General features: G+C 47.5%; 44 protein-coding genes, 2 riboswitches and 1 other annotated feature (1 of these 47 running past the window's edge). Of the genes, 34 read left to right on the top strand and 10 right to left on the bottom strand.

Annotation, left to right across the window (positions count from 1 at the left end; all coding sequences use genetic code 11):
* A protein-coding gene (locus FGQ85_RS10425) for a phosphoribosylaminoimidazolesuccinocarboxamide synthase (RefSeq protein ID WP_118636174.1) crosses the window boundary here: on the bottom strand, positions 1-356 show its beginning. Its footprint begins 550 nt before the window's first position; 356 of the gene's 906 nt are visible here — the first part of the coding sequence; it begins with the start codon at positions 354-356; its stop codon lies off the left edge, out of view.
* Between the two features lie 231 nt (positions 357-587).
* Between FGQ85_RS10425 and FGQ85_RS10420 the strand changes: the two genes are divergently transcribed.
* Complete coding sequence (locus FGQ85_RS10420) at positions 588-962, top strand: HIRAN domain-containing protein (RefSeq protein ID WP_087167012.1); 375 nt, start codon at positions 588-590, stop codon at positions 960-962.
* A 29-nt stretch (positions 963-991) separates the two neighbouring features.
* Positions 992-1,972: a WYL domain-containing protein gene (locus FGQ85_RS10415; protein ID WP_347563087.1), complete on the top strand. Its 981-nt coding sequence runs from the start codon at positions 992-994 to the stop codon at positions 1,970-1,972.
* A gap of 66 nt (positions 1,973-2,038) precedes the next feature.
* On the opposite strand, the gene FGQ85_RS10410 is transcribed toward FGQ85_RS10415, so the two are convergent.
* The 5 genes from FGQ85_RS10410 to FGQ85_RS10390 form a co-directional block, all read right to left on the bottom strand.
* Entirely contained in the window at positions 2,039-2,728 is a 690-nt protein-coding gene (locus FGQ85_RS10410; RefSeq protein WP_087167014.1) for a radical SAM protein, read from the bottom strand.
* Positions 2,715-3,308: an ECF transporter S component gene (locus FGQ85_RS10405; RefSeq protein WP_087167015.1), complete on the bottom strand. Its 594-nt coding sequence runs from the start codon at positions 3,306-3,308 to the stop codon at positions 2,715-2,717. Before FGQ85_RS10405 ends, FGQ85_RS10410 begins: the two co-directional genes overlap by 14 nt.
* Positions 3,305-4,315 carry a nucleoside hydrolase gene (locus tag FGQ85_RS10400; protein ID WP_138373410.1) on the bottom strand — a complete coding sequence of 337 codons (1,011 nt, stop codon included), beginning with the start codon at positions 4,313-4,315 and terminating at the stop codon, positions 3,305-3,307. Before FGQ85_RS10400 ends, FGQ85_RS10405 begins: the two co-directional genes overlap by 4 nt.
* 32 nt (positions 4,316-4,347) lie before the next feature.
* A riboswitch (PreQ1 riboswitch) is annotated at positions 4,348-4,392 on the bottom strand.
* A 139-nt stretch (positions 4,393-4,531) separates the two neighbouring features.
* Positions 4,532-5,794 (bottom strand): Glu/Leu/Phe/Val dehydrogenase, encoded by a 1,263-nt coding sequence (locus FGQ85_RS10395; RefSeq protein WP_138373409.1) that lies wholly within the window; start codon positions 5,792-5,794, stop codon positions 4,532-4,534.
* Positions 5,795-5,823: 29 nt separating this feature from the next.
* Positions 5,824-7,116 (bottom strand): aminotransferase class I/II-fold pyridoxal phosphate-dependent enzyme, encoded by a 1,293-nt coding sequence (locus FGQ85_RS10390; RefSeq protein WP_138373408.1) that lies wholly within the window; start codon positions 7,114-7,116, stop codon positions 5,824-5,826.
* Positions 7,117-7,388: 272 nt separating this feature from the next.
* On the opposite strand from FGQ85_RS10390, the gene FGQ85_RS10385 reads away from it, so the two are divergent.
* From FGQ85_RS10385 to FGQ85_RS10370, 4 genes are all read left to right on the top strand, one after another.
* Complete coding sequence (locus tag FGQ85_RS10385; protein WP_138373407.1) at positions 7,389-9,149, top strand: PEP/pyruvate-binding domain-containing protein; 1,761 nt, start codon at positions 7,389-7,391, stop codon at positions 9,147-9,149.
* On the top strand, positions 9,146-10,105 hold the full coding sequence (locus FGQ85_RS10380) for a LysR family transcriptional regulator (protein WP_138373406.1): 960 nt from the start codon (positions 9,146-9,148) through the stop codon (positions 10,103-10,105). The genes FGQ85_RS10385 and FGQ85_RS10380 overlap by 4 nt, the downstream gene beginning before the upstream one ends.
* Before the next feature lie 434 nt (positions 10,106-10,539).
* A complete protein-coding gene (locus FGQ85_RS10375; protein ID WP_138373405.1) occupies positions 10,540-11,985 on the top strand; it encodes an amino acid permease in 1,446 nt (481 codons plus the stop codon).
* A gap of 4 nt (positions 11,986-11,989) precedes the next feature.
* Positions 11,990-13,330, top strand: coding sequence for a M18 family aminopeptidase (locus tag FGQ85_RS10370; RefSeq protein WP_330616911.1), 1,341 nt, complete (start codon positions 11,990-11,992; stop codon positions 13,328-13,330).
* Between the two features lie 102 nt (positions 13,331-13,432).
* Here FGQ85_RS10370 and iadA read toward each other — a convergent pair whose 3' ends face one another.
* Entirely contained in the window at positions 13,433-14,578 is a 1,146-nt protein-coding gene (gene iadA, locus FGQ85_RS10365; protein WP_138373404.1) for a beta-aspartyl-peptidase, read from the bottom strand.
* 269 nt (positions 14,579-14,847) lie between these two features.
* Between iadA and FGQ85_RS10360 the strand changes: the two genes are divergently transcribed.
* The 4 genes from FGQ85_RS10360 (at position 14,848) to FGQ85_RS10345 (ending at position 18,015) form a co-directional block, all read left to right on the top strand.
* Positions 14,848-15,348 carry a hypothetical protein gene (locus FGQ85_RS10360; RefSeq protein WP_138373403.1) on the top strand — a complete coding sequence of 167 codons (501 nt, stop codon included), beginning with the start codon at positions 14,848-14,850 and terminating at the stop codon, positions 15,346-15,348.
* 40 nt (positions 15,349-15,388) lie between these two features.
* Positions 15,389-15,523 (top strand) — a sequence feature (ribosomal protein L10 leader region).
* Between the two features lie 30 nt (positions 15,524-15,553).
* Positions 15,554-16,105 carry a 50S ribosomal protein L10 gene (rplJ, locus tag FGQ85_RS10355; protein ID WP_087167024.1) on the top strand — a complete coding sequence of 184 codons (552 nt, stop codon included), beginning with the start codon at positions 15,554-15,556 and terminating at the stop codon, positions 16,103-16,105.
* 60 nt (positions 16,106-16,165) lie between these two features.
* Entirely contained in the window at positions 16,166-16,540 is a 375-nt protein-coding gene (gene rplL, locus FGQ85_RS10350; RefSeq protein WP_087167025.1) for a 50S ribosomal protein L7/L12, read from the top strand.
* A gap of 257 nt (positions 16,541-16,797) precedes the next feature.
* Entirely contained in the window at positions 16,798-18,015 is a 1,218-nt protein-coding gene (locus FGQ85_RS10345) for an amidohydrolase family protein (protein WP_138373402.1), read from the top strand.
* A 145-nt stretch (positions 18,016-18,160) separates the two neighbouring features.
* Here the strand turns inward: FGQ85_RS10345 and FGQ85_RS10340 are convergent, their stop codons facing one another.
* Both FGQ85_RS10340 and FGQ85_RS10335 read right to left on the bottom strand, forming a co-directional pair.
* Complete coding sequence (locus tag FGQ85_RS10340; RefSeq protein WP_087167027.1) at positions 18,161-18,895, bottom strand: DUF6198 family protein; 735 nt, start codon at positions 18,893-18,895, stop codon at positions 18,161-18,163.
* A gap of 52 nt (positions 18,896-18,947) precedes the next feature.
* Positions 18,948-19,904, bottom strand: a complete 957-nt coding sequence (locus FGQ85_RS10335) for an L-lactate dehydrogenase (RefSeq protein WP_138373401.1) — start codon at positions 19,902-19,904, stop codon at positions 18,948-18,950.
* A 260-nt stretch (positions 19,905-20,164) separates the two neighbouring features.
* Here FGQ85_RS10335 and FGQ85_RS10330 point away from each other — a divergent pair, with 260 nt between their 5' ends.
* The 17 genes from FGQ85_RS10330 (at position 20,165) to tuf (ending at position 44,565) form a co-directional block, all read left to right on the top strand.
* Positions 20,165-24,034 (top strand): DNA-directed RNA polymerase subunit beta, encoded by a 3,870-nt coding sequence (locus tag FGQ85_RS10330; protein ID WP_138373400.1) that lies wholly within the window; start codon positions 20,165-20,167, stop codon positions 24,032-24,034.
* Between the two features lie 14 nt (positions 24,035-24,048).
* Positions 24,049-27,837: a DNA-directed RNA polymerase subunit beta' gene (gene rpoC, locus FGQ85_RS10325; protein WP_138373399.1), complete on the top strand. Its 3,789-nt coding sequence runs from the start codon at positions 24,049-24,051 to the stop codon at positions 27,835-27,837.
* A gap of 170 nt (positions 27,838-28,007) precedes the next feature.
* Positions 28,008-29,345, top strand: a complete 1,338-nt coding sequence (locus tag FGQ85_RS10320) for a C1 family peptidase (RefSeq protein ID WP_138373398.1) — start codon at positions 28,008-28,010, stop codon at positions 29,343-29,345.
* A gap of 35 nt (positions 29,346-29,380) precedes the next feature.
* On the top strand, positions 29,381-29,950 hold the full coding sequence (locus tag FGQ85_RS10315; RefSeq protein ID WP_138373397.1) for an HD domain-containing protein: 570 nt from the start codon (positions 29,381-29,383) through the stop codon (positions 29,948-29,950).
* Positions 29,951-29,960: 10 nt separating this feature from the next.
* Positions 29,961-30,869 carry an AEC family transporter gene (locus FGQ85_RS10310; RefSeq protein WP_138373396.1) on the top strand — a complete coding sequence of 303 codons (909 nt, stop codon included), beginning with the start codon at positions 29,961-29,963 and terminating at the stop codon, positions 30,867-30,869.
* Positions 30,870-31,109: 240 nt separating this feature from the next.
* Positions 31,110-31,212: riboswitch (glycine riboswitch) on the top strand.
* Positions 31,213-31,334: 122 nt separating this feature from the next.
* Positions 31,335-32,576, top strand: a complete 1,242-nt coding sequence (gene glyA, locus FGQ85_RS10305) for a serine hydroxymethyltransferase (RefSeq protein ID WP_138373416.1) — start codon at positions 31,335-31,337, stop codon at positions 32,574-32,576.
* Positions 32,577-32,589: 13 nt separating this feature from the next.
* Positions 32,590-33,678, top strand: a complete 1,089-nt coding sequence (gene gcvT, locus FGQ85_RS10300; RefSeq protein ID WP_138373395.1) for a glycine cleavage system aminomethyltransferase GcvT — start codon at positions 32,590-32,592, stop codon at positions 33,676-33,678.
* Between the two features lie 23 nt (positions 33,679-33,701).
* Positions 33,702-34,082 carry a glycine cleavage system protein GcvH gene (gene gcvH / locus FGQ85_RS10295; RefSeq protein WP_087167035.1) on the top strand — a complete coding sequence of 127 codons (381 nt, stop codon included), beginning with the start codon at positions 33,702-33,704 and terminating at the stop codon, positions 34,080-34,082.
* Positions 34,083-34,102: 20 nt separating this feature from the next.
* Complete coding sequence (gene gcvPA, locus FGQ85_RS10290) at positions 34,103-35,422, top strand: aminomethyl-transferring glycine dehydrogenase subunit GcvPA (protein ID WP_138373394.1); 1,320 nt, start codon at positions 34,103-34,105, stop codon at positions 35,420-35,422.
* On the top strand, positions 35,416-36,846 hold the full coding sequence (gcvPB, locus tag FGQ85_RS10285) for an aminomethyl-transferring glycine dehydrogenase subunit GcvPB (protein WP_138373393.1): 1,431 nt from the start codon (positions 35,416-35,418) through the stop codon (positions 36,844-36,846). Before gcvPA ends, gcvPB begins: the two co-directional genes overlap by 7 nt.
* A gap of 11 nt (positions 36,847-36,857) precedes the next feature.
* Positions 36,858-37,856 carry a lipoate--protein ligase gene (locus FGQ85_RS10280; RefSeq protein ID WP_138373392.1) on the top strand — a complete coding sequence of 333 codons (999 nt, stop codon included), beginning with the start codon at positions 36,858-36,860 and terminating at the stop codon, positions 37,854-37,856.
* Positions 37,857-39,278, top strand: coding sequence for a dihydrolipoyl dehydrogenase (gene lpdA / locus FGQ85_RS10275; protein WP_138373391.1), 1,422 nt, complete (start codon positions 37,857-37,859; stop codon positions 39,276-39,278).
* Between the two features lie 97 nt (positions 39,279-39,375).
* Positions 39,376-39,888 carry a GNAT family N-acetyltransferase gene (locus FGQ85_RS10270; RefSeq protein WP_087167040.1) on the top strand — a complete coding sequence of 171 codons (513 nt, stop codon included), beginning with the start codon at positions 39,376-39,378 and terminating at the stop codon, positions 39,886-39,888.
* 131 nt (positions 39,889-40,019) lie between these two features.
* Entirely contained in the window at positions 40,020-40,442 is a 423-nt protein-coding gene (rpsL, locus tag FGQ85_RS10265) for a 30S ribosomal protein S12 (protein WP_087167041.1), read from the top strand.
* A 157-nt stretch (positions 40,443-40,599) separates the two neighbouring features.
* Entirely contained in the window at positions 40,600-41,070 is a 471-nt protein-coding gene (gene rpsG / locus FGQ85_RS10260) for a 30S ribosomal protein S7 (RefSeq protein ID WP_207651994.1), read from the top strand.
* A 74-nt stretch (positions 41,071-41,144) separates the two neighbouring features.
* The gene (gene fusA / locus FGQ85_RS10255) at positions 41,145-43,262 is read left to right on the top strand and encodes an elongation factor G (protein ID WP_087167043.1); all 2,118 of its coding nucleotides are present in this window, start codon (positions 41,145-41,147) and stop codon (positions 43,260-43,262) included.
* Positions 43,263-43,371: 109 nt separating this feature from the next.
* On the top strand, positions 43,372-44,565 hold the full coding sequence (tuf, locus tag FGQ85_RS10250; protein WP_087167044.1) for an elongation factor Tu: 1,194 nt from the start codon (positions 43,372-43,374) through the stop codon (positions 44,563-44,565).
* Between the two features lie 70 nt (positions 44,566-44,635).
* Here the strand turns inward: tuf and FGQ85_RS10245 are convergent, their stop codons facing one another.
* A complete protein-coding gene (locus FGQ85_RS10245; protein ID WP_138373390.1) occupies positions 44,636-45,229 on the bottom strand; it encodes a TetR/AcrR family transcriptional regulator C-terminal domain-containing protein in 594 nt (197 codons plus the stop codon).
* 181 nt (positions 45,230-45,410) lie between these two features.
* Here FGQ85_RS10245 and FGQ85_RS10240 point away from each other — a divergent pair, with 181 nt between their 5' ends.
* The 7 genes from FGQ85_RS10240 to FGQ85_RS10210 all read left to right on the top strand — a co-directional run bounded on the left by FGQ85_RS10240 (position 45,411) and on the right by FGQ85_RS10210 (position 57,524).
* Entirely contained in the window at positions 45,411-47,807 is a 2,397-nt protein-coding gene (locus FGQ85_RS10240) for a YhgE/Pip domain-containing protein (RefSeq protein WP_171027937.1), read from the top strand.
* Between the two features lie 370 nt (positions 47,808-48,177).
* Entirely contained in the window at positions 48,178-48,729 is a 552-nt protein-coding gene (locus FGQ85_RS10235) for an MFS transporter (RefSeq protein ID WP_138373388.1), read from the top strand.
* Positions 48,730-48,775: 46 nt separating this feature from the next.
* On the top strand, positions 48,776-49,186 hold the full coding sequence (locus tag FGQ85_RS10230; protein WP_171027936.1) for a hypothetical protein: 411 nt from the start codon (positions 48,776-48,778) through the stop codon (positions 49,184-49,186).
* A 219-nt stretch (positions 49,187-49,405) separates the two neighbouring features.
* The gene (locus tag FGQ85_RS10225) at positions 49,406-50,893 is read left to right on the top strand and encodes a TIGR02677 family protein (RefSeq protein ID WP_138373386.1); all 1,488 of its coding nucleotides are present in this window, start codon (positions 49,406-49,408) and stop codon (positions 50,891-50,893) included.
* Complete coding sequence (locus FGQ85_RS10220; protein WP_138373385.1) at positions 50,890-52,038, top strand: TIGR02678 family protein; 1,149 nt, start codon at positions 50,890-50,892, stop codon at positions 52,036-52,038. The genes FGQ85_RS10225 and FGQ85_RS10220 overlap by 4 nt, the downstream gene beginning before the upstream one ends.
* Entirely contained in the window at positions 52,028-56,119 is a 4,092-nt protein-coding gene (locus FGQ85_RS10215) for a TIGR02680 family protein (RefSeq protein WP_207738724.1), read from the top strand. The genes FGQ85_RS10220 and FGQ85_RS10215 overlap by 11 nt, the downstream gene beginning before the upstream one ends.
* Complete coding sequence (locus FGQ85_RS10210; protein ID WP_138373384.1) at positions 56,082-57,524, top strand: TIGR02679 domain-containing protein; 1,443 nt, start codon at positions 56,082-56,084, stop codon at positions 57,522-57,524. Before FGQ85_RS10215 ends, FGQ85_RS10210 begins: the two co-directional genes overlap by 38 nt.
* The last annotated feature ends 147 nt before the right edge of the window (positions 57,525-57,671 follow it).

Genomic DNA, 57,671 nt, shown 5'->3' with positions numbered 1-57,671 from the left:
ATATAGCCACGGACGATACACTCGATCGGGAGCATGTTCAGTTTCTTGCACATCATGCTGTTGCCGTCAAACTGCGGCTGCTGGAAAAATTCCGGCATATCTTTTACATCTGTGGAAATCATGTGGTTTGGAAGGATATCTTTTGTCATATCAAACCAGAATTTGGACATCTGAGTCAGTACAGTGCCCTTCTTTGTGATCGTATTATTCAGGATCACATCAAAGCAGCTGATACGGTCAGTAGCGACCATGATCAGGCTGTCACCGTTATCATAGATTTCACGTACTTTTCCTTCTTTAATCGGTTTCATTTTACATACCTCGCTTCTTAAGATCTCATTATGTTTTACTTCCATATAATAGGATAAGCAGAAATGCGGCAAATTGCAATCTTTTTCTGTTCTTTTTATACAGTCGTTTTTATTGGACACCATGAGGGCTAAGATAAAATCAGAAAAAGAAAAGGCGAAGGGAGTGAAACATATGAAAGGATATGTTACGGACAAAGGGTATATGGGACTGGTCGAAGGGCGCTACATTCTCTTCGCCAGCGAAAGAGAGTACTACGATTATATGGAGGACTAAAGATGGGAAAAGTCTATATTACAATTACGGGGATGAAGCACTATTTTGGACAGGATTTCCTGAAACCGGGAATGAAAATCGAACTTATCAAAGAACCGGACAATGAATTTGATAAAGAAGCAATCCGGGCAGAGATTAAGGGGATTGGCAAGATCGGTTATGTGGCGAACAGCCCGTACACGGTTTTTGGAGAAAGTATGAGTGCGGGAAGAATTTATGACAAGATCGGAGAAACGGCATCTGCCAAGGTGGTATACGTGCTCCATAACGGAGTCATCTGCAAAATCCGAAAAAAGGATCTGAATGACGGAAAGAAAAAGAAAGAAGAACCGGGCGGAGCAGAGGACGGTTGTGATATACTGGTACATATACCATAGGCCGGAGGAAAATGAGGATGCCAAGAGGAATGAACCAGAAGTTTAAGTTATATTATCTCGCGAAAATCATGCTGGAAAAAACCGATGAAGAACATTATATTACAATGCCGGAGATCCTGCGGGAGCTGGAACGGTATGAAGTGACGGCGGAACGGAAGAGTATCTATACAGATCTGAAAGATCTGGAGAAGCTTGGGATCGAAGTGGAAGGGGAACAGGTCGGCAAGTCCTACCACTATCACGTGGTGGACCGGCAGTTTGAACTTCCGGAGATGAAACTTCTCGTAGACGCAATTCAGTCCTCGAAATTTATTACAGCACGGAAATCACGGGAACTGATCAAAAAGCTGGAAAGTTTTGTGAGCGAATATGACGCGCGAAAGCTTCAGCGTCAGGTCCACGTATCCGGGCGGATCAAGACGATGAATGAAAGTATCTATTATAATGTGGATGAGATTCATCATGCGATTGCTGAGAACCGGAAGATCCGTTTTCACTATTACCAATGGAATACAAAAAAGGAAATGGAGCTGCGCCGGGGCGGAGAATACTATTGTGTCAGTCCGTGGGGGCTCTCCTGGGACGCGGAGAACTATTACCTGATTGCCTATGATTCGGGAGCGGGAAAGATTAAACACTACCGTGTGGATAAGATGCTCCATATTCAGATGACAGAGGAGCAAAGAGAGGGAGGGGAGATCTACCAGAAGCTGGATCTGGCATCCTATTCAAGGAAAAGTTTTGGAATGTTTGGGGGGAAAGAGGAGAAAGTAAGACTTCGGGTCAGAAATGATCTTGCGGGAGTCATTATTGACCGGTTTGGAAAAGAGGTCATGATGGTACCGGGACAGGAAGGATACTTTACGGTTTCCGTAGATGTCAATGTCAGCAGCCAGTTTTTCGGATGGATTTTTGCACTCGGCGAGGGGGTGGAAATTCTGGGGCCGGAGTGGGTCAAAGAAGAGATGAAGCGGGAGATCGGGAAAGTGATGGAAATGTATGCAAAGTAGATCGGGAAAATGCTATCCGTACCATTCAGCCATAAAAGAAGGCTGCGCACGCCGCGCAGCCTTTTATCAGTCTCCGACACCGAAGTCGGTATTTTCATACAGCACTTCCACGGAAGGATCTTCTTCCAGATACCGGAATTCTTCCAGAAACCATTTAACCAGGTCCTCATCCCGTTTGACATCCGTCGTATTGTTGGTGAAGACGTTGATGGTACCGAGTTTGAAGTAACGCTTTAAAAGCGCAATATCGTTTCGGATCATCTCTTTTGTCTGGCCTTTGATTCCTACCATCAGGCACGGGGAGTCAAAGTAGCGGCTCAGCTCTTCGGCATCCTGAAAGTCCGCATGTTTATTCAGGTAATGTTCTCTGAAGTCGTAATCAAAGGTTTCGGCACCGGTTTTGTAGACGATCTGGATTCCAAAGAATTCCCGCATTTCATCCAGACGCTTCCGGTAGATCCAGTGGGCCTCAAAAAAGAGCTTTCGGATGTTCTTTTCCCGGACGATGTTTCGGATATCCTCCAGCGTCTCTTTTGGAAGTTCAAAGCAGCTTCCGGAATTGATGACTTCCAGAACACCGAATTCTCCGGTGACGTGGGAGAGCACTTCACGGTTCAATGCGAGCATGCCTTCTTTGTCTCTGGAATTGTCATCGATGTAATCGCAGAACCGGCATTTGCCCCAGACGCATGGATAGGCTTTCAGCAGGACGATTTCTCGCTGGTTTTTATTGGTAATTTTACTATAACGATCCATAATTTCTTTGTCCTTTCTTTAGTACTGCCAGCATGGAAGCGGGCAGTACTCCAAGTACCAGTACAGACAGACACAACATGACAGCCCGGTCCAGATAATCCGTCAGAAGCTGCACACAGAACACGCTTGCCGTCAGATTCAGCCCTGTATGGTGCAAAAGCTGTACGAGGATAGAAGAACCGGAGGACGTAATTCCGCCGAACAGAAATGCGGTGATGGAAGCGGAAACAATCGTTCCAGGGACCGTTACTGCCGCAGCGAACAGTAGAATCCGGTATTTTCCCGTTTTGAAAGATTTCTCGTAAAAGAGAAATCCGGCCGCAAGAGCGGTGACCAGCTGAACCGGGAGATAAAACAGGGAATAGATATCTGTGGTGAATCCGGTCAGAAGCCCGCTTAACAGTCCCGGGATCATTCCGTAAAACGGGCCGAACAACATAGCCGACAAAAAGGTACCAAGGGTATCCAGGTACAGAGGGATTCTAAGCAGAAGCGCGATATTTGCCCCGGCAATGTTTAATACGGCAGCCAGAGCAAGGAAGCACATCTGCAGTACAGTCAGTTTTTTTGGTAAATTCATGCCGTCACCTCCTCTGTCAGAATACGGGAAAGAATATGCCGGGCCGCCGTTTCGTCTGCACCAAGTACCTGACAGCAGAACAAAAGCCAGAAACGGTACGGATTCGTCTCGGTTAAAATGTGGCTGTTGTGCGGCTTCTTCCAGAATTCATAGGCATCCACCAGAGTCTGTCCGTAGCTGATTCCTCCGGTTTCCACTGCTGTATAGGCGTCAAAGCCGCTGCAGATGGAATGATCGGCAAAATAGGCAACAGCAAGCGGGTCGTTGATGACGCATCCGATGATGCCTTCCTGCTCCCAGTGGAAGTCCAGATAAAACCGGGTGATCGCTTCGATTTTTCCGCCAAGGAACGGATGAAGCCGTTTCATGTACTCGATCAGGTTTGGAGTCAGGACGATCTTCCGGGTGACGTCGAGTCCGATCATATGAATGTTCTTCCCGGACAGTTCCGGCAAGGAAGCATATGCTTCAAAGACCTTTGCGGCGGCATCCGGATCACACCAGTAGTTGTACTCCGCCACAGGAGAACAGTTCCCGTGTGATTTGTAAGTGCCTCCCATGGAGACAAGCTCCTGTATCCGGGCAAATGCTTCCGGAGACCGTTCCAGAAGCCGGGCCAGATTTGTCAGCGGGCCAAGCGCAATGACAGAAACCTGTTCCTCTGATAAAAGCACATCAGAAAGATAAGAAACTGCGTCGGCTTCGGCCGGGGAACCTGCCGGATCCGGAAAAGCGGATTCTCCGAGACCGTCCCCGCCGTGGGTATCCATCGCGTCTACGTATGGCCTTACAAGAGGCTTTGCCTCACCTGCATAGACAGGGATCTCTGTTCTGTTCATCAGTTCAAGGATTTTCAGTGCGTTTTTCACGCCTTTTTCGACGGGAACATTCCCGCAGACAACTGTGATCCCGATGACGTCAAGTCCCGGAAGGGAAAGAGCCAGCATGAGCGCCAGTGCGTCATCGATTCCCGGATCGCAGTCCAGAATTACTTTTCTTGCATTCATTCTCCAATCTCCTTTGTTTTTTTTGAATTTTGAGATACTTGGTTTTTTATACTGGGAAGTTCACGAACCAGTCCGGGCAAATAGCCCGATTGTATAAATGCAGAATAAGTATAGCAGAAGAAAGCGGGAAATGGAAGAAAAAACAGGCGCAGTTATATATGCGCCTGTTTATGTAAAAAGTTATATGTTCAACTTTTCTGGAGGATTTTGCTTTTTTTACGGCCAGATTGCTCTTGCGGATTTCGCATCCACAACACGTTTCAATGCGATCAGATAAGCGCCCATACGGAGTGTGGTATGCTTTTCCTGTGTCAGATCCCATACGGATTCAAAGGCCGCGTCCATGATATCTTTGAGTTTCTTGTTGACTTCGTCCTCGGTCCAGCTGACGGACTGAATGTTCTGCACCCACTCGAAGTAGGAGACAACAACACCGCCTGCGTTGGCAAGGATGTCCGGAACCACTTCAATTCCCCGTTTTGCAAGGATTTCATCCGCCTCAGAGGTGGTTGGCCCGTTGGCAGCCTCCACAATAAGCTTTGCCTGTATTTTTCCGGCGTTTCCTGCATTGATCTGGTTTTCCAGAGCGGCCGGTACCAGGACGGTGACCGGGAGCTCCAGAAGCTCCTCGTTGGAGATGTGGGTGGTACCATCCTCATTGAAATCTTTTAAGAGATTTCTGCGGTCTGCGGCCAGGTAGGATAAAATGGTCGGAATGTCCAGACCGTCCGGATTGTAGATGCCGCCGGAAACGTCGCTGATGGCTACGACCTTTAATCCTGCTTCATGAAGCAGTTTGGCAGAAACACTTCCCACATTTCCGGCACCCTGTACAGCAACCGTTGTACCTTCAGAAGGGATGCCAAGTTTTTTCAGGATATTTAAGGTTGTAAACATAACGCCGCGTCCGGTAGCTTCGTTTCGTCCAAGAGCTCCGCCCAGTTCCAGCGGTTTTCCGGTGACAACACCATGAATACAGTGGCCTTTGAGCATGCTGTAAGTATCCATGATCCATCCCATGACAGCGGCATTTGTTCCTACATCCGGTGCCGGAATATCCTGTTCCGGTCCGATCAGCGGAGCGATTGCTGCGGTATAACGTCTTGTGATAGCCCGGATTTCGTTTTCGGAAAGTTTGGATGGATCACAGACAACGCCGCCTTTGCCGCCGCCGTACGGGATGTTGACAACAGCGCATTTAAAAGTCATCCATGCAGCGAGCGCGCGTACTTCGTCTGCATTGACGTCCGGATGGAAACGAATGCCTCCTTTTGCAGGACCTCTGGAAGTGGAGTGTTGGATCCTGTACCCCTGGAATACATGTGTCGTCCCGTCATCCATCCGGACCGGAATGGAAACCTTCAGTTCCCGCTCCGGATACTTGATTGCTTCAATGTCGCTGTCACTGTATCCAAGAATGGCAGCTGCGTCCTGCACTACCTTCAGTACATTGTCATACGGATTATAGCTCTGTTTCATGATTACATTTCTCCTTTTTGATGACCTTTCTATTTTGGCTGGTTCCCCAGCAGTTTTTCAAGATATGCGATTTTTATACATAGAATCAAGATGTCCATGGCCTGTGCCAGTTCTTCTTCGGAAGGGTAAGACGGGGCAATACGGATATTGCTGTCATCAGGGTCCTTTCCGTATGGATAAGAGGCGCCGGCTGCTGTCAACGTGACTCCGGCCTGCCCGGCAAGCTCGACCGTCCGTTTTGCGCATCCGTCGGAGACATTCAGGGAGATGAAGTAGCCTCCTTTCGGATGGCTCCAGAATGCAATGGAAGAATCCTGACCGATACCTTCCTCCAGTTTCTGAAGGACGATATCAAATTTGGGGCGCAGAAGATCAGCAAGTTTCTGCATATGAATCAGAATCTTTTCCGGCGTACCGAAAAACTGAACATGCCGGAGCTGATTCAGCTTGTCATGGCTGATCGTCTGGGCGGACATATGGCCCAGAAGCTCTTTTATATTGTCCGGACTTGCGGCGATCAGAGAAACACCGGCTCCCGGAAAGGTAATTTTTGAGGTAGAGAAAAAATAGTAGCACCGGTTTGGATGGCCGGCCTTTTCACAGGCTGTAAGGATATCTTTCAGCGGTACCTCTTCGTATATATGGTGGATTCCGTACGCGTTGTCCCAGAAAATCCGGAAATCATCCGCGGCTGTTTCCATGGAAGCAAGTTCCTCTACCACAGCATCGCTGTAGCAGACACCCTGCGGGTTGGAGTGCAGCGGGACACACCAGATGCCCTTGATCTGCTCGTCGTTTTTGACCAGTTCTTTCACCTGGTTCATATCCGGGCCGTCTTCCAGAAGACGGACAGGGATCATTTCGATGCCGAGTTCTTCGCAGATCCGGAAGTGGCGGTCGTAGCCTGGAACCGGGCATAAAAATCTGACGGTACGTCCCACGGTCCGATAATCGGCCCACGGCCTGTTTCCGCCTGTGCCGAACAAAAACAGGAAAGCCATTGTATCAAACATGAGATTTAAGCTGGCATTTCCTCCCATAATAATCTGATCTGCCGGTATACCGAGCAGATTCCCGAACAGCTTCCGGCATTCGGGGATACCCTGTAGGATCCCATAGTTTCTGGCATCGGTGCCGTCTTCCAATATACAGGAATCAGGGAGACGGAGAAGATCCATGGAAAGATCCAGCTGATCCGGGGCCGGCTTTCCGCGGGACATATTTAAATGAAGTCCCTTCGCCTGTTCCTGTCTGTATTCATTCCAAAGTGCAGACTGAAGATCTGTCAGTTTTTCTTTGGAGAGTGCTCTGAGAGATGTCATGATCGTTTTCCTCCTTGCTCTGCCCTCATTATAGAAACGGCCGGGAGAAAAAACAAATATTTATATTTGTATAAATTTTATAAAAGAAAATCTATAGCAGCCCATAGAATAATCGAAAAAATAGACAAAAAAATCAAAAATATTTTGAAATAATTAGACAAAACAGCTATGATATAAATAAACAGTTATAGAGACTATAGACGAGCTGTATTTGAAATCGGAGATGTCAGGGGATAAACTTTTAAGTAGAAGAGCAGAGAGGATGAGGAATTATGGAAGAGGAAAAAAAGAGGGAGCTTTGCCGCGAAATGATGACGCAGGATCCGAGACTTGCGAGAACAATCCTCACATATTTTGAAGAGGAAGATTTTCAGAGGATTTCTGATCATAAGACAGGAGGCGGAGTGATCGGCGGGAAGGCATGCGGATTTGTCCTGGTGGAGAAGATGATGGAGACACTTCTTGGCGAGTATGCAGACCGGTGGGAGCGCTGTCCCTCCTGGTTTGTGGGAACGGAGATTTTCTGCCAGGTACGGGACGGAAAAACGATCGAAACGTTCCGGGGAGAGTTTGAGAGGATCCTGAATTATTTTAACGGAGCACCGTATATCGTCCGTTCCAGCAGCCTGATGGAAGACGGGTATGACAATGCTTTTTTTGGAAAGTATGAGTCCGTTTTCTGCTCGAATCAGGGGACAGAAGAAGAGCGGATCCGGGAAATGCTGAACGCGGTTTCAAGAGTCTACGACAGTGTGAAGAATCAGGAAGCGGTGGAATACCGGAAGAAATGGCATCGGAAAGATCAGGAAGAGCAGATGGGGCTTCTGATTCAAAAGGCAGCGGGGACACAGATCGGAAGTCTGTATTTTCCGGCTGCTGCGGGGATGGGATGCTCCTACAATCCATACAAATGGATGGAACACATCAATCCGGAAGCAGGGATGCTCCGGCTGGTGGCAGGGCTTGGAACGAGAGCCGTAACCCGGACACCGGGGGATTATCCACGGCTGGTAGGCCTGGACTGCGCGCAGGGGAATCTCTGGGGAACGACAGGGGAAAAACACAAGTACTCTCAGCGTCAGGTGGATGTGATCGATCTGGATGCCCGTAAGATCTGTACGAAAAATCTGTCGGAGCTTCTGGATATCTTCCCGAAATCTTATCGTCGACTGCTTCTGGACCGGGATACGGATGCGGAAGAACTGCTTGCAAGACGGGGAGACTACCGGAAGATCTATTTTGCGGACTGTCAGGGACTGGTGGAAGACCGTACGTTTATCCGGATGATGAAAACGCTTCTGAAAAAACTGGAGGAGAATTACCGGCAGCCGGTGGATATCGAGTTTGCCGTGAATGCATCGGAAGATGGATGGAAAGTAACCCTTGTACAGTGCAGGCCGCTGCGTTCGGGAATTTCGGATCAGGTCAAGATCCCGAAAGATAAAGATGGAGAATTCCTGTTTGATGTGCGGCGGACTTCCATGCGGCGTTCCAAAGAGCAGAAGCTTGATTATATTGTCTGGGTGGATCCGCAGGCGTACTATGACTATCCATATAAGAAGAAACCGGATGTTGGGCATGTGATCGGAAAGATCAATCATTATCTGGAGGAGACGGAGGAGAAAGCACTCCTTCTGGCTCCCGGCAGAATCGGGACTTCGTCACCGGAACTTGGTGTTCCGGTTTCCTATGCGGATATCAGCAGTTTCGGAGCTATCTGTGAAGTGGCGTACGGGAAGGCAGGGTACCGGCCGGAACTTTCCTATGGAAGCCACATGTTCCAGAATCTGGTTGAGGCTGACGTTTACTACGGAGCGATCAACGAGAACAGCAAGACAAGAATCTACCGCCCGGAGATGCTTTCGGCCTGCCCGGAAGTGACAGAGAGATTAGCCGGAGAAACCGCGGCGGAACTGCTGCGGATAGTAAAAGTGTATGATGTGCGGGGACATGCGGTATTGTATCTGGATGCGGCGGATGGCAGAGCGGTGTGCCGGCTGGCGGAAAGCAAAAAAGAGAAGGAAGAATCATGAAGGAAAATACATTTGCAAACATGGAATATGTCTATGAAGTTTATAAAGAAGGAAGCTTTTCCAGGGCGGCGGCCAATCTTTACATTTCGCAGCCTGCTCTTAGTGCAACGGTAAAGAAGATTGAAAAGAAGATCGGAATGCCGCTGTTCGACAGAAGCACGGTGCCGATCCAACTGACGGAATGCGGGAAAAAATATATCAAGACGGCAGAAAAGATCATGGATCTGGAGGAGGAGTTTGAGTGTTATGTCGGGAATCTGAACGACATGCTCACAGGGCGCCTGAGTATCGGCGGGACCTATCTGTTTATCTCGTTTGTACTGCCGGGGATTATCAAGAAATTCCGTGAGAAATTTCCGCAGATCAAACTGAACCTTGTGGAAGCGCACACTTCCCAGATCGAGAAGAAGCTCTTTTCAGGGGAAGTGGATCTGATGCTGGATAACTATCCGATGGATGAGGAGATCTATGACAAGCGGTTTTTTATGAAAGAGAATCTGCTGCTTGCCGTGCCTGCTTCGTTTGAAAGCAACAAAGCGGCTCAGGCATGGGGTATGACATCGGATGATATCAAGCAGAATGTCCATATGCGTCCGGAAGTCTACGGTGTGGCGCTGAAACTGTTTGAGCAGGATCCGTTCCTCATGCTGCGGGCCCACAATGATACAAGAGAACGGGTGGAGGCAATCTGCAAACGGGCCGGATTTGTGCCGCGTGTGGCGTTTAAGATGGATCAGATTCTGTCTATCCTGGCATATACAGAACGGGAGATGGGGATCGCGATTGTAAGTGACACGGTAGTAAAAAGCCTTCCGTACAACCGGAATATTATATACTATAAAATTGATGATCCGGCAGCGCAGCGTAATGTATATTTTTATTACCGCAAAAATAAATATTTCACAAAGTGTATGGCAGAATTTATGAAAATTGCGGTGGAAGAAAAAGAATTATAAACATTCTGTTATGAAACATATAAAAGAAACAAATAATAAGAAGAAAAACAGTACCCGGAAAAAAGGAAAGTTTTCGGGCGCTGTTTTTTTGTGTGGGAAAGATATACAATTTATGGATACAAAGAGAAAATTATCAGTCAAAATAAAAGGGATTATAAGGGAATAGTTATATAAGTCATTCTGATTAGTTATTTGAAACTGATATTTATAAAAATTATAATGGAATCATGTGAAAAGCGCTTGAACGAAAAGGCAGGGAACTGCCGGAAAATCTAAAAGGAAGAGAGGATGAACCTCCGGTCTGTGGGAGAACGGGCGGACATGCGTACCACGGGCCGTATGAACATGATACAGCGGAAGGAATGTATCTTGCCGTGAGAGTGATCAAAGAAATTCTTTCCCTGTACGTAAAACAGTAGAAAGGTAGAAGAAATATGAAAACACAAGATAAGAAAATACAATGGTATGTCCTTGCATTTATGTCATTCTCTACCGTGTGGGGATTTGGAAATGTATTAAACGGATTTATCTATTTTAACGGAACGCAGGTAATGCTCAGCTGGATACTGATGTTTGCCCTGTACTTTATTCCGTATGCCCTGATGGTCGGAGAACTGGGCTCCGCTTTCAAGAACAGCGGAAGCGGTGTCAATTCCTGGATCTATGAGACAACAGGACCGAAGATCGCTTATTATGCAGGATGGACGTACTGGGCATGTCACATTACTTACATTGCCAGCAAGGGAAGCGGCGGGCTTAAAGCGCTGAGCTGGGCGATTTTCCGTGATCATGAGACCTATGATACGATTCCGACGGTTTATGTACAGCTTGCGACACTGGCAGTATTTCTGATCTGCTGCTATATTGCCAGCAGAGGTCTTAATCCATTGAAGAAGCTGACAACGATTGCCGGAACCAGCATGTTTGTCATGTCCCTTTTGTACATCGTAATGATGTTCGCTGCACCTGCGATTAACCCGGGCGCAGATTTTATCAGTCTGGATTTCAGTCTGGATAATTTGATTCCGAATTTTAATATGGGTTACTTCACAAGCCTTTCCATTCTGGTCTTTGCGGTAGGCGGATGCGAGAAAATTTCTCCTTATGTCAATAAAGTAAAAGATCCAAGTAAAGGTTTTCCAAAGGGAATTATCTTTATGGCGGTTATGGTGGCAGGATGTGCGATCCTTGGAACAATCGCCATGGGAATGATGTTTGATCCGGCGGTGATCAATGAAAGCCAGGAGACGTTTGATTCTTATGCCGCGAACGGTGCTTATTGGGCGTTCCAGCGTCTGGGCGAGTATTACCATGTGGGAGACTTGTTCCTGGTTCTTTATGCGCTCTGCAACATGATCGGACAGTTCGCAATTTTGATTTTAAGTATTGACGCACCTCTTCGTATGCTTCTTGATAACGAGAAGACAAAAGAATTCATTCCAAGCAAACTGTTGAAAAAGAACAAATACGGTGCGTTCAGCAATGGAATCTGGCTGGTGGTCATTCTTTCCGGCGCAATTATTTTGATCCAGACCGTGATGCCTGGAGCGGCATCCGTTCTTCAGCAGCTGACAAGATTGAATTCTGTCTGTATGCCGCTCCGTTATCTGTGGGTATTTGTAGCCTACATTGCGCTGCGGAGAGCGATCAAGCGTATTCCGGCAGAGTACCGGTTTGTGAAGAGCCAAAAGATAGCATATTTCTTCGGAGGCTGGTGTTTTGTTGTGACAGCGGCGTGCTGTATTATGGGAATGTACAGCAAAGATCCGATGACCATGGCGCTCAACATCATCACACCGATTGTTCTGACTGCACTTGGCCTGATCCTGCCAAAGATTGCAAAGCGGGAACGGGAGAAAGGAATGGTACAGGATGTATAATGAGATGATGGATACGCAGGTGTGCAAAGATGAGGCGCTGGAACTGGCAGCCTTTATCCAGAATTCGCCGACACCGTTTCATGCGGTGGAGCAGATGGCAGAGATTTTGAAGCGGGAGGGATTTCTCCCGCTGGCAGAATCCGAAAGATGGGAAATCCACAGAGGCGGGCGCTATTATGTGACCCGCAATCATTCCAGTATCCTGGCATTTGAGGTGGGAAACGACGTGCAGGACTACGGATTCCAGATTGCGGCGTCTCACAGTGATTCTCCCACATTCAAGGTAAAAGAACGTGCCGAAATGACAGTGAAAGGGCATTATACAAAGCTTAACACAGAAGGCTATGGTGGAATGCTCTGCGCACCGTGGTTTGACCGTCCGCTTTCTCTGGCGGGAAGAGCAGTCGTGCGCACAAAAGACGGAATACAGGAGCGTCTGGTGAAGATCGACAGAGATCTTCTGTTGATTCCGAGTCTTGCAATTCACATGAACCGTAAAGTCAATGAGGGACAGAAATTTAACCTTCAGGAGGATATGCTGCCTCTGTTGTCTGCCAGGGAACTGGAGCCGGATACGGTCAGGAAGCTGATCGCGGAGGAATTGCAGATAAGGCCGGAACATATTCTTGGAATGGATCTTTTCTTATATAACAGGATGAAACCTTCGATCTGGGGGCTGGAGGAAGAGTTCCTTTCCTGCCCTCAGCTGGATGACCTTCAATGCGCCTATGCATCTTTGAAAGGATTCCTGAAAGGGAAAAATCCGGGAGGCATCAATGTCTTTGCGTGCTTTGACAACGAGGAAGTGGGATCCGGGACCAAACAGGGTGCTGCATCCACGTTCCTGACAGATGTCCTGAAACGGGTCAACCGGGCCCTTGGAAAAGGGGAAGATGATTTCTGCCGGGCAGCTGCATCCAGCTTTCTTCTGAGCTGTGACAATGCACATGCTGTGCATCCGAATTACCCTCAGAAAACCGATGAGGGGAACTGTGCATATTTAAATGAGGGAATTGTTATTAAGTCCCATGCGGGACAGAAATATACAAGTGACGGCATCAGTACGGCGCTGTTTCAGGAAATCTGCCGGAAAGCGGGGGTGCCGGTACAGTATTTTGCCAACCGCTCTGACATGGCCGGGGGAAGCACGCTTGGCAATCTTGCCATGGCGCAGATGTCTATGAAAGCCGTTGATATCGGGCTCCCGCAGCTTGCCATGCATTCATCCTATGAGACTTCGGGAATCAAGGATCTTGTGTATCTGGAACAAGCGTCAGAAATCTTTTTCCGCACACAACTGCTGGAAGAGGCCGACGGTACCATCCGAATGACCATTCATGAATAAGCATTGAAATAAGTATAAGTATTGAAAAACAGGCATCGGCCGGGAATCAGACATCCCGGACCGTGCCTGCTTTTTGTTTAGCAGAAATTTCACAGTATCGGATCAGATTTCGTAGGTGCCTTTCTGAAGAAGCACATGATCTTCCAGCATACGCCTGCCGCCGGCAATGACCGTATGGATGGAAAGATCTTCTTCCAGAAGTAAAAGGTCTGCATCGGAGCCGGCACGGATACATCCTTTTTTCGGGAAGAGTTCCAGCGATCTGGCCGTGTTGGAAGTGGCAAAGCACAGAGCCTCTTCCAGAGGGAGCTGATATTCCTGGACGAGGACTTTGACCTCCTTCAGAACCGTATCTACCGGTGCGTATCCGATTGCAAGAAGACTGCCGGATTCATCATAAGTGGACCAGCTTCCCATTCCATCGGAACTTATGGTGATCTGCTCCATCGGGATACCACGTTCTCTGGACTCCATGATACAGGCGGCCGGGCGTCCGGCTCCGTCAATCCCGCAGGTCAGATCGATGAAGCCGCCCTGACGGGCAAACGCAAACGCTTCCTCCAGAAGCTCACGTTTACGGTTGACGTGGGTCGGATGAAAGATCTTGACCGGAATGGCTGTCTGTGCAAGTGCTTCCTGGACAGGTGCAAGACCGGACGGGGCATCGCCCATGTGAAGGACAACGATACCACATTTTCCGGAAAGCATCCCGGCGGTGCGAGCATCGCTCCCTAGCCGCATGAGCTCATTGACAGTGACGTTTGGCGCTCTGTGATCCGAAAGGGCGAGTTTCACCCCCAAAATCTCATCGATAAATACGAGATCTCTTTTGACGTCTCCGGTCAGAGTGACGGACGGAAAGCCATAGGAACCGGTGCAGGCATAGGTGCTGATTCCTTCTTCTTTCAGTGCTTTGACACGGGCAAGCAGATTTTCAACGCTTCTGGTAATTCCGTCTGTTCCGAGAAGACCGACTACAGTAGTAACACCGCCCCGAATCAGATCTGACAGGGAGACAGGAGGAACCTGAGTGTGAAAACTGCCTTCGCCGCCGCCTCCGGTGACGTGCACGTGCGGATCGATGATTCCGGGAATGAGCAGCTTTCCGGTTCCGTCAATCACATGACAGGATGGAAGCGGGAGAGAGATGCGGTCCTCTATGGCTTCGATCTGTCCTCCACAGACGAGTACATCTTTGATTCCGATAATGTGAGGTGTATAGACTTCTGCTTGTTTGATTAAAATCATGTTCAAATCCTCCGTCAGCCGCATCCGGAATCCGGATGCCGTTTTTTGCTTTATTCAGGATCATTGTACCATGAATGATGGAATCTGGGTATTATAGAAACCCGGAAGAAGATTTCTTGCATCATCTGATTTCAATATGATAGAATGAAGCTTAAATATGAAGAGGGGGCTATGAGAATGAAAATGGAACGATATCGGATCACAAAAGCCGCCTTCATTCCTGCTACGCGTGGGGTGTGCTGGCTGTCGTAGTAGTTTCGGCGGGATTTATGATTGCTTTTGGCAGTGAAAACTGGCAGAGCATGACGTTGGTTCTGACCTTGCTCCCTGCAGTAACATCTATTATGATGGCGGCTGCGCCGATTCCGGAACTGAAAGGAGAAAAAGAGGACTCCGGGGCATCAGGAGTGCTGCACAGCAGAACCGCGGTTTTGTATCTGATCTGCATTTTCTTTGCGGGAGCGTCGGAATCGACGATGAGCCAGTGGGCATCCAGTTATCTGGAAACGGCATTTGGAATTAATAAAACGATAGGCGACCTGCTTGGCCTGGCGCTTTTCGGAGCGGCGACCTTCTATCCGCAGATTGTCGGGGTGATCACAGACAGCGCCGTCAGAAGTGAAAATGTGACGGCCTTTGCGCAGCAGTTTGGATATACAGCGGAACAGTTTGGAATGAAAGCAGGAATGTGCTTTGCGGTACTGGCACCGTTTCTTGGGAGCCTGCTGTTTTACAGAGCGATGAAAATCCCGTCAAAAACAGAAGAATAAAAATTAGCAAAAAATATTGACAACCATGAGTATATATGGTATTGTTACGAAGTAACTGCCGAAGACAGTAGGTGCCGGACGGCATAAGGATCAAAACGCCTACCGAGGAAGACAAAATTCTTTACTTGAATGTTGACCTCTCTGTCTTTTTGCAGAGAGGTTTTTTTCTGGCAGCTCACAAATACTACAAGGAGGTGCGTTAATCGTGGCAAAAGTGGAATTAAAACAGCCAATCGTGCAGGCGATCGCTGATGACATCAAGGATGCACAGTCAGTTGTCATTGTTGACTACCGTGGACTTACAGTAGCACAGGACACAGAACTGCGTAAACAGTTAAGAGAAGCAGGTGTCATTTACAAAGTCTGCAAGAACACAATGATGAAAAGAGCTTTTGAAGGTACGGATTTCGCAGGTCTGGAAGAATACCTGGAAGGACCGAGCGCAATGGTTGTATCTAAAGACGATGCTACAGCTCCGGCAAGAATCATCTGCAAGTTCGCCAAGACAGCAGAGGCTCTGGAAGTAAAAGCCGGTGTAGTAGAAGGAACTGTTTACGATGCAGCAGGAATCACAGAACTTTCCAAGATTCCTTCAAGAGAAGAGCTCCTTTCCAAATTGCTTGGAAGCTTACAGTCACCTATCACAAATCTTGCTCGTGTACTTAATCAGATCGCTGAACAGGGTGGAGCAGAGGCGTGCGAGGCAGCAGCAGAGGAAGCTCCGGCAGAAGAACCAGCTGAAACACCAGCTGAGTAATTGATTCAGAATCATTGATTCAAGAGAACGAAACCGATACAAAATATGGAGGTAAATAAAATGGCAAAATTAACAACAGCTGAATTTATTGAAGCTATCAAAGAATTATCTGTATTAGAATTAAACGATTTAGTAAAAGCATGTGAAGAAGAATTTGGTGTATCCGCAGCAGCAGGTGTTGTTGTAGCAGCAGCAGGCGGAGAAGCAGCAGCAGCTGAAGAAAAGACAGAGTTCGATGTAGAACTTGTTTCTGCAGGTGCTTCCAAAGTTAAAGTAATCAAAGTTGTTCGTGAAATCACAGGACTTGGATTAAAAGAAGCAAAAGACCTTGTTGACAACGCTCCGAAGGTAGTAAAAGAAGCTGTATCCAAAGAAGAAGCTGAAGAAATCAAAGCTAAACTCGAAGGAGAAGGCGCTGAAGTTAACGTTAAATAATTTCGTTGATGGAATGATGATGGCAGGATTCGCAGGAATCCTGCCATTTTTTGTTTAACAGGAAGCTTCGTTTCCTGCAAATGATAGATGTTCCCTTTCTGAGCATGGGTGAACAGAAATAAATTGTGCAAAATATATATTTTTCACCAGTTGTAATAAGATTAATTGTGCATTATAATAAATGGCATGGAGATGATTTCTCTTTGGGATGAAAGAGAAATATCATATGACAGTATGGGATCAAGGAGGAAAAAGACATGATAATCACAGCGGAACATCTGATTACCGGAGACGGAAGCACCGTGCTTGAGAAGGCGGCAGTGCTGATCGGAAAGGATGGCAAAATTGCAAAAGTAGGGAAGAAGGAAGGATTGACTGCCCAATATCCGGAGGAAGAAGTCAAAGATTATGGGGAGGCAACAATTTTGCCGGGACTTACCGATATGCATGCACATCTGGGATACTGGTTCAGCCAGCCGGACAGCTTCAACTATAATGATCAGATGATTATGATGTATGCACTTCAGCATGCGCAGGCGGCATTTACGAAAGGAATCACAAGTGTCAGAGACTGCTATTCTCCGCACGGAGTGTGCAAGACATTGAAACTTGCGGAGGAGAAAGGATTTATCACGATTCCCCGTATCACGCATGTGGGAGAAGGTATGTGTATGACGGGTGGACACTGCTGGGATGAAGTTGTTGAAGTGGATGGACCATGGGCAATCCGCAAAGAGATCAGAAAGCAGAGAAGAGATGGAGCGGAATGGATCAAACTGCTTACAAGCCACCGTTCCCATATTCCGGAGTACACCCAGGAAGAATTAGATGCGGCGGCAGATGAGTGCCACAGAAGAGGAATCAAATGTGTTGTTCACGCGGGAACTCATCCATCGATTCAGATGTGTATTGATGCCGGGTTCGATACGATTGAACACGGAACATTCCTGACAGTAGAGCAGGCGCAGCAGATGAAAGAAAAGGGAATTGCGTGGACGCCGACGATTTTTGCCTATACATATTTATATGAAGTGTGCAAGAAGAACATCGAGGAGGGAAACGCGGATGTATTCAATGATCCGGTTGCCGCAAAAGAGCAGAGGGATTATCAGTTCTATGAGCCGGCATATGAAGCCTACCGTGATCATTTTAAAGAGCTTTATGATACAGGTGTGACGGTCTGCACCGGAAGCGATATGGTAATGTACGGTGCTCCGGTTCTTCCAATCGCTCAGGAAATGGAGCTGATGGTAAAATACGGAATCACTCCGGTACAGGCGATTCAGACATCAACAGCAAACCCTGCAAAAGTTCTCGGAAGAGAAGATGAACTTGGAATGATTAAAGAAGGTCTGCTGGCAGACATTCTTGTAGTAGACGGAGATCTGAGCAAAGACATCTCCTGTGTTTATAATGTCAATACGGTATACCTTGGTGGAAAAACCGTATATTCACAGGGAGTAAGATTTGTATAAATCAGCCCTGGAATAGAAGAGTTCCTGTAGATTCTGACAGGGAATAATATAAGAAAGTGAAAAATCCCCTTCGGAAATGACCGCGCCGCTGGTGTGCGGATTCCCGGAGGGGATTTTTTGTATTGAGAAACTTGTTTCGCCTTGTTTAGTTTTCGATGCCGGCCAGCTGTTTCATTTTATCGTATGTAAAGTGGTTGAAGACGGCAATCGTGCGTCCCACTCCGATCATGGCAAGAATCGTGCCGACGCCGATGCCTATCAGATGCCCGGCGAAAGTGAGGCTTAATGTGATTGTGATGGAAATATTGAGCACATCGAAGCAGTTTTTGGTAAAGCCGACGCTTTTGTGTGCCGTATCTGCGATGGCCTGAACAATTCCATCACCTGGATTTGGTACGATGCGCATATTCAGGGACATGGCGGCTCCGATCCCGGTTAGAATGATTGCGATGACCAGAACGATGACGCGAAATGCCATTTCTCCTGCACTGCTTTCTGAACCGGAGTAAAGAGCCGGGATCAAAGCGGAGAATGCATTGAGAAACCGCGTAAAAATGAGGCTTAAAGGGATCTGGAGAATGTCCATCAGGAAAATCAGCTTCCGGTCACGCTTTCCTGCCTGGGACAGTGCGCCGTGTGATTCTTCTACATAGCGGTGTTCTCTTATGAGATGAAGAATAAGTTCGATGACCACAAAGAGGGAATAGAGAGCAAGAGTCATGTTGCCGAAATTATGTCCGGAGATGACTGCCGTGCTGTAAGCGACTGAGATAATAGGTGAGACTCCGAGCCCTGTCTTGGTGTTCAAGGTCAGACCCAGTGCGAGCACCAGAAGACCGATGATATAGAACAGTACACGGAAGAACGTAGATTGTTTCATGAAAATTCCTGCCTTCCTTCTAAGAAATGCTGCCATAAATCTGGCAGCATTTCTATTTTAGAGGTATTGGCAGGCATTTGTCAAGGACCTTCTTTAATTCTGCAGCGGATTTCTGAAGTTTTTCTTTTTCCTCCTGACTCAGCGGGATTTCCAGTACCTGTTCGGCGCCTTTTGCGGAGACAATGGTAGGAACACTGATGCACAGATCCGTGAGCCCGTATTCTCCCTCCATCAGACTGGAAACCGGGAGCACGGAATGCTCGTTGCGGATAATGCTCTCCGCGATCCGGCTCACCGCCATGGCAACACCGTAGTAGGTGGCGCCTTTCCGCTCGATGATTTCGTAAGCGCTGTCCCGCACGGTCCGGTAAATCCGGTCCATGGCCTCATCATGCTCGTAGTGGCCGCGGAGCTCGCAGAAATCATTGATGCCGATACCGGAGACATTGGCGCTGCTCCAGACGGCAAGCTCGCTGTCGCCGTGTTCACCGATAATATAGGCGTGAACGCTTCGGCTGTCCACATTGAGATGCTCGCTTAAGAGGTAGCGGAAACGGGCGGAATCAAGCACGGTGCCGCTTCCGAGGACCCGTTCTTTTGGGTAGCCGGAAATTTTGAGGGCGGCGTAGGTGAGGATGTCCACCGGATTTGCCACGATCAGCAGGATTCCTTCAAAATTTCTCTTTGTGATTTCGGGAATGATGGATTTGAAAATAGCTACATTCTTGTGGACGAGATCCAGTCTTGTCTCACCGGGTTTCTGGTTGGCGCCCGCTGTAATGATAATCAGCGAACAGTCGCTGATGTCGTCGTAACTTCCGGCGTAAATTTTCATAGGGGAAGTAAACGGCCGGCCGTGACTCAAATCCATGGCTTCGCCTTCTGCTTTGGCATGGTTGGCATCGATCAGAACCAGCTCTGAAAATAATCCTTTGTGTACCAGGCTGAATGCGGATGAAGCTCCGACAAATCCGCAGCCGATGATAGCGGCTTTTCTAATATTTATCATATCTGTTTCCTCCAAATAATTGTAATTCTAAAAAAATAGTAACAATTCTTGTTATCAACATAGCATAATATATGGAGAATTACAAGGGGTGAAAAAAATAAAAATTTTTCTTGACACGTGGAATGTGCTTGTGATACAATAAAATGCACTATTGTGGGAAGATGGGCTGTGAAGAGAGCAGAAAATGCTTGAATTTCCCGCAATAAACTATGAAAACTGGTGATTTTCACGAGAATAATAATACAAGGAGTGAAACGTCAATGGAGAAAAACAGAATTCGTCCCATGAAAAGCGGAAGAAGTTCCCGGATGACCTATTCCAGACAAAAAGAAGTTCTTGAGATGCCAAATCTGATTGAGGTTCAGAAAGATTCCTATCAGTGGTTCCTCGACGAGGGCTTGAAAGAAGTGTTCGACGACATTTCGCCGATTACGGATTACAGCGGACAGCTGAGCCTGGAATTTGTCGATTTTACATTATGCGAAGATGATGTGAAGTATACGATCGAGGAATGCAAAGAGCGGGATGCGACTTATGCAGCGCCTTTGAAAGTAAGGGTAAGGCTTTATAATAAGGAAACGGATGAGATCAACGAACACGAGATCTTTATGGGCGATCTGCCTATTATGACGAAGACAGGTACTTTTGTCATCAATGGTGCGGAACGTGTCATCGTAAGCCAGCTTGTACGTTCGCCTGGCATTTACTACGGAATCGCACATGACAAAATCGGTAAGCAGCTCTATTCCTGTACCGTGATTCCGAACCGTGGTGCATGGCTGGAATATGAGACAGACTCTAATGACGTTTTCTATGTAAGGGTAGACAGAACAAGAAAGGTGCCGATCACCGTGCTGATCCGTGCGCTTGGCGTGGGCACCAATCCGGAGATCATCGAAATGTTCGGCGAAGAGCCGAAGATTCTTGCAAGTTTCGGCAAAGATACTGCTGAAAACTATCAGGAAGGTCTCCTCGAACTTTACAAAAAGATCCGTCCGGGCGAGCCGCTTGCAGTAGACAGTGCGGAAAGCCTGATTACAAGCATGTTCTTCGATCCAAGAAGATATGACCTTGCAAGAGTCGGACGTTACAAATTTAATAAGAAATTACTCCTTAAGAACAGAATCACAGGACATGTTCTTGCAAGAGAAGTGTTCAGTCCATTGACAGGCGAGATCCTGGCGGAAGCAGGAACGGAAGTGACAAGGGAGCTTGCCGATACGATTCAGAACAATGCGGTGCCGTTTGTATGGATCAGCCGTGAGGGCGAGGACAGGGACATCAAAGTCCTTTCCAATATGGCGGTAGATCTCAAAGAGGTGACCGGCATTGAGCCAAAAGAAGTAGGAGTTTCCGAGCTTGTGTATTACCCGGTTCTTGCAGATCTGATGGAAGAAGCGGCAGGCGATACAGAAGAGCTCAAAGAAGCAGTCAGAAAGAATCTCCATGAGCTTGTTCCGAAGCATATCACAAAGGAGGACATTTTTGCGTCCATCAACTACAACATGCATCTGGAATACGGCCTTGGAAATGACGATGATATCGACCATCTGGGCAACAGACGTATCCGTGCGGTAGGAGAACTTCTCCAGAACCAGTACCGGATCGGACTTTCCCGTCTGGAAAGAGTTGTCCGTGAAAGAATGACAACACAGGATCTGGAAGGTATCTCACCACAGTCTCTGATCAACATCAAACCGGTGACCGCGGCGGTGAAGGAGTTCTTCGGTTCCTCACAGCTGTCCCAGTTCATGGATCAGAACAATCCGCTTGGCGAGCTGACACACAAGAGACGTCTTTCCGCACTTGGACCGGGAGGTCTTTCCAGAGACCGTGCAGGATTCGAGGTGCGAGACGTTCACTATTCCCATTACGGAAGAATGTGCCCGATCGAGACGCCTGAAGGTCCGAACATCGGTCTGATCAACTCTCTTGCAACTTACGCAAGAATCAATAAATATGGTTTTGTCGAGGCTCCGTACCGGAAGATCGACAAGAGCGATCCGGAAAATCCGGTCGTAACAGACGAAGTTGTCTACATGACAGCAGACGAAGAGGACAACTACCACGTAGCACAGGCGAACGAACCGCTGGATGCAGAAGGACATTTTGTGAGAAAGAATGTATCCGGTCGTTACCGTGAAGAGACACAGGAATACGAGAGAAGCAAATTTGACTACATGGACGTGTCTCCGAAGATGGTATTCTCCGTTGCTACAGCGCTGATTCCTTTCCTGGAAAACGATGATGCCAACCGTGCGCTGATGGGATCCAACATGCAGCGTCAGGCAGTACCGCTTCTGACAACAGAGGCTCCGGTAGTCGGTACAGGTATGGAAGAGAAATCCGCGGTAGACTCCGGTGTCTGCGTCGTTGCAGAGGAAGCAGGCGTTGTAGAAAGAGCTGCTTCCACAGAGATCATTATCCGTCAGGACGACGGCGTGAAGAAGACTTACAAGCTGACCAAGTTCTTACGAAGCAACCAGTCCAACTGTTACAACCAGAGACCGATTGTATTCAAGGGCGACAGAGTGGAGAAGGGAGAAGTCATCGCAGACGGACCGTCCACATCCAACGGTGAGATGGCTCTTGGTAAGAACCCGCTGATCGGATTCATGACATGGGAAGGATATAACTACGAGGATGCCGTTCTCTTAAGCGAGCGCCTTGTTCAGGATGATGTATATACATCCGTTCATATAGAAGAATATGAGGCAGAAGCACGTGACACGAAGCTGGGACCGGAAGAGATTACACGGGATATCCCGGGTGTCGGTGATGATGCACTTAAAGACCTGGATGAAAGAGGAATCATCCGTATCGGTGCGGAAGTACGTGCCGGCGATATCCTTGTCGGAAAGGTTACTCCGAAAGGAGAGACGGAGCTGACAGCAGAAGAGCGTCTGTTAAGAGCGATCTTCGGTGAGAAAGCCCGCGAAGTCAGAGATACTTCTCTGAAAGTACCGCATGGTGAATATGGTATTGTCGTAGATGCCAAAGTATTCACAAGAGAAAACGGAGACGAACTTTCTCCGGGAGTTAACCAGGCAGTGCGCATTTACATTGCCCAGAAGAGAAAGATCTCTGTAGGAGATAAAATGGCCGGACGTCACGGAAACAAGGGTGTCGTTTCCCGTGTGCTCCCGGTAGAGGATATGCCGTTCCTTCCAAACGGACGTCCGCTTGATATCGTGCTGAACCCGCTTGGTGTGCCTTCCCGTATGAACATCGGACAGGTACTTGAGATTCACCTGAGTCTTGCGGCAAAAGCACTTGGATTTAATGTGGCAACTCCGGTATTCGACGGAGCAAACGAAAATGACATTATGGATACACTTGACCTGGCGAACGATTATGTAAATCTTTCCTGGGAAGAGTTTGAAGAAAAGCATAAAGAGGAGCTTCTTCCTGAAGTAATGCAGTATCTCTATGACAACAGGGAACACAGAAAGCTGTGGAAAGGCGTGCCGATTTCCAGAGACGGTAAAGTACGCCTGAGAGACGGACGTACAGGTGAGTACTTCGACAGCCCGGTTACGATCGGACACATGCATTACCTGAAACTGCACCACCTTGTTGATGACAAGATCCATGCACGTTCCACAGGTCCTTACTCCCTCGTTACACAGCAGCCGCTCGGTGGTAAAGCACAGTTCGGTGGACAGCGTTTCGGAGAGATGGAGGTATGGGCACTGGAGGCATACGGTGCGTCCTACACCCTGCAGGAGATCCTGACAGTGAAATCCGATGATGTGATCGGCCGTGTGAAGACATACGAAGCCATCATCAAAGGAGACAACATTCCGGAGCCGGGTATTCCGGAGTCCTTCAAGGTACTTTTAAAAGAGCTTCAGTCTCTCGGACTGGATGTACGTGTGCTCAGAGAAGACAATACAGAAGTCGAGATCATGGAAACATCTGATTACGGTGAGACGAACTTAAATGCAATCATTGAAGGAGACAGAAGGTATTCCAACGACAGGGAGTCCTACGGTGAGCATGGTTTCTCACAGCAGGAATTCCAGGGAGAAGAATTAGTTGACATCGAAGAAGGACAGGATGAAGAAGAACTGGATTTTAACGACGAAGACTTTACGATTGATTTTGACGAAATGTCAGATGAAGAATAGAAAGGGGTGCCGTAATGACGGGAAACAATAATGAAGCGACGTATCAGCCGATGACCTTTGATGCGATCAAGATCGGGCTGGCATCACCTGAAAAGATTCTGGAGTGGTCAAGAGGCGAGGTAACAAAGCCGGAGACCATCAACTACAGAACTTTAAAGCCGGAACGCGACGGGCTGTTCTGCGAACGTATTTTCGGACCAAGCAAGGACTGGGAATGTCACTGTGGTAAATATAAGAAAATCCGTTATAAAGGTGTGATCTGTGACCGCTGCGGTGTTGAGGTTACGAAATCTGCAGTACGCCGTGAGCGTATGGGGCATATCGCACTGGCGGCTCCGGTATCCCATATCTGGTATTTTAAAGGAATCCCGAGCCGGATGGGACTGATTCTCGACCTTTCTCCGAGAACACTGGAGAAAGTACTGTACTTTGCTTCCTACATTGTACTCGATAAAGGGGAGACAGATTTACAGTACAAACAGGTGCTCTCCGAACAGGAATATCAGGAAGCAAGAGAAAAATGGGGAAGCGCATTCCGTGTCGGCATGGGCGCGGAAGCGATTCAGGAACTGTTAAAGAATATTGATCTGGAAAAGGAATACCATGAGTTAAGAGACGGACTCGAAGGAGCGACCGGACAGAAACGTGCAAGAATCGTAAAACGTCTGGAAGTTGTGGAAGCGTTCCGTGAATCCGGAAACAAACCGGAGTGGATGATCATGACGGTCATCCCGGTTATTCCGCCGGATCTGCGTCCGATGGTTCAGCTTGATGGAGGACGTTTTGCAACATCTGACTTAAATGACCTTTACAGAAGAATCATCAACCGTAACAACCGTCTGAGAAGACTTCTGGAGCTTGGAGCCCCGGATATCATCGTAAGAAACGAAAAGAGAATGCTTCAGGAAGCAGTTGACGCCCTGATCGACAACGGCCGCCGCGGCCGTCCGGTTACAGGACCGCGAAACCGTGCCCTGAAATCTCTTTCCGATATGTTAAAAGGAAAGTCCGGACGTTTCCGTCAGAACCTGCTCGGAAAACGTGTTGACTATTCCGGACGTTCCGTTATCGTAGTAGGACCGGAACTGAAGATCTATCAGTGCGGTCTGCCGAAAGAAATGGCAATCGAGCTGTTCAAACCGTTCGTAATGAAAGAGCTTGTTGCAAACGGTACAGCACACAATATCAAAAACGCAAAGAAAATGGTGGAAAGACTTCAGACAGAAGTCTGGGATGTCCTGGAAGATGTCATTAAAGAGCATCCGGTTATGCTGAACCGTGCCCCTACACTGCACAGACTTGGTATCCAGGCATTCGAGCCGATTCTTGTAGAAGGAAAGGCAATCAAGCTTCACCCGCTCGTATGTACAGCGTTCAATGCCGACTTCGACGGTGACCAGATGGCGGTTCATCTTCCGCTTTCCGTAGAAGCACAGGCAGAGTGCCGTTTCCTTCTCCTTTCACCGAACAACCTTCTGAAACCTTCAGACGGAGGTCCGGTAGCCGTTCCTTCACAGGATATGGTACTTGGTATCTACTACCTGACACAGGAAAGACCAGGTGTGAAAGGTGAAGGCAAGTTCTTCAAGAGCGTAAACGAAGCAATCCTTGCCTACGAAAACCAGGTAATCACACTGCACTCACGGATCAAGGTACGTGTCTCCAAGACAATGCCGGACGGAACTGTGAAGTCGGGAACAGTAGAGTCCACACTGGGACGGTTCCTCTTCAACGAAATCATTCCGCAGGATCTCGGATTCGTGGATAGAACCGTAGAAGGAAATGAGCTTCTTCTGGAAGTCGATTTCCATGTCGGCAAGAAGCAGTTAAAGAAGATCCTGGAAAAGGTTATCAATACACATGGTGCATCTGCAACAGCAGAAGTACTTGATAACGTAAAATCCATCGGATACAAGTTCTCTACGAGAGCTGCTATGACAGTATCCATCTCCGATATGACCGTTCCGCCGCAGAAGCCGCAGATGATCCAGCAGGCACAGGATACGGTAGATAAGATCACAAGAAACTTCAAACGTGGTCTCATCACAGAGGAGGAGCGTTACAAAGAAGTCGTTGAGACATGGAAGGCAACTGACGATGCCCTGACAGAGGCACTGCTTTCCGGTCTGGATAAATACAACAATATCTTCATGATGGCGGATTCCGGAGCCCGTGGTTCTGACAAGCAGATCAAACAGCTTGCCGGTATGCGTGGTCTGATGGCAGATACGACCGGACGTACGATCGAGCTGCCGATCAAGTCCAACTTCCGTGAAGGTCTGGACGTACTGGAATACTTCATGTCCGCCCATGGAGCTCGTAAAGGTCTGTCCGATACGGCGCTTCGTACAGCCGATTCCGGTTACCTGACTAGACGTCTTGTAGACGTTTCTCAGGAACTTTCTATCCGCGAAGTAGACTGCGTGGAGAAGGGAGAAGAAATCCCGGGAATGTATGTCAAGGCATTTACGGACGGAAATGAAGAGATTGAAAGCCTTCAGGAGCGTATCACAGGACGTTATTCCTGCGAGACGATCTGCGACAGAGAAGGCAATGTGATTGTCAAAGCAAATCACATGATCACACCAAAACGTGCGGCTGCGATCGTAACAAAAGGTGTGGATGAAAACGGCAACGAGATCAAAAAGGTGAAGATCCGTACCATCCTGACATGTAAATCCCATCTGGGTGTCTGCGCAAAATGTTACGGTGCCAACATGGCAACAGGAGAGCCGGTACAGGTCGGCGAGGCAGTCGGAATCATCGCTGCCCAGTCCATCGGTGAGCCTGGTACACAGCTTACCATGCGTACCTTCCATACAGGTGGTGTTGCCGGTGACGATATCACACAGGGTCTTCCTCGTGTCGAAGAGCTTTTCGAGGCAAGAAAGCCGAAGGGACTTGCAATCATTACAGAGTTCGCCGGAAAAGCAACGATCAACGATACAAAGAAGAAACGTGAGATCATCGTTACCAACAATGAGACAGGGGAATCCAAGGCATACCTCATTCCGTACGGTTCCAGAATCAAGATTCAGGACGGCGTGGAACTGGAAGCCGGAGACGAGCTTACAGAAGGTAGTGTCAACCCGCACGATATCCTGAGAATCAAAGGTCTGCGTGCTGTACAGGATTACATGATCCAGGAAGTGCAGAGAGTATACCGTCTCCAGGGTGTAGATATCAACGATAAGCACATCGAAGTCATTGTGCGTCAGATGCTGAAGAAAGTCCGTATCGAGGAGAACGGAGATTCCGAATTCCTTCCGGGCACTATGGTAGACGCCCTTGAGTTCGAAGACAGAAATAAAGAACTCGTGGCTGAAGGTAAAGAGCCGGCAACAGGAGAACAGATCATGCTTGGTATTACCAAGGCGGCACTTGCTACAAACTCCTTCCTGTCCGCAGCTTCCTTCCAGGAGACAACAAAAGTCCTCACAGAAGCAGCCATCAAAGGAAAAGTCGATCCGCTGATCGGTCTGAAAGAGAACGTTATCATCGGTAAACTGATTCCGGTTGGTACCGGTATGAGCAAATACCGCAATATCAAGCTGAATACAGATGCGATGATCGAAGCTCAGAAAGAAGAAGAGGCACGCCTCCGCAGAGAAGCTGAAGAAAAGGAAAATGCAAAAGAAGACGAGAAAGCAGAATCCGAAGCAGCTGAGGAGGATACAGAGATTCTTGGTGCAGATCTGGATCTGACAGAAGAACCGGAAGCGGAAATAGCTGAAGAGACGGCAGAGGAAGTTTCCGAAGAAACATCCGAAGAGGAAAGCCAGGAGACAGAAACAGAAGAATAAGAACGATCTGTAGAATAGTTTACTCAGGTAAAGAACAGGCGCCCTGCGGGAAATCCCGCAGGGCGCTTATATTTTGACCCTGTAAAGCAAGTATCGGGTATTTCGCCGTTTTCAAATTCGTGCTATACTATAGGGTAAAGACAAAAGAAAAAGGGAAAGGATGATGAAAAATGAATCAGTTTCAAGGATTAACAACAGATGATATTTCAGGCTTTGAGGAGAAGTATGCGGGCAGTGCGCTCTGCCGTGCGATGACGAACGCGCTTTATAAACATTCGGTAAAGGATGCGGCTTTCTGTCATGCGGGACTTGCCTCCTCACAGTATGCGTTTTCGATTGATATTCCGACGCTTCCGGTGACGAATCAGAAATCCAGCGGACGGTGCTGGATTTTCTCTGCACTGAATGTGCTGCGAGAAGTAACAGCGAAGAAATGTAATCTGGATAAATTTGAGCTTTCTCAGAACTATACGGCATTCTGGGACAAGTTTGAAAAGGCAAATTACATGCTTGAGAGCATTATTGATCTGGCGGACCGTCCGACAGATGACCGGACTGTATGCCACATTCTCTCTGAAGGCGTAGGAGACGGAGGACAGTGGGATATGTTTGTCAACCTTGTGGAAAAGTACGGGGTTGTTCCGAAGAGTGCAATGGAGGAGACGTATCAGAGCAGCAATACAGGAGCGATGAACGCCCTTCTGAATTCCAGACTGCGCCTGTGTGCGGAAAAACTTCGTGAGACAGTCAGAAGCGGAGGAGACGTGCAGGGAGAAAAGAAAGCGATGATGTCTGAGATTTACAGTTTCCTGTGCATGTGCTTCGGAAATCCGCCGAAGAAATTTGACTTTGAATATGTGGATAAGGATAAGAAATACCATGTAGTACGTGACCTGACACCAAAATCATTCTATGAAGAATATGTGGGACTGAAGCTTCGTGAAGATTATGTCAGCATCATCAATTCACCTACCGAAGATAAACCGTTTGGAAAGAGCTACACCGTTGACTATCTTGGAAATGTCGCAGAAGGTGCGCCGGTGCGTTACTACAATCTGCCGATGGACACGCTGAAAAGCCTGATTATCCGTCAGCTTTCTGACGGCGAGGTCGTTTGGTTCGGAAGTGATGTCGGCAAATACGGAGAACGCGACAGGGGACTCTGGTGCACGGAGTGCTATGATTTTGAAGGTACCTACGGCATGCAGTTTGATATGGAAAAAGGTGCCGGACTGGACTACCGGGAAAGCGCAATGAACCATGCGATGGTGATTACCGGCGTAGATCTGGACGAAGAAGGCAATGCACGGAAATGGAAAATCCAGAACAGCTGGAGTGATGAGCACGGGGAAAAAGGATACTATCTGATGAGTGCGGACTGGTTTGACCGGTATGTATACCAGGCAGTGATCAATAAAAAATATTTGACAAAAGAGCAGCTTGAGGAAGCGGCCGGGGAACCGGTTCATCTGAATCCGTGGGATCCGATGGGAACACTGGCACAGTAACATAATTCAAAGAATAGATTCAGGAGGAAAGAACAATGGCGGTTACACGTGATCAGGCATACGAGATTTTACATAAATACATGGAAGGAGAACGCTATCTGGAGCATTCTTATGCAGTGGAGGCGATCATGCGGGGAGTCGCAGAGAAGCTTGATCCTGAAGAAGTAGAATACTGGGGCGTGGTGGGGCTCCTTCATGATCTGGATGAGGAACATTGTGAATGGAAGGAGCACCCGGAGACCCATGGACCGACATCTGTCGAAATCCTGAAAAAAGAAGGAATTGATGATCCGGTGCTGTTTGACGCCATTTGTGCCCACAATCCGGAAAGCGGCGTGAAAGCAAAAACAAAACTTCAGTATGCGATTCTTGCATCCGATCCGATGAGTGGTTTTTTGAAAGCCATTGCTCAGATCTATCCGGATAAAAAGATTGCAAGCGTCAAACATAAATCTGTGCTCAAACGTTTCCGTGAGCTTCGGTTTGCAGCCGGTGCCAACCGCGACTATATGGAAGCGATTGAATTTACGGGCATGGATTTTGACGAATTTATCGACATTGCACTGGAAGCAATGCGCGGTATTGCGGACCGGATCGGATTGTAGGAGCAGGCAGATGGTATTTGAAAATATGCTGACGATGCAGGGGATGATGTTCTTCTTTGTGATCGTTGGATTTATCGTAAGAAAAAGAGGAATAGTAGGCACGACAGGAAGGTTGAACATGGTGGATCTGTGTCTGTATGTGCTGCTGCCGTTTAACATTTTTCATGCGTTTCTTGTACAGCCACATCATGATGTCTGGAAGCCGGTTGTCATGACGGTGCTGTTATCCGTGCTGTATAATATGATATCTGTGGCGTCAGCGTTTCTGTTGTACAAAAAAACAGATGAGGAAAAGAGAAAGCCGCTCCGGTACGGGACGATTGTTTCTAACGGCGGCTTTCTGGGAAATCCGGTAATTGAAAGTATTTACGGGACGTCCGGGCTTTTGTATGCGTCAGTCTTCATGCTCCCGGTCCGGGTGGTCATGTGGTCGGTTGGCGTCTCCTGCTTTCTGCCGGGCCGGAAAAAGAATGTGCTGAAAAAGGTTGTCACTCATCCCTGCATTGTGTCAATTTATCTGGGGCTGATCGTTATGCTGCTTCCAGTATCCTGGCCGGACTTTTTTACCCGGGCGGTGGAAGGCTTAAGCAGCGCCAATACACCCATGAGTATGATGCTGATCGGAATGATGCTTGCGGAGATGGATCCAAGAGGATTGATTGACCGTACCATGGTATTTTATGCGGCAGTCCGCCTTGTATTGATCCCGGCGGTTGTCTTTGCTCTGACAGCCTTTCTTCCGGTGGATCCGGTGCTGCGGGGGATTACCGTAATCATGGCCGGAATGCCGGCGCCTGTCACAACAGCACTTCTTTCTTCCAAGTACCACGGGGATGAACGGTACGCGACAGGGATGATTTTCCTCAGTACCCTGTTGTCGCTTCTGACACTTCCGCTTTGGTGCCTGGCACTTGGCTAAAGAGGAAAAAGCATAGAAAAAAGCGATAAATAAAAAGAAATTGTCTATAAAATAACTGTCAAAATATTAACTGATAAGTTTATTTTTTAACACTTGACTCTGGAGTGTGTGAATTTTATAATAACTTTAAAGTTGAATGATGAACCTGTGAGATACCACTATGGCGCAGTGTGCGGCGCGGAAATGATAGCCGGAGCCGAAGGGGCATGCAAGAAACTCTCAGGCAAAAGGAACAGGTTCGGACAACACTCTGGAGAACAATATGATTGTACCGAAGAAGTAATCTGGCGTGTAGCACAGCACTGCTGGATAATCTTTCAGGTAAAAGGACAGAGGCAGATGAAAGGACTTCTCATGATGGAGAAGTTACTTGATCTGCTTTTTTTGTTGCCCCGGATTTTCGGCCGGAATCCGTATCGACAGAAAAAGCAAGAATATTGATTTGAGGAGGAAATACGTATGAGTATGGTAGGAGATGTTACGAACTACATCAAAGAGTACGATCCGGAAGTCGGCGGGGCTCTGGAACAGGAACTTGGAAGGCAGAGAAGAAATCTGGAGCTGATCGCATCGGAAAATATAGTAAGCCCGGCGGTGATGATTGCGATGGGGACGGTCCCGACAAACAAGTATGCGGAAGGATATCCGGGGAAACGGTATTACGGAGGCTGTGAATATGTAGATGTGATTGAAAATCTGGCAATCGAGCGTGCAAAACAGCTGTTTGGATGCGAACATGCCTGTGTACAGCCGCATTCGGGGGCAAGCGCCAATATTGCGGTTTATCAGGCCTTTCTGAAGCCGGGAGATACGGTGATGGGACTCAATCTGGACCATGGCGGACACCTGACCCACGGCTCACCGGTGAATATGTCCGGAATTCTTTATCATTTTGTACCATACAGCATCAATGAAGAAGGATTTCTGGACTACGATGAAATCCGAAAGACAGCACTGGAATGCAAACCGAAGATGATTGTTGCAGGGGCGTCTGCATATCCAAGAGAGATCCGGTTTGACCGGTTTGCGGAGATTGCGAAAGAAGTGGGCGCCGTTTTGTTTGTGGATATGGCGCATATTGCCGGACTGGTTGCGGCCGGACTCCATCAGAGCCCGGTTCCTTATGCAGATGTGGTGACAACGACCACCCACAAGACGCTGCGGGGACCAAGAGGCGGCATGATCATGTGCAAGGAAGAACACGCAAAGGCCATCAACAAGGCGGTATTTCCAGGAACCCAGGGTGGGCCTTTGATGCATATCATCGCCGCGAAGGCAGTCTGCTTTGGGGAAGCGTTAAAACCGGAATTCAAGACCTATCAGGAACAGATTTTAAAGAACGCAAAAGCACTGGCTGAAGCACTGAAGGAAGAAGGCTTTGACCTGGTCAGCGGCGGAACGGACAACCATCTGATGCTGGTAGATCTTCAGAATATGAATATTACCGGAAAAGAACTGCAGCGCCGTCTGGACGAGGTTTATATTACAGTCAATAAAAACGCGGTGCCAAATGACCCGGCAAGTCCGTTTGTGACAAGCGGCATCCGGATCGGAACGCCGGCTGTGACAACACGGGGACTCAAGGAAGACGAGATGAGAACGATTGCAAAGCTGATCAAGATGGCGGTAACAGACTTTGATGCAAAGGCAGACGAGATCCGCAGCACAGTCAATGAAATCTGCGGCAGACATCCATTATATGAATAAGGAGGAGACGGAGATGGAATTAAAAACACCACTTTATGAAGAACATGTAAAAGCCGGAGGAAAGATGGTTCCGTTTGCAGGCTACTCTCTTCCGGTACAGTATCCGACCGGAGTGATCAAGGAACACATGGCGGTGCGCACCCGGGCAGGGCTCTTTGACGTTTCCCATATGGGAGAGATTCTCTGCACGGGAGAAGATGCGAAGGTAAATCTTCAGATGCTTCTCACCAATGATTATACGAAGATCAAGGACGGACAGGCCAAGTACAGCCCGATGTGCAACGAACACGGAGGCACGGTGGATGATCTGATTGTTTACCGGAAATCCGAGGAGGAATACCTGATTGTTGTCAATGCGGCAAATAAAGAGAAGGACTACCGGTGGATGCTGGATCACCAGTTTGGAAATGTGACGTTTACAGACGTTTCCGACCAGTATGCGCAGCTTGCCCTCCAGGGACCGAAAGCCCTTGAGATTTTAAGAAAACTGACGGACGAAGAGAGTATTCCGGAGAAATATTATCACGCCGTGTTTGATGGCAAGGTGGCGGGAATCCCTTGTATCGTTTCCAGGACCGGCTACACAGGAGAAGACGGCGTGGAGCTGTATCTGGCGGCAGAATATGCGCCGCAGATGTGGAATGCGCTTCTGGAAGCAGGAAAAGAGGAAGGACTGATTCCGTGCGGACTGGGAGCAAGAGATACCCTGCGGATGGAAGCTGCAATGCCGCTCTACGGACACGAGATGAACGAAGAAGTGACTCCTCTGGAAGCGGGACTTCAGTTTGCCGTAAAAATGGCAAAAGAAAATTTTATCGGGAAGAAGGCGCTGGAAGAAGCAGGAGAGCCAAAGAGAGAACGGATCGGATTGAAAGTGACCGGGCGGGGCATTATCCGGGAGGAGCAGAAGGTGTCGCTTGGAGGCACAGAGATCGGAACAACCACATCCGGCACACACTGCCCGTACCTTGGATATCCGATCGCCATGGCGCTTGTGAAGGCAGGAGCAGTCAGGACAGGAGACAAGGTGGAGGTTGACGTGCGCGGACGAAGCGTGGAGGCGGAAGTTGTAGATCTTCCATTTTATAAAAGACAGAAATAAAAATCAGAAAAGGAGAAACGGATATGGAAATCAGAGAAGAATTAAAGTATGTAAAATCACATGAGTGGGTAAAAGAGGAAGACGGAGTTGCAGTGATCGGGCTGACGGACTACGCCCAGTCAGAACTTGGAGATCTGGTGTTTGTCAATCTTCCGGAAGAGGGAGATGAGGTGACGGTAGGAGAGGCATTTGGCGATGTGGAATCCGTCAAAGCGGTGTCTGATGTGTACTCTCCGGTATCCGGTGTGGTATGTGAAATCAACGAAAGACTGCTGGATGAGCCGGAATATATCAATGAGGCTCCGTATGATGCGTGGTTTATCAAAGTGAAAGACATCACAGAAAAAGAAGAGCTGCTCTCAGGAGCGGAGTATGAGGCGTTTGTAGAGAGCGAGAAAGAATAACAGAGAGGCGGTGAGTTCGGATGGGCGGCTATGTACCGAATACAGAGAAAGAAAGACAGGAAATGCTGCAGGTGGCCGGATATTCTGACATGGATGATCTCTTTGCGGACATTCCAGAGGAAGTCAGACTGAAAGGGGAGCTTGAGATCCCGGCGGGTATGCCGGAACTGTCTGTCAGAAGAGAAATGGAGAAAATGGCCGGAAAGAACAGGATCTTTCCTACCATCTTCCGGGGTGCCGGAGCGTACCGGCACTATATCCCGGCAGCTGTCACAAGCATCACATCCAAGGAAAATTTTGTGACGGCCTATACCCCGTATCAGGCGGAAATCAGCCAGGGAATTCTGCAGTCCATCTTTGAATATCAGACAATGATCTGTGATCTGACCGGGATGGATGCGTCCAATGCGTCAGTCTATGACGGCGCTTCTGCAGCCGCAGAAGGAGTTTCCATGTGCCGGGAACGAAAACGGCAGAAAGTCCTGATTTCACAGACGTCCTCCCCGTATGTGATCCGGACGGTGCAGACCTACTGCCACGGAAATGGAATGCAGGTGGAGCTGATTCCGGAAAAGGACGGGCGTACGGACAAAGAGATTCTCAGAGAACAAATCGATGCACAAACGGCGTGTGTTTACATACAGCATCCCAATTATTACGGAAATCTGGAGGATGCAGAAGAAATTGGACAGATTGCCCATGAAGGCGGGGCAAAATATGTGATGGGAGTCAATCCGGTTTCTCTTGGCATTTTAAAAACACCGGCTGAATACGGAGCGGATGTGGCGGTCGGAGAAGGACAGCCGATGGGGCTTCCACTGGCATTTGGAGGACCGTACCTTGGTTTTATGGCATGTACGGACAAGATGATGCGGAAGCTGCCTGGCAGAATTGTCGGACAGACAAAAGACAAAAACGGAAAGACCGGTTATGTGCTGACACTTCAGGCAAGAGAACAGCATATCCGGAGAGAGAAAGCGTCCAGCAATATCTGTTCCAACCAGGCGCTCTGTGCACTGGCGGTGACGGTATACCTGGCGTCCATGGGACCGGACGGACTGAAAGAGGCGGCGGTGCAGTGTGTCTCCAAGGCACACTATCTGGCAGGAGAGCTGGAGAAAATCGGATACCACACGAAAAATCAGGGGAACTTTTTCCATGAATTTGTGACGGAATCCAAGGTGCCGGCAGGGGAGACCTTAAAGGCACTGGAGGAACACGGTATTCTGGGAGGATATCCTTTGGATGAGCACCGGATTCTCTGGTGCTGTACAGAGATGAATACAAAAGAAGAAATGGATGAGGTCATCCGGATTCTGAAGGAGGTGCAGGGATGTTAATTTTTGAAAAAAGCAGGCCGGGACGCGGATGCAGCATGCTCCCGAAGTGTGATGTGGAAGAGACCAGACTTCCGCAGGCAGATCAGAGACAGAAAGCCCTTCATCTTCCGGAAATCGCAGAAGGGGATCTGAGCAGACATTACAGTGAACTGGCGAGAAAGTCCCACGGAGTCAACGATGGATTTTATCCCCTTGGTTCCTGTACGATGAAATATAACCCGAAGATCAACGAGGCGGCAGCGGCACTTCCGGGATTTACCGGGATCCACCCGCTTCAGCCGGAACATACCGTACAGGGATGCCTGGAAGTACTCGATAAGGCGGAGAAATATCTCTGCGCCATTACCGGTATGGACCGGATGGTATTCCAGCCGGCGGCAGGAGCCCACGGCGAGTTTACGGGACTTCTCCTGATCCGGGCCTACCACGAAAGCAGGGGAGATACCAGGAGAACGAAGATTCTGGTGCCGGATTCCGCACACGGAACCAACCCGGCCAGCGCGGTGATGGCAGGCTATAAAGTGGTCAGTGTTCCGTCAGACGCGGATGGCTGCGTGGACCTGGAAAAGCTGAAAGAAGCGGCGGACGAAGAGACCGCAGGAATCATGCTGACGAATCCGAATACTCTTGGAATTTTTGAAAAACACATCCTGGAGATTACGGAAATCATCCATGAATGCGGCGGACTCTGCTACTATGACGGGGCGAATCTGAACGCGGTAATGGGAACGGTCCGTCCGGGAGACATGGGATTTGATGTTGTCCATCTGAATCTTCACAAAACTTTTTCCACCCCGCATGGAGGCGGAGGGCCGGGAAGCGGACCGGTAGGATGTAAAGAACTGCTCGCAGAGTTCCTTCCTTCCGTTCTTGTGGAAAAAGACGAGCATTATTATATGAAGAAACCGGAACACAGCATCGGGGAAATGAAAAGCTTTTACGGCAACTTCCTCGTCGTGGTGCGGGCCCTTTCCTACCTGATGACACTTGGAAAAGAAGGCATCCCGGAAGCAGGCAGGAATGCAGTATTAAACGCCAATTATATGATGAACGGGTTAAAGGATATCTTCCCGGCGGCATACGGAAAGAGCTGCATGCATGAGTTTGTCATCAGCCTTGCCGATCTGAAAAAGAAGACGGGTATTTCCGCCATGGATATCGCCAAAGGACTGCTTGACAATGGCATTCATCCGCCGACCATGTATTTTCCGCTGATTGTCGACGAGGCATTGATGATCGAACCGACAGAGACAGAATCACGCGAAACGCTGGATGAAGCGCTGGAGGTCTTCCATAATCTGTATCGTCAGGCACTGGAATATCCGGATCAACTGCATCGTGCCCCGGTTACCACACCGGTTACACGGCTGGATGAAGTGGAGGCAGCCAGACATCCGGTGCTGCGCTGGCATTTTGATGAATAGGGTGAAGCGACATGTTGGAAACACTTACATATATAGAAAGTCACGGAACCGATCCGTACAGAAATCTTGCGCTGGAGGAGTTTCTTCTCTTTGGATGTAAGGAGAAGGAGTGCATTCTCTACCTCTGGCAGAACGAAAAGACCGTGGTGATCGGGAAAAACCAGAACGCATGGAAAGAATGCAGAACAGAACAGCTGGAGAGGGACGGAGGCCATCTGGCAAGACGGCTTTCCGGAGGAGGAGCGGTATATCATGATCTGGGAAATTTGAATTTTACCTTTCTGGTTTCCGGAGAATATTATGATGTCAAACGGCAGCTTTCGGTCATTGCCGGGGCGCTGGAACATCTGGGACTGCACATTGAGGCGTCCGGCCGGAATGATCTTTTGATTGACGGGAAGAAATTTTCCGGGAACGCATTTTACCGTCATGGAGAGCACTGCTATCACCATGGAACGATCATGCTGGATGTGGACAAGGAAAAACTGGGAAGCTATCTGACCGTCTCCAGGGAGAAACTGAAATCCAAAGGAGTGGATTCAGTACGGTCCAGAGTGGCGAATCTGAGAACGTATCTTCCGGATTTGACCATTGATGATCTGAAGTACGCTCTCCGCCAGGCCTTTGGAGAGGTGTATGGCCTTCCGGTACAGGAACGGAAGCTGGATGACCGGGAGAAAAAGGAAATAGAAAGCAGGGCGGAATATTTCAGATCCTGGGAATGGCTCTATGGAAGAAAGATCCCTTTTCAGCATGAAATCACGAGGAAATTCCCATGGGGCGAGGTAACCATCCGGTTTCAGGTGGAAAACGGGAAGATCAAGGATGCGGCAGTCTATTCGGATGCCCTCAAAACCGGGATGATTGAAGCTCTTCCGAACTATCTGAACGGAGTACGGTTTTCCAGCAGAAGCATCTGTATCGAACTAGGTCTGTACTGGTCAGAAGATCCGGAAGAAGAGAAGATGCTGAAAGATCTGATAGAATGGATGAAAGAAGAGGAATGGTAGATGGAAGGACAATTTGATCTGATTGTAATCGGCGCAGGGCCGGGCGGCTATGTGGCTGCCATCAAAGCCGCGAAACTGGGGCTTCGCACGGCGGTTGTCGAGAACAGGGATATCGGAGGTACCTGCCTGAACCGGGGCTGTATTCCGGCAAAGGCCATGATTCATGCATCCTCTCTGTACAGGGAGATGCAGCACTGCGCGGAATTTGGAATCTGCGCCTCTGATGTCACCTGTGATTACGGGAAAATCCTGGCATATAAGGAAGAGACGACACAGCAGCTTGTTCAGGGAATTGAACAGCTTTTAAAGGCAAATGGCGTGACGGTGGTGAAAGGGACCGGCACCCTGCTTCCTGAAAATGGAGAAGAGAAGGAAGTCCTTGTCTCATCGGGGGATGGAGAACAGAGATACAAGGCATCGAACGTGCTTCTGGCGTCCGGATCAAAACCGCTTAAGATTCCGATTCCGGGAATAGAGCTGCCTGGAGTCATCACGAGTGATGAGCTGTTCCGGATGGAAGAACCGCCGCAGAGCATGGTGATTATCGGAGGCGGTGTCATCAGTGTGGAATTTGCCACTGTCTATGCGGCCCTGGGAAGCCGGGTGACGATTCTGGAGGCGATGCCGAGAATTGTTCCGAATATGGACAAAGAAATTTCCCAGAATCTGAAGATGATCCTGAAAAAGAGAGGAATCGAGATCCATACATCCGCGTCGGTACAGGCAGTGGAACAGGATGGAGACGAATACCGGTGCCGGTATGTGGAAAAGGAAAAAGAGCAGGAGGCAAAAGGAGACTGTGTGCTCTGTGCGGTGGGCAGATGTGCCAATATGGACGGCCTTTTTGCGGAGGGCGCGGCTCCTGAGATGGAGCGCGGGCGCATCACTGTGGATGCGGATTTTCGGACAAACATTCCGCATGTATATGCCATCGGTGACCTGATCGGCGGAGCCCAGCTGGCTCATGCAGCGAGTGCCCAGGGCATTGCCGTGGCGGAACACCTGGCAGGCCGGGAGCGGTCGGTGGATCTGAGAGTTGTTCCAGGCTGTGTCTACACAGATCCGGAAATTGCATCGGCCGGAATAACAGAAGAGGAAGCAAAGGAAAAAGGGATTCAGGTGGAAACCGGCAAATTCATTATGAGTGCCAACGGGAAGTCGCTGATCACAAAAGAAGAGCGTGGATTTATCAAAGTGGTGGCGGATAAGGAGACAAAGACCATACTGGGAGCACAGATGATGTGCGCGCGGGCAACGGACATGATTGGAGAATTCGTGACGGCCATAACCAATCGGATGACAATATCTCAGCTCTTAAAGGGAATGAGAGCCCATCCTACCTATAATGAAGGAATCGGAGAGGCACTGGAAGAACTGGAAGGCGGGGCTGTCCATGTCGTTCCGAAGAAAAAGCGATCATAAGAAAAGCAATCTGGCAGGGTGTATAAAGCACCCTGTCTTTTTGTTGCCATAAGATAAAAAAAACGGATATGATAGAAGAAAAAAGGAGGGAACAATCATGTCAGAAATCATTTACAGAGATGCGAAAGTGGAGGATGCCGAAAAGATTGTGGCATTCTACAATTATGTAGGAGGAGAGACAAGCTATTTAAGCTTTGAGAAGGATGAGTATCCGATGACCGTAAGCGAGCAGGAAGATGAGATCCGCTCCCTGGAAGGCAATCAGACAAACCGGATGCTCCTTGCCATGGACGGAGAGGAGATTGCAGGAATTGCTACAATTCATTCCACACACAAAATCAAAGCACGCCACGATGGTGAACTGGGAATTGTAGTGGCAAAGAAATATCAGAAACAGGGAATCGGAAGCAGACTGATCCAGATGCTGATCGACTGGTGCAAAGGAAACGGTGTTACAACCAGAATCAGCCTGGACACCAGAGCGGACAACATCCCTGCCGTTGCTCTCTACATGAAATTCGGATTTGAGATCGAAGGATGCCGGAAAAACTCCACACTTCTGAACGGCGTTTACTATGACCTTTACATCATGGGAATGATGATAAATTAATGTAAAAAGCCTTGACTTTTCCTTTTAGACGTAATACAATGATTAAGCGCGTGTGGAAATACGTGATATTTTTGTGCGCAAATCAGAAATTTTCAAGCAAACCTATTAATTATTCGTAGGAGGTGAAAGGAATGCCAACATTCAACCAGTTAGTAAAAAAAGGACGTGAGGTTTCTGTAAAGAAATCTACAGCTCCGGCGCTTCAGAAAGGATACAACTCTCTGAGAAAAAGAGCTATCAATGCATCTGCTCCGCAGAAGAGAGGTGTATGTACAGCAGTTAAGACAGCTACACCTAAGAAGCCTAACTCAGCTCTTAGAAAAATTGCCAGAGTTCGTCTGTCTAACGGAATCGAAGTAACAAGCTACATCCCGGGAGAAGGACACAACCTTCAGGAACACAGCGTTGTTCTGATCCGTGGAGGCCGTGTTAAGGACCTGCCAGGTACAAGATACCACATCGTCCGCGGAACACTTGATACAGCAGGTGTTGCAAAGAGACGTCAGGCACGTTCAAAATATGGTGCTAAGAGACCGAAAGACGCAAAGAAATAAGTAAAAGTTTAAAGTAACAAAATCGTTATCGTATCACAGGACTATGAAATTAGTAGGTTGCGGATTGACATACACTGATATGTCCCTGCCGCACGAACGCAAACTGTGAAGCGAGTACTGATGATTTAATCCAATTATGATTAAGGAGGGAAGGACCGTGCCACGTAAAGGACATACTCAGAAAAGAGACGTATTAGCGGATCCATTATACAATAACAAAGTTGTTACAAAGCTTATCAACAACATCATGCTGGATGGTAAGAAAGGTGTAGCACAGAAGATTGTATATGGCGCATTTGAAAGAGTTGCCGAGAAAGCTGACAAACCGGCGATCGAAGTATTCGAAGAGGCAATGAACAACATCATGCCTGTACTGGAAGTAAAGGCAAGACGTATCGGAGGTGCAACATACCAGGTACCGATCGAAGTACGTGCTGACAGAAGACAGGCGTTAGCTCTTCGCTGGCTGACAACATTCTCCCGTAACAGAGGAGAAAAGACAATGGAAGAAAGATTGGCCAACGAAATTCTGGATGCTGCAAACAACACAGGAGCATCTGTGAAGAGAAAAGAAGATATGCACAAGATGGCAGAAGCAAACAAAGCGTTTGCTCACTACCGTTTCTAAGGATTCTCCCTGGAGACGGTTCTGCCGGATATGGCAGGAAACAGTCGATCTTATTAGTTTAGGAGGAAAAAGTCTTGGCTGGAAGAGAATATCCATTAGAGAGAACAAGAAACATCGGTATCATGGCTCACATCGATGCTGGTAAGACTACGCTGACAGAGCGTATTCTCTACTATACCGGTGTAAACTACAAGATCGGTGATACACATGAAGGTACTGCTACCATGGACTGGATGGAGCAGGAGCAGGAAAGAGGTATCACGATCACTTCAGCTGCTACAACATGTCACTGGACACTGGAAGAAAAGACGAAACCGAAGCCGGGCGCTCTTGAGCACCGTATCAACATCATCGATACTCCGGGACACGTTGACTTCACAGTAGAAGTAGAGCGTTCCCTGCGTGTACTTGACGGTGCTGTAGGTGTGTTCTGTGCCAAAGGTGGTGTAGAGCCTCAGTCAGAAAACGTATGGCGTCAGGCTGACACTTACAACGTACCTCGTATGGCTTTCATCAACAAGATGGACATTCTGGGTGCAGATTTCTACAATGCAGTTGAACAGATCAAAACAAGATTAGGTAAAAACGCAATCTGTCTTCAGCTTCCAATCGGAAAAGAAGACGAATTCAAAGGTATCATCGACCTGATGGAAATGCAGGCATACATCTACAATGATGAAAAAGGTGATGACATCACTGTATGCGACATTCCGGAAGAAATGAAAGATGATGCGGAATTATATCGTACAGAGCTCGTTGAAAAGATCTGTGAACTTGACGACGACCTGATGATGGAATATCTGGAAGGTGAAGAACCGGCAGTAGAAGATCTGAAGAGAGTACTGAGAAAAGCGACATGCGAATGTACAGCTGTTCCGGTATGCTGTGGATCTGCTTACAGAAACAAAGGTGTTCAGAAACTTCTGGATGCAATCCTTGAGTATATGCCGGCTCCGACAGATATCCCGGCTATCAAGGGTGTTGATGAAGACGGAAACGAAGTAGAGAGACATTCTTCTGACGAAGAGCCGTTCTCCGCTCTCGTATTCAAGATCATGACAGACCCGTTCGTAGGTAAGCTTGCTTACTTCCGTGTATATTCAGGAACAATGAACTCCGGTTCTTATGTCCTGAACGCGACAAAGAATAAAAAAGAACGTGTTGGACGTATCCTTCAGATGCATGCCAACAAGAGAGCAGAACTTGACAAAGTTTACTCTGGAGATATCGCTGCAGCGATCGGATTCAAATTCTCCACAACAGGAGATACAATCTGTGACGATCAGCACCCGGTAATCCTTGAATCCATGGAATTCCCGGAACCGGTTATCGAGCTTGCTATCGAGCCGAAGACAAAAGCTTCTCAGGGCAAACTTGGTGAATCTCTTGCAAAACTTGCAGAAGAAGACCCGACATTCCGTGCTCATACAGACCATGAGACAGGACAGACCATCATCGCCGGTATGGGTGAGCTCCATCTTGAAATCATCGTAGACAGACTTCTCCGTGAATTCAAGGTAGAGGCTAATGTAGGTGCACCTCAGGTTGCTTACAAAGAAACTTTCACAAAACCGGTTGATGTAGACAGCAAGTACGCTAAACAGTCCGGTGGACGTGGACAGTACGGACATTGTAAAGTTAAATTCGAGCCAATGGATGTCAACGGTGAAGAAACATATAAATTCGAATCCACTGTTGTCGGCGGTGCTATTCCGAAGGAATATATCCCGGCAGTAGGTGAAGGTATCGAAGAAGCTATGAAATCCGGTATCCTTGGAGGATTCCCGGTTGTTGGTATCCATGCAAATGTATACGATGGATCCTACCATGAAGTCGACTCATCCGAAATGGCATTCCATATCGCTGGTTCCCTTGCATTCAAGGATGCGATGGCAAAATCAGCTCCGGTACTTCTTGAACCTATCATGAAAGTAGAAGTAACAATGCCGGAAGAATATATGGGTGATGTTATCGGTGACATCAACTCCCGTCGTGGACGTATCGAAGGAATGGATGACCTGGGCGGAGGAAAGATTGTACGTGCATATGTACCGCTTTCTGAAATGTTCGGATACTCTACAGATCTTCGTTCCAGAACACAGGGACGTGGTAACTACTCTATGTTCTTTGAGAAATATGAGCAGGTACCGAAGAATGTACAGGAAAAGGTATTATCCAATAAAAAAGCTTAAAAAGGCTTGAAAATTCAGCAGTTTTGAAATATAATCAGATATAGCTGAGTAAACTTTTAAATTAAAAAAATTGCCCTGCTTGAGGGTAGAATTAAGGAGGATTATTCAAATGGCAAAGGCTAAATTTGAAAGAACAAAACCACATTGTAATATTGGTACAATCGGACACGTTGACCATGGTAAAACTACTTTAACAGCTGCTATCACAAAAGTACTTTCCACAAGAGTTGCTGGTAACGCTGCAGTAGATTTCGAAAATATCGATAAAGCACCAGAAGAAAGAGAACGTGGTATCACAATCTCCACAGCTCACGTAGAGTACGAAACAGAGAAACGTCACTACGCACACGTTGACTGCCCGGGTCATGCTGACTACGTTAAGAACATGATCACAGGAGCAGCTCAGATGGACGGAGCTATCCTTGTAGTAGCTGCTACAGATGGTGTTATGGCTCAGACAAGAGAGCACATCCTTCTGTCCCGTCAGGTAGGTGTACCTTACATCGTTGTATTCATGAACAAATGTGATATGGTAGACGACGAAGAACTTCTTGAATTAGTAGAAATGGAAATCCGTGAACTCCTTGACGAGTATGAATTCCCGGGAGATGACACTCCGATCATCAGAGGATCTGCTCTGAAAGCTCTGGAAGATCCGAGCGGAGAATGGGGAGACAAGATCATGGAACTTATGGATGCTGTTGACAGCTACATTCCGGATCCGGAACGTGACACAGACAAACCGTTCCTTATGCCGGTCGAAGACGTATTCTCTATCACAGGACGTGGTACAGTTGCTACAGGTAGAGTAGAGCGTGGTACACTTCACGTATCTGATGAAGTAGAAATCGTTGGTATCCATGAAGAAACACGTAAAGTTGTTGTAACAGGTGTTGAAATGTTCCGTAAACTTCTTGATGAAGCTCAGGCTGGTGACAACATCGGTGCTCTGCTTCGTGGTGTTCAGAGAACAGAAATCGAAAGAGGACAGGTTCTTTGTAAACCAGGTTCTGTAACATGCCACCACAAATTTACAGCTCAGGTTTACGTTCTGACAAAAGATGAAGGTGGACGTCATACTCCATTCTTCAACAACTACCGTCCACAGTTCTACTTCAGAACAACAGACGTAACAGGTGTTTGCGAACTTCCGGAAGGAACAGAAATGTGCATGCCTGGAGATAACGTAGAAATGACAGTTGAACTGATCCATCCAGTAGCTATGGAGCAGGGACTTCGTTTCGCTATCCGTGAAGGTGGACGTACAGTAGGATCTGGACGTGTTGCTACAATCATCGAGTAATCGAATATAGCGAAGATTTAAGGGATTGCCGAACGGCAATCCCTTTTTAAGCTTTATCTTTTCGTAAATATCAGGAATGTCTTACGGAAAAGTCCGGATAGAAACCTCTCAGTGTATTCATAATGAGTTTAAATGTAAGTTCAGCCATATGCTGGGGGCTTGCGGAGGATTCTTCTGACAGCCAGGTCTTGACCAGACCGATGCAGCCGGAAAGACAAAAGGCATAATAATATGTCAGATCATCCATCTTCCCCGGAAATGTTTCTTTCAGAGCATTCAGACTGTGTTCGGAAAGAATATTCTCAATCCGGTGCAGGAAAGAGATGTCTCCGTTAGGTCCCAGGAGGGCGGCACAAATATCACGGTTTTCCGCAAGGATAGAGAAAATGTCTTCGATGAACGGGAAGCTGTCCTCATTGAAAGGGCTGACCGGATGGGTATGGATCAGATCTTCAATCTCCCCGATCAGTTCATTTTCAATCTTTTCCATCATGTCATAGATATCCGTATAGTGTAAATAGAAGGTGGAGCGGTTAATGTCCACTTTTTCTACGAGTTCTTTAATGGTGATCTCCTTTAAGCTTTTTTCTTTCAGAAGTTCGGCCAGCCCCTGACGGAGCTGGGCTCTTGTCTTGCGAATCCGCCGGTCCATAGTTTTTGGCATGAAATAAATCCTCCTCTTAAAATAATAGACATTATGTCGTTTGCTTATCCATTAACAGACAGAGAGCCGTCACATTAATGGTTGTATCTCTTTTCTGATTTTACTATAATTCATGGTGATAGAAAAATCAACACAATATCTATTAATAGAATTAATGTTGCAAAAAGAGAGGAGAAAAAAGATGTTGAGGCAGGAATGGCACAGTCTGTTCAAAAATAAGATTTTACTGATTGTTACAGTCGCGGTCATCGCGATCCCGACAATCTATACGACACTTTTCCTTGGATCTATGTGGGATCCATACGGAAATCTTGATAAGCTTCCGGTGGCTGTCATCAATCATGACGTTCCGGTGACTTATGCAGATCAGAAGCTGGATATTGGCGGCACATTGATGGACGAACTGAAAGACAACGATTCTCTTGACTTTCAGTTCCCGTCAGACAAAGAAGCGCAGAAAGGACTTAAGGATGGTACATACTATATGGTTATTACCATACCGGAAGAGTTTTCAGCTCATGCCGCATCGCTGACGGATGCGAACCCGGAAAAGATGACGTTGTCCTATGAAACGAATCCGGGAACAAATTATATCGCATCCAAGATGAGCGAGACGGCGATGAAAGAACTGGAAAGTTCAGTACGGGAAGAGGTTACCAGGACGTATACAGAAGTCCTGTTTGATAAACTTGCGGAAGTGGGGGACGGAATGCAGGAGGCAGCTGACGGTTCTGGTGAATTGAAAGACGGGGCGGATCAGTTGGCCGACGGAAATCGGACGATTACCGACAATCTGCAGATTCTTTCCAAGAGCGCTCTGGTATTCGCGGATGGAAGTCAGGAATTAGAAGTAGGGCTTGATCAGTATACAGATGGAGTCAGTACGGCGGCAGCAGGAGCAGAAGAATTGCAAAACGGTGTAAATGCGCTGGACAGCGGCGTAAATGATGCACAGAAAGGCGGCTCCGATCTGGCAGCCGGTGCGGCGGATGTGGATGATAATATGACTGCTCTCAACGCCGGACTGTCCGAACTGAATGCGGCCGCATCTGCCCTTCCGGATGCGGCAGATGCGCTGAATGACGGAGCAGCTTCTTTAAATGACGGAGCAAAACAGCTTTCCGGCGGGATTACAGCTCTGTCTGAAGGGGCAGCCAACCTGAAAGACGGAGCGGATTCTCTTAGCTCCGGTCTACAGTCTGCTGCATCCAGTTCCCGGTCGTTGCGTAATGGGGCGGCCGGGATCAGCCAGGCGCTGGCGGCACTTGCCGGAGCAGAAGGCGTACCGGAAGAACTGAGGACACAGATTGCAGCAGTACAGCAACAGGCAGAAATATTGTCTGCAGGTGTTTCCGATTATACATACGGTGTTGATGAAGCGGCAGCAGGAAGCACACAGCTTGCATCGAAGATTCCGGAACTTCAGAATGGTATTTCCACTGTGCAGAATGGTGCGGATTCCCTGAAAAACGGGATCGGACAGCTTCAGTCCGGGACGTCCGCACTGGCAGAGCAGGCTCCGGTACTGGTGAGAGGAATTTCCGCTGCTGCTTCAGGAGCAGATCAGCTTCAGAAGCAGGGAACATCAGCGCTCCGGAAAGGAGCTGCGGAACTGAACAGTGGCCTTGGGGCGTTGGCACAGGGAAGTACGAAGCTGAAAGACGGAACGGATACACTTGTTTCCGGAGCCGGAAAGCTTACTTTGAACAGTAAAGCACTGACGGAGGGGACGGCAAAGTTGACAGACGGAGCCGGCCAGATCAGCAAAGGAGCGGAACAACTTTCTGACGGCAGTCGCGAACTGGGCGATGGGATCGATCAGGTTTCGGAGGGTGCGGATACGTTGTCAAAAGAACTGGGAAGCGGTGCGGAGAAGATCCGGGAAACGAATACGTCAGATGAGGCGACGGATATGTTTGCCGCACCGGTAGATACAGAAGAGACACAGATCACGGAGGTTGCCAACAACGGCCATGCAATGGCGCCGTATATGATGTCTGTAGGGCTGTGGGTCGGCTGCATTGCGTTCAGCCTGATGTATCCGCTGACCAGTTATGGAGGAAAAATGAAATCCGGCTTCCGCTGGTGGATCAGCAAGGCATCTGTGCTCTATCTGACAGCAGTTCTACAGGCGGTAGTTATGATTGGTGCACTCCATATATTTGATGGTTTTACTCCTGTGGAAATTGGAAAGACCGTTCTGGTAGCGTGTGGAGCATCGCTTGCATTTATGTCGGTGATGTACTTCTTTACCAGTCTGCTGGGCCGTGTAGGAAGTTTTCTGATGCTGATATTCATGGTGATCCAGCTGGCCGGTTCTGTAGGTACGTACCCTTATGAACTGTCCGGATCATTTGTGCCGTATCTTCATGACTGGGTGCCGTTTACCTATACGGTGCAGGCGTTCCGCAGTACCATAAGCGGCGGCGAGAGTATCCGGGGATGTCTCATTTTCCTGCTGATTCTGTTCCTTGTATTTACAGGACTTACGATTCTGGAGTTCACTGTGAGATCCCGGAAAATGCGGGAAGGCAAAAATACATGGATGGTGTGGCTGGAAGAGCATGGACTGGCATGATGGATGAGGTGCCATTGCATAAAGATTCTAAATTATTTAGACCGTATTCAGGTATAAAAACACCGGAATACGGTCTTTTTTTGATTCGGTATTTGTAAAAAAAGAAGAAGGACTGTATAATGAGAATATAATTTACGAATGGGGGAAGTTATGAAACCACAAAGCATAACAGAGAGGCCAGGCACTGGGAAGATGGAACTGATTCGTAAATGGATGGGAAAATAACAGATTGAAAGAGTAGAAAGAGGGAGCAACAATGAGATTATGCATTGCATTACCTCCATGCAAAGTCTTGTAAGATCACATTGCATGGAGTAAGATGATCAGTCAGAGACTTTGCCGGGAAGAAAGAAAAAAGGAGCAAAGTCTTATGAAAACATATAAAACAACATTACACGAAATGAAACCATTTCTCATGCTGTGGGGGACACAGGCATTCTCCGCGCTGGGAAGTGCGATGACCAGTTATGCACTTGTAATCTGGTCCTATACACAGAAACAATCGGCTCTGATGACATCATTATTAATGGTCTGCTCTTATGCGCCATATGTCATCTTCAGCATTTTTGCCGGGGCGTTGAGCGACCGCTGGAATAAAAAGGCGACAATGTTAGTCTGCGATACGGTTGCGGCGGTATCCACCGTGGTAATGCTGGTTCTCATGAAACAGCAGATGCTGCAGGTAGGACATCTTTATCTGATCAATATTGTCAACGGACTGATGAATACGGTACAGCAGCCGGCATCCGAGGTAGCTGTGACGAGAATTCTGCCGCCAAAGTATTATCAGAAAGTCGGAGGAATGCGGTATCTGGCCAATGCTTTGAATTCGATTCTTACGCCGATTATAGCAACGGCTGTACTGGGAATCGCAGGAATGGATGCGGTGATCGCATTTGACCTGTTTACTTGGCATAGGTGAAGCGCTTGAGGAACCTGTAGAAATTACAGGCGGACTTCTTCATAAAATGTACAGGGTATGCACAGCGGAAGGTGTATTTGCGGTAAAAGTTTTGAACAGTGAGATTATGAAACGGCCAGGTGTGCTTGAAAATACAATCCGTTCGGAAAAGATTGCCGCAGTTTTCAGCAAAAAGATTCCGGCAGTGACAGCGTTGGAAGTGAATGGTGAAAAAGTCTGCACCATAGACGGTAAATTTTATATGGTATTTCCGTGGGTGGAGGGAAATTCTGTATTTCCGCCTGAAATTCAGGAAAGGCATTGTGCGAAAATTGGTGAGATACTTGGGATCATGCATAAGCTTGCAGAGAATGCATGGCAAATAAAGGATACAGAAGAAATGATGCCAATGTATAAATGGGAGAGGTATCTGCCGGAGGATGTTCTGGAATGCTTGGATGGCTTGCATACAATATAAAACGTGCACTTGGGATTGAAGTAGCAGATGACGCGAAATTCTCCTTGGAAAGCAAGAAGTAGAAAAAGCAATCCGGGAGCTGAACGAATATCAGGAGAAAATCAGGCTGATTCAGAAATGGATGGAATAGCGCTGTGTAGGATATTTTTTCTTTTCCTTGTGAATCTGTAGATGACAGTTTATAATAATTCCAGAGTCTGTTTTAGGAGGACGCTGGAAATGTACGTGACAGATAAACTTACGAAGCCGTTAACAGAAGTAAAATATTTAAATGCGGATAATGTGGACCGGTATCGGTGCATTATGCGTATTTTTTTTGATAATTATGAAAAGTTAAAATATTGGATGTATCAGGAGGAAGTTTATGACGAATTAAAACAGGATCCATATTTTGCTGATTATAAGATGGAGCAGTGTCAGCAGGATTTAAATGCGTTGACTGCCTGGAAAAATCTGACTGCGGATCAGGATACGCGGAAAGTCACATCGTTGGAGGAGTTCAGTAACCGCAGGTTCCGGTATCAGATGTCAGAATACAGTGTGGAGATTGAGAGACTGGTTCTCAGACTGGAAAATTTGTTTATTGAGGGAGCATCATTGGAACCGACGCTTTTGGAACGGATCCGGATCAATGTAGGGAGATTTCCGCAGATGGTATCGGAACCATTAGATGCAGTTTACACGTGGTGGACAGATCTCAATAATGATTTCATCCGGCTGAATCAGAATTACCAGGATTATATCCGGGACCTGAACAGCGTAAGAGCGGAAGAGATGATGAGGACACGGGCATTTCTTGGATTCAAAGACCGGTTGATTGAATATCTGCGGAATTTTATCAAAGGACTGCAGAGAAATGTGGGAATCATTGAGGAAGAAATCCGGGGACTTCCGGAAGAAACGAAAGAGACTGTCTTGAATAAGGTAGTACAGTATTCGATGTCAATACCAAGAATGGATGTGGAAATGTCAGAGACGTTGATTGCTGATAATATTTACGGCAGATTTCAAAGTATCTATGACTGGTTTGTTCCGGAGAATGGTCAGGAGAATGAGGCGGGAAAACTGTTTGATGCTACGAACGAAATTATTCGAAAGATCACACGGTACGCGGCACAGATCAGTGAGAGGAATGCTCTTGGAGCAAACCGCAAGGAAGAATATAAAAAGGCGGCATCTATCTTTATGGCCTGTGAGGACGTGCGACAGGCGCATAAGATGGCGGCAATGATTTTCGGATTGGAGAAACCATTCCATTTGAATGTAAAAAAAGAACGTGAGACAGACAGCATGAATACGACCGTGTATGAGGAAACACCGGAGGAAATTGTGCTGAAACCAAGAATCCGTGCATATAGGGAAAAGAGCACGAGAAGCGGTCTTCGTGATCATGGGGCAGAGAAAGCCAGAGTACGTGAGCAGATGCTAAAACAGATCAAAGATGACCGTGAAAAGGCAGAAAAACTAATACAAAACGGGAGAATCGAGTTTTCCAATCTGCCTGTGATCGAACCAAGGGTCCGAGAGATTCTGCTTCGGTGGCTGTCAGATGCAATGGAAGATGCAGAGTATTCCGCCCGCACCGATGACGGAAGAAAGTTTGTGCTCGATATGACACGTGCGTCGGAGAAGTGCGTGGTTCACTGTGAAGATGGAAATTTTACAATGCCAAAAATCAGTATTGTATTTCAAGAGGATGAAGAATGAGAGAAGAACTTGAAATTTTAATGAACAGAAGATGGGTATTAAAGTCAGAAGAAAAAGAATTATATTACAGATTGAGAGATGCGGCCGGTGAAATACGGAAGTTTGCGACAGAAAAAATGGGCTGCCAGATCATTGCCAATTCGCTGCTGATCAAAATGGAAAAGATTCCGGCAGTACCGGAAGAATGGATGGGAATCCGCGAGTTTACATCTAGGGAGGAGTATGCCCTTCTCTGTGTTCTGCTGATGTTTTTGGAGGACAAGGACGCAGAATACCAGTTTACGATTTCTATGCTGGCAGATTATATTTCCGCAAATATGCCGGTGGAAAAGGTAGACTGGACACTGTACACACACAGACGCCGGCTTGTTAAGGTGATGCGTTACGCAAAGACACAGGGGATCATTCAGGTGACAGACGGGAACGATGAGAGTTTTATGGAAGATCAAAGCGGACAGGTTCTCTATGAAAATACAGGTGCATCAAGGTATTTTATGAAAAATTTTTCTATGGATATTATGTCCTATTCAGAGCCGGAGGATTTTTTGGAAAGTGAGTGGTTTGGCGTAGATGAGGAACGGGGAATCGCAAGGCGGCACCGCGTATACAAGCGCCTTTTGTTTTCCCCCGGAATGTACAGAAGTGAGGGAATACCGGAGGATTTTGAGTATTTGAAATATTACGGAAGACGTCTGGCAGAAGATCTGAATGAAAATCTGGACTGTGATCTTCATATTCACAGAGGTAGCGCTTATGCCCTGCCGCAGGAAGGAAGCAGACTTGGAATGCTGTTTCCGGGAAATAATGCGGTATCAGATATGATTCTGCTTGTGTGCCGGGAAGTAAGGCGGAAAGTTGAAGAGGGAAGCTGGAAAGTGGAGACGGACGAGACAATCCATGTAGACCGGCTGGAATTTGAGCGACTCTTAAAAGACGTAAAAAGAGCGTATGGAAGCGGATTTACCAAGCAGTATCGGGAAATCCAGGAAGGGGAATATGTGGAAACCATGATGGAAGAATTGAGGATATGGAGTTTTATCCGGGTAATTGAAAAAGAACATATGGTTTTCATCTATCCGGCAGCGGGAAAAATACAGGGAAGATACCCGGCGGATTATACAGGAGGAAATAAAGATGAGCAGTAGATGGCAGGCCAATAAGATCGGACTGATTAATTTCTGGTATTATGACGAGCAGGAGTTTTCTTTTGCAAAAGGAAGAATGCTTCTTCGGGGATCTAACGGTTCGGGAAAATCGGTAACGATGCAGAGTGTAATACCGCTCCTTTTGGACGGAAATATGAATCCGGAGCGTCTGGATCCCTTTGGCTCGAGAGACCGGAAGATGAGCAGTTATCTTCTTGAGGAAGGAGATGAGCGGGAGGAGCGGACAGGTTATCTCTATCTGGAATTTAAACGATGTGACAGCGAAACCTACCTGACGATCGGAATGGGAATTCGCGCCAGAAAGGGAAAACCGCTGGATAAATGGTATTTTGCCATCACAGACGGGAGAAGAATCGGAAAAGATTTCCGGCTTTACAAAGAACTGGATGAGAAGGTGACTCTTTCCAAAAGAGAGCTGCAATACCGGATTGGGGACGGAGGCCGGGTTCTGGAGCGGCAGGCGGAATATATGGAATATGTAAACCGCCAGATTTTCGGGTTTGAGAATGTAGAAGAATATAAAGAGATGATTGACCTTTTGATTCAGCTGCGCACGCCAAAACTTTCAAAAGACTTTAAACCGTCGATTATCAATGAAATTTTGAGCGATTCCCTGCAGCCACTGTCAGATGAGGATCTGCTTCCGATGTCAGAAGCAATTGAAAATATGGATACCATGAACATGAATCTGAAGGCGCGTAAGGAAGGAAAACAGGCGGCGGAAAAGATCAGCAGAGTGTTTGACAAGTATAACCGCCTGGTGCTTTATGAGAAGACACAAAATTACTGCGACGCAAGGAAACGGCTTAATGAAATAAAGAAAGAACAGGGCATGCAGGAGCAGATTCTTCTGGAAAATCAGGAGCGGGTGCAGGAACTTGCCGGTGAACAGGAAGAACTGGATGCCGGACGTGAGACAATGGAAAAGGAAAGAGATTCTCTGAAGAAAAGTGACGCAGTCGGATTGAAAGAACGGGAAGTTGAACTGGAAAAGAGCATCCTGGAACAGCAGAGCCGGCTTCAGAAAAAGAAAGGCCGGCTTTCGGACAAACAGGATACCTACATTGAGACGGAGGAGAAAAAGAGGCAGGAAGAAGATAAAGCTTTTGAAAAGAAAAGAGAGATTGAAAAGCTTCTGGAAGAAATGGATGAAAATGCGGGGGACATGGCATTTGAAGAGCATACATTTTTTGCGGATGAACTTTTGCAGCATTTAGAAGAGCCGTACGGCTTTGACAGTCATCAGACACAGCTGGATATGACACAAAAGAGGATCAGTGAGGGACTGGAAATTCTCCGGATGGCTGATGGAAAAGAGCGGTATCTGGAGGGACTGCGTCTGCAGAGGGAACGCCATCAAAGAGAAGAAGATCTGGCGGCCAGAAAGGTGCAGGAGCAGGAAATTCTGATTATTCAGGTACAGAATGAATGGAAAGAGTCTCTGTATAAATGGGCGGGCAATAATGAGGAACTGCTTATTCCTCAGGACGTGTTGAAAGCAATCTCCGGATTCGCAGAACACTATGGGGAACATTCAGATTTCGCAGAGGTTCGGACACAGACGGCAGATATCTGGATGCGAAAACGGGAAGAACTTGACCGGAAGAAGCGGGAACGGGAGATAAAAAGTCATGATCTGATAAAGGAGTACGAGGAGACAAAGGGGGAACTGTCTGACTGGCAGAACAAAAAGGAACCGGAACCTGAACGGAGTGAGGCGGTTCTGGAAAACCGCCGTGTACTTCAGGAAAAACAGATTCCATATCAGGAGTTTTATAAAGTCATTGAATTCGGACAGAATCTGAGCAAGGAAGATTGCGACCACCTGGAAGAGGCGCTGGCTTATATGGGGATTCTGGATGCGCTTGTCATCGATGAAGCTTACAAAGATCAGGTTCTGCATCTTGATACGACAGGGTGTGACAAGTATCTGTTTGTACAGAAAGGACATGTAGAGCAAAGCCTTCTTTCAGTACTGGATCTCAACGACACGGTAAACAATCTTTTCTTTAATCAAACTATCACGAATATTCTGGGGCGGATTGCCTACGGCGGGGATGCGCAGGGAAATACGGCGGTAACGAAAGAAGGAATTTATCAGATCGGCGTGCTGACGGGAACCGTGACCGGAAACTATGAAGCAGGGTTTCTCGGTACGCAGGCAAGAGAGAGAAACCGGCAGGAAAAAATCCGCCTGTGCGAGGAGCGGCTGAATGTGCTTCAGGAAGAGATAACGTCTCTGAAAGAAGAAACAGCTGTTTTGAAAAAACGGATGGAACTTCTGGAAAAAGAATACCAGGCGCTCCCGGGCGATCAGGATCTTCGCACTTCCTGGAAAATGCTGACAGATGCGGAAGAGAAAGAAAAGAAACTGAAGGAAGAGGGAAGCCGGCTGGAAGGAGAGATTGGAACAGCGGCCGCAGAGCTGCGGGAGCTGAAAACAAAAGCAGGAGAAATTGCGGATAAACTGTATCTGACATGCCGGCTCGATGTCTTTCAGAAAGCGGATACAGCTTCCCGGACATACGAAAAAGCTTTTTACCGGTTAAAAGCCGGCCATGAAGTATATATTCAGATGATCCGTTATGAAAATGAACTGGAAGAGCAGCTGTCGGGGCTGGATTTTGATATGGATCAGATCCGCTATGACATGGGAATCATAGAAAGGCAGCTGAATAAAGAAAAGGCAGAGTATGATTCGGTCAGGGAACAATTAAAACTGACAGATTACGAGGAAATCAAAGAACGTCTGGATGCCTGCGTTACATGGTTGAATGCTTATCCGAAAAAACTGGAAAAATGCGTGCAGGAAAAGGCGCAGAAAGAAGAACAAATCCGGGGAATCAAGGATCAGATAGAAAAACTGGAGGACAAAAAACGGGAATTCGAGGACAAAGAAGAGTATTTGAAGACCTGTTTTGAGGAAGAACTGTTCCTGGGATATGCGGGATTCGGGAAAGAATCGGAAGAAAAACCGGAAGAGGTCAGAAGAGTCCTCAATGCAGACTGCCAGAAAATGGATCGAAACAGTATTATTCAGGAACTGAATCAGGTTTACTTTGAAAACAGGGGTGTTTTAAATGACTATCAGCCGATGCAGACAGAGCTGTTTGGGGACAGGGAGATTAAAGAAGGGATGCCGTCTCCAAAGAGAATTGATATGTCGGCAAGATATCAGGGGGCGGTGATTCCATTTGGAAAACTTCTTGGATATCTGGAGGAAGAGATTCAGGATCTGACAGACCTGATCCGTGAAGGGGACAGGGAGCTTTTTGAAGATATTCTGGCAAATACGATCAGCCGGAAAATCCGCGGAAAAATTAACAGTTCTATTTCCTGGGTGGAAAACATGAATCAGCTCATGGGAGCGATGAATACGTCAAGTGGACTTAAACTCAGTCTTCGCTGGAGAAGCCGGACGGCGGAAACAGAGGGACAGCTGGATACGAAAGAACTGGTCGATCTTTTGAAAAAAGACTACCGGCTGATGCGGGAAGAGGAGGCAGAACGCCTTTCCATGCACTTCCGTTCAAAAGTAGAGGAAGCGCGGAAAAATGCAAGAGACAGTGGCGGAATGGTTTCGTTCTATCAGGTAATGAAGGAGACGCTGGATTACCGGAAATGGTTTGAATTCCAGCTGTTTTTCCAAAAAGGCGGCGAAAAGGTCAAAGAGCTGACGAACAGTATGTTTGGAACATTCAGCGGGGGAGAAAAGGCGATGGCAATGTATGTACCGCTGTTTTCGGCTGTGGTTGCGAAATATGAAGGCGGGCGGGCAGACGCTCCGAGGCTGATTTCTCTGGATGAAGCATTTGCGGGTGTGGATAACCGGAATATCAGAGACATGTTCCGGCTGATGGCAGAATTTCAGTTTGATTTTCTGATCAATTCTCAGGTACTCTGGGGAGACTGCGATACATTGGACGCTCTTGCGATTTATCAGCTGATCCGTCCGGAGAATGCAAAGTTTGTGACCGTGATGCCGTATCTTTGGAATGGAAAGACAAAGGAATTGATGGAAGATGAAGAGGAGATGGAACAGCGGGCAGCAGAAGCTTGAAAATGAATGCCGCACATATTTAAAAGAACAAAAAATATTTAAAAGACTGTTGGAAGGATTCTGGAAAAAGTATGAATCTTACGGTATGTTTACCGGCACAATAGAATTACGAAATCTGACAGAGCATGAACGGGAAGAGCTGGAAGGTTTTTTCGGGAAAAATTTTCACGGGAAAAAGAGTGCCTCGATTTCTGCGGCAAAATTCAGGAAAGCATGGGAGAGCAGCAGATTTGGCGAAATTTCGCCGGAGAAAGTTCTGGAAATCTATTTCGATAAAAAACCGGAGGCAAAAAGCGAAGAAAAAAGGCTGTATGAACAGATGTGGAAGAGAATCCTGAAAGAGTCGGAAGAAAAAGCAGCAGGAACACATGCGGCAGGCTGGCTCAGGGAACTTAGGGAAGCTTTGGAAAAAAGTGAAAAGTCTGATGCACAGGTATGCCCGCTGGAGATATACCGCTATTTGAAAAAGCGTTATGGTGAGTCAAAAGACAGCGAACCGGAGATTCGAAAACAGGTTTCTTTGGTGGTTCGTATGATCAATATGCTTCCGTACTGGAATGGAAACGTGGAATATCAGGCCGTATTTGCAGCAAAGGTGACAGGAAATCCGCACGCTTTTGACCGGGGAGAGCAGGACAGTACACTCCTTGCATTCATTCTGGACTGGTTTGAGAAGCAGAATCTGCCCGGGAAGATGACCGATACAAAAGAAGCAGGCTCTGCGAAGGAACACATTTTTCCGGCGCTCCAAACACAGAAGCGCTATCTTCAGGCAGGCATCTTGAAAGATGATCTGTCAAATTATACCGCCGTTTACGGCATTCGCGCATGGAAGAAAGGTGGAGAAATGCATCAGGGAATGGAAGGATATCTGGCAGAAGAGGAGTCCGTACAGGTTTCCCTTGCGTCACTTACCGGATGGGGGCAGGTGGAATGCAGGGGAAAGCAATTGTTTCTTGTGGAAAATCCGTCGGTATTTTCCGTACTTTGTGGAAAATGGAAAGGAACGCGTTCCTGTATGTGTATGAATGGACAGCCAAGGCTGAGTTCTCTTCTCCTGCTGGATCTGCTTGCCGGGAGCGGCGTCAGGATTTACTATGCCGGAGACTTTGACCCGGAGGGGCTTTTGATTGCGCAAAAGCTGAAACAGTATTACCAGGGAGAATTTTACTTTTGGCATATGGCAAGTCAGGATTATGATAAGGCAATGTCAGAGAAACCGATCTCTGAAAGAAGGATGAAGATGCTGGAAAGAATTACGGATTCCGGGCTGCTGCCTGTGGTAGAACGGATGAGAGAAGAAAAAAGGGCGGGATATCAGGAAAAACTGATCAATTTGTATACGGGTGAAAACCGAAATGGACCGGAACAGAGACGGCAAGGAGAAAGTTTCCATGCCTGGTGAGCATGAAAATAGATTTAAAGCAGGTATTAGACATAGAATGAACTGAGAATTATAATGTAAGTGTAGCAGAGGTTAATTGAAATCCTTACTGCAACATTGAAGTTGTAACTGCACATTGAAAACTTTATGAAGTTGTAACTGCATAAT

This window comes from Pseudoflavonifractor sp. BSD2780061688st1 E11 (genome assembly GCF_005844125.1).
In the GTDB taxonomy this organism is placed as follows: Bacteria; Bacillota; Clostridia; order Lachnospirales; family Lachnospiraceae; genus Sellimonas; species Sellimonas catena.
Note: the sequence above shows the minus strand (reverse complement) of the source record. Positions and strands in the feature narration are given on the sequence as shown.

Coding starts and splice junctions, on each gene's coding strand:
- FGQ85_RS10405 (WP_087167015.1), bottom strand. CDS start 3,308: ATGAATTTACCAAAAAAACTGACTGTACTGCAGATGTGCTTCCTTGCT.
- FGQ85_RS10360 (WP_138373403.1), top strand. CDS start 14,848: ATGATTGCTTTTGGCAGTGAAAACTGGCAGAGCATGACGTTGGTTCTG.
- gcvPB (WP_138373393.1), top strand. CDS start 35,416: ATGTTAATTTTTGAAAAAAGCAGGCCGGGACGCGGATGCAGCATGCTC.
- FGQ85_RS10385 (WP_138373407.1), top strand. CDS start 7,389: ATGGAAGAGGAAAAAAAGAGGGAGCTTTGCCGCGAAATGATGACGCAG.
- FGQ85_RS10240 (WP_171027937.1), top strand. CDS start 45,411: ATGTTGAGGCAGGAATGGCACAGTCTGTTCAAAAATAAGATTTTACTG.
- rpsL (WP_087167041.1), top strand. CDS start 40,020: ATGCCAACATTCAACCAGTTAGTAAAAAAAGGACGTGAGGTTTCTGTA.
- FGQ85_RS10330 (WP_138373400.1), top strand. CDS start 20,165: ATGGAGAAAAACAGAATTCGTCCCATGAAAAGCGGAAGAAGTTCCCGG.
- FGQ85_RS10420 (WP_087167012.1), top strand. CDS start 588: ATGGGAAAAGTCTATATTACAATTACGGGGATGAAGCACTATTTTGGA.
- glyA (WP_138373416.1), top strand. CDS start 31,335: ATGGTAGGAGATGTTACGAACTACATCAAAGAGTACGATCCGGAAGTC.
- FGQ85_RS10320 (WP_138373398.1), top strand. CDS start 28,008: ATGAATCAGTTTCAAGGATTAACAACAGATGATATTTCAGGCTTTGAG.
- FGQ85_RS10235 (WP_138373388.1), top strand. CDS start 48,178: ATGAAAACATATAAAACAACATTACACGAAATGAAACCATTTCTCATG.
- gcvT (WP_138373395.1), top strand. CDS start 32,590: ATGGAATTAAAAACACCACTTTATGAAGAACATGTAAAAGCCGGAGGA.
- FGQ85_RS10380 (WP_138373406.1), top strand. CDS start 9,146: ATGAAGGAAAATACATTTGCAAACATGGAATATGTCTATGAAGTTTAT.
- gcvH (WP_087167035.1), top strand. CDS start 33,702: ATGGAAATCAGAGAAGAATTAAAGTATGTAAAATCACATGAGTGGGTA.
- FGQ85_RS10315 (WP_138373397.1), top strand. CDS start 29,381: ATGGCGGTTACACGTGATCAGGCATACGAGATTTTACATAAATACATG.
- rplL (WP_087167025.1), top strand. CDS start 16,166: ATGGCAAAATTAACAACAGCTGAATTTATTGAAGCTATCAAAGAATTA.
- FGQ85_RS10370 (WP_330616911.1), top strand. CDS start 11,990: ATGATGGATACGCAGGTGTGCAAAGATGAGGCGCTGGAACTGGCAGCC.
- FGQ85_RS10410 (WP_087167014.1), bottom strand. CDS start 2,728: ATGGATCGTTATAGTAAAATTACCAATAAAAACCAGCGAGAAATCGTC.
- tuf (WP_087167044.1), top strand. CDS start 43,372: ATGGCAAAGGCTAAATTTGAAAGAACAAAACCACATTGTAATATTGGT.
- FGQ85_RS10400 (WP_138373410.1), bottom strand. CDS start 4,315: ATGAATGCAAGAAAAGTAATTCTGGACTGCGATCCGGGAATCGATGAC.
- FGQ85_RS10280 (WP_138373392.1), top strand. CDS start 36,858: ATGTTGGAAACACTTACATATATAGAAAGTCACGGAACCGATCCGTAC.
- FGQ85_RS10345 (WP_138373402.1), top strand. CDS start 16,798: ATGATAATCACAGCGGAACATCTGATTACCGGAGACGGAAGCACCGTG.
- lpdA (WP_138373391.1), top strand. CDS start 37,857: ATGGAAGGACAATTTGATCTGATTGTAATCGGCGCAGGGCCGGGCGGC.
- FGQ85_RS10395 (WP_138373409.1), bottom strand. CDS start 5,794: ATGAAACAGAGCTATAATCCGTATGACAATGTACTGAAGGTAGTGCAG.
- FGQ85_RS10310 (WP_138373396.1), top strand. CDS start 29,961: ATGGTATTTGAAAATATGCTGACGATGCAGGGGATGATGTTCTTCTTT.
- iadA (WP_138373404.1), bottom strand. CDS start 14,578: ATGATTTTAATCAAACAAGCAGAAGTCTATACACCTCACATTATCGGA.
- FGQ85_RS10415 (WP_347563087.1), top strand. CDS start 992: ATGAACCAGAAGTTTAAGTTATATTATCTCGCGAAAATCATGCTGGAA.
- FGQ85_RS10340 (WP_087167027.1), bottom strand. CDS start 18,895: ATGAAACAATCTACGTTCTTCCGTGTACTGTTCTATATCATCGGTCTT.
- FGQ85_RS10210 (WP_138373384.1), top strand. CDS start 56,082: ATGAAGAGGAGATGGAACAGCGGGCAGCAGAAGCTTGAAAATGAATGC.
- rpoC (WP_138373399.1), top strand. CDS start 24,049: ATGACGGGAAACAATAATGAAGCGACGTATCAGCCGATGACCTTTGAT.
- FGQ85_RS10215 (WP_207738724.1), top strand. CDS start 52,028: ATGAGCAGTAGATGGCAGGCCAATAAGATCGGACTGATTAATTTCTGG.
- FGQ85_RS10230 (WP_171027936.1), top strand. CDS start 48,776: ATGTACAGGGTATGCACAGCGGAAGGTGTATTTGCGGTAAAAGTTTTG.
- FGQ85_RS10270 (WP_087167040.1), top strand. CDS start 39,376: ATGTCAGAAATCATTTACAGAGATGCGAAAGTGGAGGATGCCGAAAAG.
- FGQ85_RS10225 (WP_138373386.1), top strand. CDS start 49,406: ATGTACGTGACAGATAAACTTACGAAGCCGTTAACAGAAGTAAAATAT.
- FGQ85_RS10390 (WP_138373408.1), bottom strand. CDS start 7,116: ATGACATCTCTCAGAGCACTCTCCAAAGAAAAACTGACAGATCTTCAG.
- gcvPA (WP_138373394.1), top strand. CDS start 34,103: ATGGGCGGCTATGTACCGAATACAGAGAAAGAAAGACAGGAAATGCTG.
- FGQ85_RS10220 (WP_138373385.1), top strand. CDS start 50,890: ATGAGAGAAGAACTTGAAATTTTAATGAACAGAAGATGGGTATTAAAG.
- FGQ85_RS10375 (WP_138373405.1), top strand. CDS start 10,540: ATGAAAACACAAGATAAGAAAATACAATGGTATGTCCTTGCATTTATG.
- FGQ85_RS10245 (WP_138373390.1), bottom strand. CDS start 45,229: ATGCCAAAAACTATGGACCGGCGGATTCGCAAGACAAGAGCCCAGCTC.
- FGQ85_RS10335 (WP_138373401.1), bottom strand. CDS start 19,904: ATGATAAATATTAGAAAAGCCGCTATCATCGGCTGCGGATTTGTCGGA.